This window comes from Paenibacillus sp. FSL R10-2782 (assembly GCF_038592985.1).
Classification (GTDB): domain Bacteria; phylum Bacillota; class Bacilli; order Paenibacillales; family Paenibacillaceae; genus Paenibacillus; species Paenibacillus terrae_C.
On sequence record NZ_CP151951.1, the window covers coordinates 2,190,680 to 2,248,350 of the forward strand.

The 57,671-nt window shown below is 47.1% G+C and carries 52 protein-coding genes (2 of these 52 running past the window's edge); all 52 read left to right on the top strand.

Annotated elements, in window-relative coordinates; all coding sequences use genetic code 11:
- Window positions 1–1,132, top strand: partial view of a 1-deoxy-D-xylulose-5-phosphate reductoisomerase gene (locus tag NST83_RS10260; RefSeq protein ID WP_342417503.1) — the 3' portion only. 8 nt of this gene lie to the left of the window's left edge; only the last 1,132 of its 1,140 coding nucleotides appear in the window; its start codon lies beyond the left edge, outside the window; its stop codon occupies window positions 1,130–1,132.
- Between the two features lie 108 nt (window positions 1,133–1,240).
- Window positions 1,241–2,512: an RIP metalloprotease RseP gene (rseP, locus tag NST83_RS10265; protein ID WP_342417504.1), complete on the top strand. Its 1,272-nt coding sequence runs from the start codon at window positions 1,241–1,243 to the stop codon at window positions 2,510–2,512.
- 50 nt (window positions 2,513–2,562) lie between these two features.
- Window positions 2,563–4,011 (top strand): proline--tRNA ligase, encoded by a 1,449-nt coding sequence (gene proS / locus NST83_RS10270; protein ID WP_342417505.1) that lies wholly within the window; start codon window positions 2,563–2,565, stop codon window positions 4,009–4,011.
- Between the two features lie 217 nt (window positions 4,012–4,228).
- Window positions 4,229–8,545, top strand: a complete 4,317-nt coding sequence (locus NST83_RS10275; RefSeq protein WP_342417506.1) for a PolC-type DNA polymerase III — start codon at window positions 4,229–4,231, stop codon at window positions 8,543–8,545.
- A 312-nt stretch (window positions 8,546–8,857) separates the two neighbouring features.
- Window positions 8,858–9,319 (top strand): ribosome maturation factor RimP, encoded by a 462-nt coding sequence (gene rimP, locus NST83_RS10280; RefSeq protein ID WP_014281118.1) that lies wholly within the window; start codon window positions 8,858–8,860, stop codon window positions 9,317–9,319.
- Window positions 9,320–9,420: 101 nt separating this feature from the next.
- Window positions 9,421–10,518 (top strand): transcription termination factor NusA, encoded by a 1,098-nt coding sequence (gene nusA, locus NST83_RS10285; protein WP_137062752.1) that lies wholly within the window; start codon window positions 9,421–9,423, stop codon window positions 10,516–10,518.
- Between the two features lie 23 nt (window positions 10,519–10,541).
- On the top strand, window positions 10,542–10,850 hold the full coding sequence (locus tag NST83_RS10290; RefSeq protein ID WP_007430067.1) for a YlxR family protein: 309 nt from the start codon (window positions 10,542–10,544) through the stop codon (window positions 10,848–10,850).
- Entirely contained in the window at window positions 10,843–11,166 is a 324-nt protein-coding gene (locus NST83_RS10295; RefSeq protein ID WP_137062753.1) for a ribosomal L7Ae/L30e/S12e/Gadd45 family protein, read from the top strand. The genes NST83_RS10290 and NST83_RS10295 overlap by 8 nt, the downstream gene beginning before the upstream one ends.
- Window positions 11,159–13,735 carry a translation initiation factor IF-2 gene (gene infB / locus NST83_RS10300; RefSeq protein ID WP_342417507.1) on the top strand — a complete coding sequence of 859 codons (2,577 nt, stop codon included), beginning with the start codon at window positions 11,159–11,161 and terminating at the stop codon, window positions 13,733–13,735. Before NST83_RS10295 ends, infB begins: the two co-directional genes overlap by 8 nt.
- A 20-nt stretch (window positions 13,736–13,755) precedes the next feature.
- A complete protein-coding gene (gene rbfA / locus NST83_RS10305) occupies window positions 13,756–14,106 on the top strand; it encodes a 30S ribosome-binding factor RbfA (protein ID WP_014281122.1) in 351 nt (116 codons plus the stop codon).
- A 52-nt stretch (window positions 14,107–14,158) separates the two neighbouring features.
- Window positions 14,159–15,136 (top strand): bifunctional oligoribonuclease/PAP phosphatase NrnA, encoded by a 978-nt coding sequence (locus tag NST83_RS10310; RefSeq protein WP_342417508.1) that lies wholly within the window; start codon window positions 14,159–14,161, stop codon window positions 15,134–15,136.
- Window positions 15,133–16,068, top strand: a complete 936-nt coding sequence (truB, locus tag NST83_RS10315) for a tRNA pseudouridine(55) synthase TruB (RefSeq protein WP_137062756.1) — start codon at window positions 15,133–15,135, stop codon at window positions 16,066–16,068. Before NST83_RS10310 ends, truB begins: the two co-directional genes overlap by 4 nt.
- A gap of 57 nt (window positions 16,069–16,125) precedes the next feature.
- Window positions 16,126–17,064, top strand: a complete 939-nt coding sequence (locus NST83_RS10320; protein ID WP_137062757.1) for a bifunctional riboflavin kinase/FAD synthetase — start codon at window positions 16,126–16,128, stop codon at window positions 17,062–17,064.
- Between the two features lie 132 nt (window positions 17,065–17,196).
- Entirely contained in the window at window positions 17,197–17,466 is a 270-nt protein-coding gene (gene rpsO / locus NST83_RS10325) for a 30S ribosomal protein S15 (RefSeq protein WP_014281126.1), read from the top strand.
- A gap of 245 nt (window positions 17,467–17,711) precedes the next feature.
- On the top strand, window positions 17,712–19,814 hold the full coding sequence (pnp, locus tag NST83_RS10330; RefSeq protein WP_137062758.1) for a polyribonucleotide nucleotidyltransferase: 2,103 nt from the start codon (window positions 17,712–17,714) through the stop codon (window positions 19,812–19,814).
- A 233-nt stretch (window positions 19,815–20,047) separates the two neighbouring features.
- Window positions 20,048–21,052, top strand: a complete 1,005-nt coding sequence (locus tag NST83_RS10335) for a polysaccharide deacetylase family protein (protein ID WP_342417509.1) — start codon at window positions 20,048–20,050, stop codon at window positions 21,050–21,052.
- 66 nt (window positions 21,053–21,118) lie between these two features.
- Entirely contained in the window at window positions 21,119–22,384 is a 1,266-nt protein-coding gene (locus NST83_RS10340; protein ID WP_342417510.1) for a pitrilysin family protein, read from the top strand.
- Complete coding sequence (dut, locus tag NST83_RS10345; RefSeq protein WP_137062760.1) at window positions 22,362–22,808, top strand: dUTP diphosphatase; 447 nt, start codon at window positions 22,362–22,364, stop codon at window positions 22,806–22,808. The genes NST83_RS10340 and dut overlap by 23 nt, the downstream gene beginning before the upstream one ends.
- Window positions 22,809–23,028: 220 nt before the next feature.
- Window positions 23,029–23,925, top strand: a complete 897-nt coding sequence (gene dpsA, locus NST83_RS10350) for a dipicolinate synthase subunit DpsA (RefSeq protein WP_342417511.1) — start codon at window positions 23,029–23,031, stop codon at window positions 23,923–23,925.
- The gene (locus NST83_RS10355; RefSeq protein WP_044644831.1) at window positions 23,925–24,518 is read left to right on the top strand and encodes a dipicolinate synthase subunit B; all 594 of its coding nucleotides are present in this window, start codon (window positions 23,925–23,927) and stop codon (window positions 24,516–24,518) included. Before dpsA ends, NST83_RS10355 begins: the two co-directional genes overlap by 1 nt.
- Window positions 24,519–24,653: 135 nt before the next feature.
- Window positions 24,654–25,691 (top strand): aspartate-semialdehyde dehydrogenase, encoded by a 1,038-nt coding sequence (locus NST83_RS10360; RefSeq protein WP_137062762.1) that lies wholly within the window; start codon window positions 24,654–24,656, stop codon window positions 25,689–25,691.
- Between the two features lie 36 nt (window positions 25,692–25,727).
- Window positions 25,728–26,945 carry an aspartate kinase gene (gene dapG, locus NST83_RS10365; RefSeq protein WP_342417512.1) on the top strand — a complete coding sequence of 406 codons (1,218 nt, stop codon included), beginning with the start codon at window positions 25,728–25,730 and terminating at the stop codon, window positions 26,943–26,945.
- A gap of 41 nt (window positions 26,946–26,986) precedes the next feature.
- Window positions 26,987–27,868 (top strand): 4-hydroxy-tetrahydrodipicolinate synthase, encoded by an 882-nt coding sequence (gene dapA / locus NST83_RS10370; protein WP_342417513.1) that lies wholly within the window; start codon window positions 26,987–26,989, stop codon window positions 27,866–27,868.
- 353 nt (window positions 27,869–28,221) lie between these two features.
- Window positions 28,222–29,901 (top strand): ribonuclease J, encoded by a 1,680-nt coding sequence (locus NST83_RS10375; RefSeq protein WP_044644827.1) that lies wholly within the window; start codon window positions 28,222–28,224, stop codon window positions 29,899–29,901.
- A 237-nt stretch (window positions 29,902–30,138) separates the two neighbouring features.
- Window positions 30,139–30,993 (top strand): ATP-dependent Clp protease proteolytic subunit, encoded by an 855-nt coding sequence (locus NST83_RS10380; RefSeq protein WP_137062765.1) that lies wholly within the window; start codon window positions 30,139–30,141, stop codon window positions 30,991–30,993.
- On the top strand, window positions 30,990–31,202 hold the full coding sequence (locus tag NST83_RS10385; RefSeq protein WP_342417514.1) for a YlzJ-like family protein: 213 nt from the start codon (window positions 30,990–30,992) through the stop codon (window positions 31,200–31,202). Before NST83_RS10380 ends, NST83_RS10385 begins: the two co-directional genes overlap by 4 nt.
- Window positions 31,203–31,305: 103 nt before the next feature.
- Window positions 31,306–33,987, top strand: coding sequence for a DNA translocase FtsK 4TM domain-containing protein (locus NST83_RS10390; protein ID WP_342417515.1), 2,682 nt, complete (start codon window positions 31,306–31,308; stop codon window positions 33,985–33,987).
- A 226-nt stretch (window positions 33,988–34,213) separates the two neighbouring features.
- Window positions 34,214–35,059: a spore cortex-lytic enzyme gene (sleB, locus tag NST83_RS10395; protein ID WP_137062768.1), complete on the top strand. Its 846-nt coding sequence runs from the start codon at window positions 34,214–34,216 to the stop codon at window positions 35,057–35,059.
- A 159-nt stretch (window positions 35,060–35,218) separates the two neighbouring features.
- Window positions 35,219–36,499, top strand: a complete 1,281-nt coding sequence (locus NST83_RS10400) for a pitrilysin family protein (RefSeq protein WP_342417516.1) — start codon at window positions 35,219–35,221, stop codon at window positions 36,497–36,499.
- A gap of 3 nt (window positions 36,500–36,502) precedes the next feature.
- On the top strand, window positions 36,503–37,783 hold the full coding sequence (locus NST83_RS10405; protein WP_342417517.1) for a pitrilysin family protein: 1,281 nt from the start codon (window positions 36,503–36,505) through the stop codon (window positions 37,781–37,783).
- Complete coding sequence (locus tag NST83_RS10410) at window positions 37,783–38,571, top strand: SDR family oxidoreductase (protein ID WP_137062771.1); 789 nt, start codon at window positions 37,783–37,785, stop codon at window positions 38,569–38,571. The genes NST83_RS10405 and NST83_RS10410 overlap by 1 nt, the downstream gene beginning before the upstream one ends.
- A gap of 105 nt (window positions 38,572–38,676) precedes the next feature.
- A complete protein-coding gene (locus NST83_RS10415) occupies window positions 38,677–38,931 on the top strand; it encodes a DUF3243 domain-containing protein (RefSeq protein WP_014281144.1) in 255 nt (84 codons plus the stop codon).
- A 239-nt stretch (window positions 38,932–39,170) separates the two neighbouring features.
- Window positions 39,171–39,944 (top strand): DUF3388 domain-containing protein, encoded by a 774-nt coding sequence (locus tag NST83_RS10420; protein ID WP_235332175.1) that lies wholly within the window; start codon window positions 39,171–39,173, stop codon window positions 39,942–39,944.
- Window positions 39,945–39,974: 30 nt separating this feature from the next.
- Window positions 39,975–41,090, top strand: coding sequence for a RodZ domain-containing protein (locus NST83_RS10425; protein ID WP_342417518.1), 1,116 nt, complete (start codon window positions 39,975–39,977; stop codon window positions 41,088–41,090).
- A gap of 84 nt (window positions 41,091–41,174) precedes the next feature.
- The gene (locus NST83_RS10430; protein ID WP_170970830.1) at window positions 41,175–41,339 is read left to right on the top strand and encodes a hypothetical protein; all 165 of its coding nucleotides are present in this window, start codon (window positions 41,175–41,177) and stop codon (window positions 41,337–41,339) included.
- Between the two features lie 144 nt (window positions 41,340–41,483).
- A complete protein-coding gene (locus NST83_RS10435) occupies window positions 41,484–41,975 on the top strand; it encodes a YajQ family cyclic di-GMP-binding protein (protein ID WP_342417519.1) in 492 nt (163 codons plus the stop codon).
- Window positions 41,976–42,184: 209 nt separating this feature from the next.
- Window positions 42,185–42,772, top strand: coding sequence for a CDP-diacylglycerol--glycerol-3-phosphate 3-phosphatidyltransferase (gene pgsA, locus NST83_RS10440; protein ID WP_137062774.1), 588 nt, complete (start codon window positions 42,185–42,187; stop codon window positions 42,770–42,772).
- A gap of 96 nt (window positions 42,773–42,868) precedes the next feature.
- Window positions 42,869–44,140: a competence/damage-inducible protein A gene (locus tag NST83_RS10445; protein ID WP_342417520.1), complete on the top strand. Its 1,272-nt coding sequence runs from the start codon at window positions 42,869–42,871 to the stop codon at window positions 44,138–44,140.
- A 243-nt stretch (window positions 44,141–44,383) separates the two neighbouring features.
- Window positions 44,384–45,445 (top strand): recombinase RecA, encoded by a 1,062-nt coding sequence (gene recA, locus NST83_RS10450; RefSeq protein WP_137062776.1) that lies wholly within the window; start codon window positions 44,384–44,386, stop codon window positions 45,443–45,445.
- 195 nt (window positions 45,446–45,640) lie between these two features.
- Window positions 45,641–46,390, top strand: a complete 750-nt coding sequence (locus NST83_RS10455) for a RecX family transcriptional regulator (protein ID WP_342417521.1) — start codon at window positions 45,641–45,643, stop codon at window positions 46,388–46,390.
- Window positions 46,391–46,766: 376 nt separating this feature from the next.
- Complete coding sequence (gene rny / locus NST83_RS10460; RefSeq protein WP_014281153.1) at window positions 46,767–48,311, top strand: ribonuclease Y; 1,545 nt, start codon at window positions 46,767–46,769, stop codon at window positions 48,309–48,311.
- Between the two features lie 75 nt (window positions 48,312–48,386).
- Window positions 48,387–49,181: a TIGR00282 family metallophosphoesterase gene (locus NST83_RS10465; RefSeq protein WP_342417917.1), complete on the top strand. Its 795-nt coding sequence runs from the start codon at window positions 48,387–48,389 to the stop codon at window positions 49,179–49,181.
- A gap of 130 nt (window positions 49,182–49,311) precedes the next feature.
- Window positions 49,312–49,572 carry a stage V sporulation protein S gene (locus NST83_RS10470; protein WP_007430104.1) on the top strand — a complete coding sequence of 87 codons (261 nt, stop codon included), beginning with the start codon at window positions 49,312–49,314 and terminating at the stop codon, window positions 49,570–49,572.
- Window positions 49,573–49,700: 128 nt separating this feature from the next.
- A complete protein-coding gene (locus NST83_RS10475) occupies window positions 49,701–50,714 on the top strand; it encodes a membrane dipeptidase (protein WP_342417522.1) in 1,014 nt (337 codons plus the stop codon).
- Window positions 50,715–50,905: 191 nt separating this feature from the next.
- On the top strand, window positions 50,906–52,009 hold the full coding sequence (locus NST83_RS10480) for a low temperature requirement protein A (RefSeq protein ID WP_137062780.1): 1,104 nt from the start codon (window positions 50,906–50,908) through the stop codon (window positions 52,007–52,009).
- Window positions 52,010–52,121: 112 nt separating this feature from the next.
- Window positions 52,122–52,694, top strand: coding sequence for a phosphate propanoyltransferase (locus NST83_RS10485; RefSeq protein WP_342417523.1), 573 nt, complete (start codon window positions 52,122–52,124; stop codon window positions 52,692–52,694).
- A 294-nt stretch (window positions 52,695–52,988) separates the two neighbouring features.
- Window positions 52,989–54,542 carry a tRNA (N6-isopentenyl adenosine(37)-C2)-methylthiotransferase MiaB gene (gene miaB, locus NST83_RS10490; protein WP_342417524.1) on the top strand — a complete coding sequence of 518 codons (1,554 nt, stop codon included), beginning with the start codon at window positions 52,989–52,991 and terminating at the stop codon, window positions 54,540–54,542.
- Window positions 54,543–54,626: 84 nt separating this feature from the next.
- A complete protein-coding gene (locus NST83_RS10495) occupies window positions 54,627–55,079 on the top strand; it encodes a YlbF family regulator (RefSeq protein WP_342417525.1) in 453 nt (150 codons plus the stop codon).
- A gap of 121 nt (window positions 55,080–55,200) precedes the next feature.
- Window positions 55,201–55,623 carry a PaaI family thioesterase gene (locus NST83_RS10500; protein WP_342417526.1) on the top strand — a complete coding sequence of 141 codons (423 nt, stop codon included), beginning with the start codon at window positions 55,201–55,203 and terminating at the stop codon, window positions 55,621–55,623.
- A 65-nt stretch (window positions 55,624–55,688) separates the two neighbouring features.
- Window positions 55,689–56,477, top strand: a complete 789-nt coding sequence (locus tag NST83_RS10505) for an NUDIX hydrolase (RefSeq protein WP_134910030.1) — start codon at window positions 55,689–55,691, stop codon at window positions 56,475–56,477.
- A 68-nt stretch (window positions 56,478–56,545) separates the two neighbouring features.
- Entirely contained in the window at window positions 56,546–57,112 is a 567-nt protein-coding gene (locus NST83_RS10510; RefSeq protein WP_342417527.1) for an isochorismatase family cysteine hydrolase, read from the top strand.
- Window positions 57,113–57,228: 116 nt separating this feature from the next.
- A protein-coding gene (locus NST83_RS10515; RefSeq protein ID WP_342417918.1) for a nicotinate phosphoribosyltransferase crosses the window boundary here: on the top strand, window positions 57,229–57,671 show its start. 1,021 nt of this gene lie beyond the right edge of the window; 443 of the gene's 1,464 nt are visible here — the first part of the coding sequence; the start codon lies at window positions 57,229–57,231; its stop codon lies off the right edge, out of view.

The window sequence follows — 57,671 nt, forward strand, 5'->3', positions numbered from 1 at the left end:
AATTACGGTACTCGGTTCAACCGGGTCTATTGGAACACAGACGCTGGATGTCGTATCTATGCACCCGGATCAGTTTGCCGTAGAGGCTTTAGCAGGCGGCTCCAATATAAAGTTGCTTGTCGAACAGGCACATCTATACCAACCCAAGAAGGTTTCCGTAGGCAGCAAGCAACTGGCGGAGCAAATCCGTCCTTTGTTGCCTTCCGGAATAGAACTGCATTGGGGGAATGAAGGACTCGTCGAGCTGGCTGCGAATACGGATGCAGATATGGTTGTGACAGCTGTAATGGGCAGTGTCGGATTGCACTCCACGCTGGCCGCGATTGAGGCTGGAAAACAGATCGGTTTGGCCAATAAGGAAACACTGGTTACCGCTGGTCATCTGGTCACAGAACGGGCCCGGGCGAAAGGAGTGCCGTTGCTGCCGATTGACAGTGAGCATTCAGCTATTTTTCAATGCTTGAATGGTGAGCGTATGAAAGATGTGGAACATATTACTCTCACGGCATCAGGTGGTTCTTTTCGTGATTTGACAAGGGAACAGCTCCGGGAGGTTACGGTAGAAGATGCATTGAAGCACCCCAATTGGTCGATGGGTGCCAAAATTACGATTGACTCGGCAACGATGGTAAACAAAGGGCTAGAGGTCATTGAGGCGCATTGGTTGTTCGGACTTGATTATGAGCAGATTCACGTACTATTGCACCCTGAAAGCATCATTCATTCGTATGTAGAATTTGTGGATACCAGTATTGTCGCTCAACTGGGCAACCCTGATATGCGAGTGCCTATCCAATACGCCTTAACCTATCCTGAACGGATGAAGTCTCCGTCCAAGCCGCTGTCACTGGCTGAGGTGGGTAGGCTCCATTTTAAGGAAATGGACTTTAATCGTTTTCCTTGTTTAAGGCTTGCCTTTGAATGTGGTAAAATGGGTGGTACAGCACCAACTGCATTTAATGCGGCTAATGAGATTGCTGTTGCCCGTTTTCTGCGTGGAGAAATTTCTTTTCTGCATATCGAAGCCGTTATTGATCAAGTACTGGAACGGCATGTCAATGTCACTAACCCTGATCTGGCTGCGATTGAAGCCTGTGACCGTGAGGTTCGCAGCATAGCTGCCGGGATATAAGCTGACTTTGGGTTCGGGAAGCGAATTGTGATTCTCTTGTGCGGGATCGGAGAATAATGATAATCTAGGAAGACAAACTCGATCTCATTGAAAGGGGAACGGAAACGATTGGAAACGATTCGAATAGTTTTGATGACGGTGCTCATGTTTTTCGTCATAGTGACGGTGCATGAATGGGGGCATTATTATTTTGCCAAACGCGCCGGGATTCTGGTACGGGAGTTTGCGATCGGTTTCGGTCCGAAACTGTTTTCTTATAAAAGAAACGAGACGCGATTTACACTACGTTTGCTGCCGTTCGGTGGTTTTGCCCGCATGGCGGGAGAAGATCCGGAAATCAATGAAATTGAAGCCGGACAAACAATTGCTGTACGCGTAACGGACGGTATCGTCAAAACCATTTATTTGGACCAATTGGATAACCGTAAAAATGTGGTGCGCGGCGAAGTGCAGCACATTGATCTGGAGCAGGCACTAACTGTAAAATTGGATGTGGATGGCGAAGATCAGCAATATACGGTGCACCCCCAAGCGATGATGGTAACCAAAGGGCAATCCATCCAGATTGCGCCTAAGGATCGACAGTATGGCAGCAAAACAGTAGGACAGCGTTCTATGGCTATTTTTGCCGGACCGCTGATGAATTTTATTCTTGCCTTTGTTCTGTTTGGTCTGCATATCCAGATGGTCGGCGTACAAGTGGACAACCCAACTTATGTTCAGATTAGTGACATTACAGCGGGTATGCCTGCTGCTGAAGCTGATTTGCATAAGGGCGATATCATTGAATCGGTGAACGGGGTTGCGATTGGGGCAAACGTTGAAAATATGATCAAACTGATTGCCGATTCCCAAGACAAGCCGATGAAATGGGTTGTTCGTCGTGATAACAGAACTTTTGATCTGACGATTACACCTCGTGCAATGGAAGGACAAAAGGGTGGTAAAGTGGGCATCGTGCCTGAACTTCCGACACGGCAAGCCGGAGTCGGGGAAACGTTTAAATTTGCTGGACAATCCATGGTACGAACGACCGATATTATTTTCCAGGGGTTTAGTCAGCTTATCCAACGCTTCTCCATTAATGATCTGGGAGGTCCGGTACGTACTTTTGAAGTGACAGGACAAATTGCCAAGCAGGGCATTGAGCAGCTTACGTATTGGACTGCTATAATGAGTCTTTATTTGGGGATATTTAATCTGTTGCCAATTCCTGCGCTGGATGGAAGCAGACTTGTTTTCCTCGGTGTAGAGGCGGTGAGAGGACGTCCAGTTGATCCGAGTAGGGAAGGTATGGTCCATTTCGTTGGTTTTGCCATGCTATTCCTGCTCATGATTGCGGTCACTTATAATGATATTTTACGATTAATTAACGGATAATTAGAGACGGACTTATTTAACAGGGTCTGTATGGGAGGACATGCGTTTCTATGTCGAACGATAAACAGTTTGTTGAGGAAATTACGCCACAGAGCGAAGATTTTTCTCGATGGTATATTGATGTTATTAAAAAAGCAGAGCTGATGGATTACTCCCCGGTTCGCGGGTGTATTGTGTTCCGCCCTGACGGTTTTGAAATTTGGGAGCATATCAAGGAAGCCATGGATGTGCGTTTCAAAGAAACAGGTCATCGCAATGCCTATTTTCCGATGTTCATTCCCGAGAGCTTTTTCCAGAAGGAAAAAGAGCATGTCGAAGGATTTAACCCGGAGCTTCCTTGGGTAACTGAGGCTGGCGGGGAAAAGCTGGAGGAGCGCCTTGCGATCCGTCCAACTTCAGAGACAATGATCGGTCATATGTACTCCAAATGGATTCAATCCTATCGTGATCTGCCAGTGCTTATCAACCAATGGGCCAACGTGGTTCGTTGGGAAAAACGCACGCTTCCTTTCTTGCGTACGAGTGAGTTTTTGTGGCAGGAAGGTCACACTGCTCATGAAAATGAGGAAGAAGCACGCGAAGAAACGATGAAAATGCTGGAAGTATACCGTGAGGTTATCGAGGAAGTACTGGCTATCCCAGTTATTACCGGACAAAAAACACCTTCTGAAAAATTTGCTGGTGCGAAGGATACATTCTCACTGGAAGCGATGATGAAGGATGGACGTGCGGTGCAAGCAGGGACTTCTCACTATATGGGAACCAATTTTGCCGTTGCTTTTGATATTAAATATTTGAGTCGTGAAAATAATCTGGAATTCGCACATACCACTTCATGGGGAACAAGTACACGCTTGATTGGTGCACTGATTATGGTCCATGGGGATGATCGGGGGTTGGCTTTGCCTCCTAAAGTTGCACCTACGCAGGTCATTATGGTTCCTATCGGGCCACCTAAGAAGCGTGACGCAGTTATTGCCCGTGCAGATGAACTGTTCGCTGAACTGAAACAAGCGGGTGTACGTGTGAAAATGGACGACCGCAGTGATGTGAGTCCAGGTTGGAAGTTTAACGAATATGAAATGCGCGGTGTACCGGTGCGTCTGGAAATCGGACCTCGTGATATGGAAAATGGCGTTTGTGTGCTCGTATCCCGTATCAGTGGCGAGAAAAAGATTGTACAGCAGGATAACCTTGCTGAGGAAGTCCATGCTATGCTGGCACAGGTACAGCAGGAAATGTTTGATCGTGCCAAGAGCTTTATGGATGAAAACTTCTATTCCGTAGATACGCTGGATGAAATGAAGGCGCTTATGGAAGAGAAACGCGGCTTTACTTTGGCAGGCTGGTGCGGATCTGAAGAATGTGAAGACAAGGTTAAAGAAGTGACAGGCGCTACAAGCCGCAATATACCTTTTAAAACTACCGAGCAAAAGACCACATGTCTGTGCTGCGGCAAACCAGCCAAGCATACTGTAGTGTTCGCACGGGCGTACTAATAAAGAAGTAAAGCTACACCACTATACTCACTTCATTCTCTCCGCTAACGAGCATAATTGTAAGAGGTTGCTATGGTGGAGGATTGAGGGGGCTACGAAAAGCTTTTGCGGTCGGAGATGTTTTAGACGCAGAAGCTTTTCATGTTTTCAGAATTGTAGATTTGGAATCCTGGGTACGATTAAAGTTGTTAAGTCAATGGAAAACGAGGGGAGAGCCATGAACGGAGCTGAAGAAAAGAGAAAACGGCTGGAACTGCTGATGAAGCAGGTAGTGATGCCGGCGGGAGTGGTGGAACCTTATTTCCTGGACGGTTGGATTGAGCAGGTGGAAATAAGCCGTACCAATAAGGATTGGAATATTATCATCGCCAAGGAAACACTGGTTCCCGCTCAGGTATATCGGGCCTTCTGTATTCAGGTGCAGGAGAAAATGAACCACATCGCTAAAATTACCTTTCGGTTTCGGTATAGTGAGCAGGTTCAGTCTGCGGATATCATCAGTGAATACTGGAAGCTTTTTCTGGAATGGGTGCACCGTGAAATCCCATCCGTGAACGGCTGGATGAACCGGGCTGTACATGAGTGGGAAGAAGGCCTGTTATTGCTGACGATGAGCGATAGCATGTCACTGGAGCTGGCACGCAAAAAGCAGATTGACCAAGCAATCATCAAATTCTACGATAAATATTTTGGTATCTCGATGCGCATTAAAATCCAGGTGGGTGAAAGTAACCAAGAGGCTTTGCAGCAATTCCAAGAGAAAAAGATGCAGGAAGAACGTGAAGTTATTCAGCAGATGATGGAAAGCATGGAATCAGAAATGCCGCCTCTGGATGAAGAGGAAGGAGATGTACGGCTTCAATTTGGCTATGACATCAAGGAGCCGCCTGTTCCGATGCAAGAAATTCAGGATGAAGAGAAGAAAGTCACGTTACAGGGAACGATTTTCGGTCTCGATAGTAAAGAGTTGCGCAATGGCAGTACATTGTTCACTTATTATTTGACTGATTTTAGTGATTCGCTGCAAATGAAAATGTTTGCCAAAACAAAAGAAGATCTAAAAATTCTCAGCTTGCTGGCTAACGGAAAATGGGTTAAGGTCCGCGGCCGCGTCGAATATGATCGTTTTATGCAAATTCCTGAGCTGGTTATGATTCCTTCTGATCTGGTAGAGGTGCAGGCTCCTCCTTCCCGTAAAGATAATGCAGAGGAAAAACGGGTTGAGTTTCACCTTCACACGAAGATGAGCGCGATGGATGCTGTAAGCTCCATTGATCAGTATGTTAAAACGGCCGCCAAGTGGGGGCACAAGGCGATTGCGGTCACTGATCATGGTGGAGTGCAATGTTATCCCGATGCCGCTAAGGCCGCCAAGAAAAACGGAATTAAAATGATTTATGGTATCGAGGCCAATGTGGTCAACGATGCGGTTGAGGTTGTGATGCAGGCACAGCCGCTTAATTTGAAAACAGCGACTTATGTCGTTTTTGATATTGAAACCACTGGTCTGTCAGTCACACAAAATAGAATTATTGAGATTGCTGCTGTCAAGATGCATGAGGGTAAAGAGATAGACCGTTATGCTACCTTTGTAAATCCGCATGAGCGTATTCCGTACAATATCCAGCAACTGACCAACATTAACGATGAAATGGTCAAGGATGCACCGGATGTGGAGCCCGTTATGAAGGAGTTTGTGGCTTTTGCTGGCGATGCTGTACTGGTTGCCCATAATGCGCGATTTGATGTCGGTTTTATTCAGGCTACGCTTAGGAATATGGGATTGCCTGAGATGACGAACCCGGTACTGGATACACTGGAATTAGCCCGTTTGCTGTTTCCAACGATGAAAAATCATCGTCTGAACACATTGACTACCAAATACAAGGTTGCGCTCGAAAGCCATCACCGGGCCATTGATGATACAGTTGCGCTAACGGAAGTGTTGAATGGACTTTTGAATGATGCGGAACAAATTAAAGGTATGAAAATGCTCGACCGCTTGAACGACTATGTTGGTAAGGATTTATCGACCGTTCGTCCTTTCCATTGCTGCATTTATGCGCTTAATCCGATTGGCAAAAAAAATCTGTACAAGCTGGTTTCAATGTCACATACCGAATATTTTAAGCGTGTCCCTTGTATTCCTAAATCGAAATTGTCAGAGATGAGAGACGGGCTGCTTATTATTTCAGGTTGCGAAAAGGGAGAGTTTTTCGAGGCAGTTCTGAACAAGTCGGAGGAGGAAGCCGAGGAAATTGCACAGTTTTATGATGTGCTGGAGATCCAACCTTTAACCATGTACATGCATTTGGTGGAAAAACAACTGGTAAGTGGCCCTGATGCTCTGAAAACGGCAGTTCGTAAAGTATGCGAAATTGGGCGGCGGCTCGATAAGCCCGTTATTGCTACAGGCAATGTTCACTATTTGGAAACGCGTGATAAGCTGTACCGTGATATCACGATACATGGAATTACTGGCTTTAGCCCGTTAAAAGATATCCGGAAACCGGATGCGCATTTGCGCACGACAGACGAAATGCTGGCAGAATTCGAGTTTTTGGGCGAGGAGAAAGCCTATGAAGTCGTTGTGAAGAATACCAGCGAGCTGGCGGAGCGGTTTGAGGAACTGGAGCTGTTCCCTGACAAGCTGTTCACGCCTTTGCTGGATGGGGCAGACGAGGAAATCCGCAATACTTGCTACGAGACGGCTAAATCCATTTATGGTGAGGAATTGCCCGAGGTGGTCGTAGCCCGTCTTGAAAAAGAACTGGAGCCGATTATTAAATACGGTTTCTCTGCCAACTATCTCATTTCCGAGCGACTGGTTAAAAAGTCCAATCAGGATGGATACCTGGTAGGTTCGCGGGGTTCTGTTGGATCTTCTGTGGTGGCTACCTTTCTCGGTATTTCCGAGGTTAATCCACTGCCTGCACATTATATTTGCGGTAATCCTGAATGCAGACATAGCGAATGGATTTTGGATGGCAGTGTGCCGAGCGGATTTGACTTGCCTGACAAAAACTGCCCGCAATGCGGTGGCAAGCTGAAGGGTGAGGGACAGGATATTCCGTTTGAAACGTTTCTTGGGTTTAAGGGAGATAAAGTTCCCGATATTGACTTGAACTTCTCCGGGGAATATCAGCCAGTCGCACATAATTATACGAAAGTACTGTTTGGTGAGAAAAGTGTATTCCGTGCTGGAACCATCGGTACGGTTGCGGAGAAAACAGCCTTTGGCTTTGCGAAGAAATATGAAGAGGCGCATCATAAAAAATGGCGTGGGGCCGAGCTGAACAGGCTGGCTTCCGGCTGTACGGGCGTCAAACGCAGCACCGGACAGCATCCGGGTGGGATCGTCGTCGTTCCCGATTATATTGAGGTCGAGGACATTACGCCGGTACAATTCCCGGCTGATGATACGAGCTCGGAGTGGAAAACGACGCATTTTGATTATCATGCTTTTGATGCGAACTTACTCAAGCTTGATATTCTGGGCCATGATGATCCGACCATGATGAGAATGCTTCAGGATTTGACCGGAGTCGACCCAACGACAATTCCGATGAATGATCCGAAGGTTATGAGCATGTTCAATTCCACAGAGGCGCTTGGCGTAACGCCGCAGCAGATCCGCACTCCTGTCGCAACCTATGGTGTACCCGAGATGGGGACCAAGTTTGTGCGTCAGATGCTAGTGGAATCACAGCCGAGTTCTTTTGCCGATTTGCTGCAAATATCGGGTCTGTCTCATGGTACGGGCGTATGGCTGGGTAACGCGCAGGATTTGATCAAGAACAATACCTGCAATATTAAAACCGTAATTGGTTGCCGGGATGATATCATGTTGTTCCTGATTTACAAGGCGGGGATGGATGCAGGTCTGGCCTTTAAAATTACGGAGAGCGTGCGTAAAGGTAAAGGGCTTAGTGCGGAATGGATCGAGGAAATGAAAAAATGTAAGGTTCCGCAATGGTACATTGATTCCTGTCTCAAGATCCAGTACATGTTTCCAAAGGCGCATGCCGCAGCCTATGTTATTTCAGCAGTCCGGACCGCCTATTTCAAGCTGTATTATCCGATTGAATATTATGCGACCTATTTCTCGGTACGCGCAGCCGATTTTGATATTGAGCTGTGTTGTCAGGGGTATGATGCCATCGCACGGAAAATTGTCGAAATCGAGCAGCTCGGTTTTCAGGCTCCGCCTAAGGAAAAAGGGATGCTTCCGATCCTGGAAATGGCGCTGGAAATGACGGCTCGCGGTTTCAGTTTCAAGACGATTGATTTGTATCGTTCCGAAGCTACGCGCTTCAAGGTAGACGGAGATTCACTCATTCCTCCGTTCGGGGCGCTTCAGGGGATTGGTGACAACGCGGCGCGTAACATCGCAGCCTCCCGTGAGCAGGGTGAATTTTTGTCTGTCGAGGATTTTCAGCAAAAATCAAAGGCTAGTAAAACGATTGTCGAAATGCTGTCCCAGATGGGCTGTTTCCGCGGACTGCCGGAGAGTAATCAGTTGTCTCTGTTTTAATTGGAATCCCAGTAGTCAAGCTCTGGCACTTGTCACATAACTACGGTTATGTTATAATTTTTTTGGTAATCATGGAGATAAAACCGTTGCTTAAAGAGTGGGGAAACCCACTCTTTACTGTTTGATATACAGTTACAACGTGAAAAGACGATTTTTGGGCAGGAACCGGTACGCCGGTTTATTTGCAGTGAGCCCAAAATGAACATTACATCAAATGAAAATGGAAAATGCCGGTGATGGAGAAGCATTGTCCATGGCAATGGGGCGTCTCTTTTTCACCACAGGAAAGTTTACTTTTGGAGGTTATAATCTTTGAGCACACCAAAGATCAAGTCAGTAGTAGAAGAAATGGCCCAACCTTATCTCGATGAGCATGGTTTTGAACTGGTCGATGTCGAGTATGTCAAAGAGGGCAGCAATTGGTTTCTTCGCGTTTTTGTGGACAAAGATGGGGGAATTGATCTGGACGACTGTAGTATGATCAGTGAATACTTGGGTCAAAAGCTGGACGAAAACGACCCTGTTTCTACAGCATATTTTCTGGAGGTGTCTTCACCAGGCGCTGAAAGACCGCTAAAAAAAGCGGAAGACGTAACCAAAGCGGTAGGCAAAAATGTATTTGTTACTACATACGAGCCGATCAACGGCCTGAAGGAATTTGAAGGTCGTTTGCTTTCTTTTGAAGATGGGGAACTTACCGTTCAGAGCGGACAAAAGAAGCATGCCATACCTTATGACAAGGTGGCTGGAGCCAGGCTCGCGATCATATTTTAATTCGGATTTGACCGTTGCTGTTTGACATGGACTTCATGTTTTTTTGCCTCGTGTGCCGACCAGGACGCAGGTGCATCATTTGAAAGGGGGAGCAGTAATCCATGAGTATGGATTTTATTGAAGCAATGAACGAGTTGGAACGGGAAAAGGGGATCAGCAAGGATGTGCTGTTTGAGGCCATTGAAGCAGCCTTGATTTCCAGCTACAAACGGAATTTCAACACCGCACAAAACGTGCGTGTCGATATGAACCGCAACTCGGGTGTCATTAAGGTATATGCCCGCAAGCTGATTGTTGAGGAGGTATTGGACCCTCGCACCGAGATTTCGTTGCCAGCGGCTCGTGAGATTAACCCGAATTTTCAGCTGGAGGATATTGCTGAAATTGAAGTTACTCCTCGTGATTTTGGACGGATTGCTGCACAAACAGCAAAGCAGGTCGTAACCCAACGTATCCGTGAAGCGGAGCGGGGATTGATCTACAACAAGTTTGTGGACAAGGAAGAGGATATTGTAACAGGGACGGTACAACGTCAAGACCCGCGTAATATTTATATTGATCTGGGTAAGGTGGAGGCGGTTCTCCCGTTGGGCGAGTTGATGCCTAATGAGAAATTCAGTCATCTGGACCGGATTAAGGCTTATATTACCAAGGTAGAGAATACGACCAAAGGGCCACAAATCATGTTGTCCCGTTCACATCCAGGTCTGCTTAAGCGTTTGTTCGAACTCGAGGTGCCGGAAATTTTTGACGGTGTCGTCGAGATTCGTTCTGTAGCGCGTGAAGCAGGCTTCCGTTCTAAAATCGCAGTTCATTCCCGTAATGCCGAGGTAGATCCGGTCGGTTCTTGTGTAGGACCGAGGGGAACGCGGGTGCAAACGATTGTGAATGAGTTGCGTGGTGAAAAAATAGACATTGTGCGTTATTCCGATAATGTTGACGAGTATGTGGCTAATGCGTTGAGCCCGTCCAAGGTGCTTGAGGTGCAGGTGTTTGAAGAAGAAAAAATGGCTCGTGTCATCGTGCCGGATTATCAGCTTTCTCTGGCCATTGGTATCAAAGGGCAAAATGCCCGCCTTGCTGCCAAGCTTACTGGCTGGAAAATTGATATCAAGAGCGAAACGCAGGCGGAGGAAGAACTCGGTAGACCGAGAACATCCACCGATGAAATGCATCAGGATTCCGTTTCTGTAGATTAAACGGAGTGTAGGGGGATTAATGCATGAAACAGAGAAAGATACCTTTACGAAAGTGTGTGGCCTGTCATGAAATGATGCCTAAGAAGCAGTTGATCCGTGTCGTCAAAACCCCTGAAGACGAAGTGCTGATTGACTTGACTGGCAAAAAGTCGGGACGCGGCGCTTACTTGTGCGGCAAAGCCGCCTGCTTCAAGCTTGCTCAAAAAAGCAAGGCACTGGATCGGGCATTGAAGCACTCGGTTCATCCTGATATTTATGAGCAGCTCAGTCGTGATTTTGCTGCCGTCGAGGAAGAATTCCTGGCGGCACAAGGCAGCGTGCAGGATGAATAAGGCGCTGTCTGGATTGGGCCTTGCCATGAGAGCTGGCAAGTTGCTAACAGGTGATGAGATCGTTTTTAAAGCGATCAGGTCTTCAGAAGCCAAGCTGGTCATTCTTGCGAAAGATGCTTCAATGAATACTCAAAAGAAATTCCGCGACAAATGCGGGACGTACAAAATCCCCTTATTGATAGGATTTGACCGGGAAAGCTTGGGAAGCAGCATCGGCAAGCCTGAACGGGTTGTGCTGGCTGTGACGGATCAAGGATTCGCGCAATTGATCAAGAAACATGCGGGGATAATGTCGGAGGTGGAGTATATTGAGTAAACAAGAAAGCAAAGACAAAGTGCGGGTATACGAATACGCCAAATCGTTGAACATGAGCAGCAAAGAAATTATCACCATTCTTAAACGGCTGGATATTCCCGTGAACAACCATATGAGCGTCATGGAACACGACGCTGTGGGTAAAGTGGAAAAGTTTTTTAAGGATATTAAATCCAATGCTGCGGCCAAGCAAGGTGGAGCAGACATGGCGCAAGTAAGCTCGAATCAGGCCGGTTCAAGTCAGACCAGTTCAGGTCAAAACAGTAATCATTCAACTGAGCAAACCAAAAATCAACAGGAAAAGCAGGTAAGTATGAATAGGACAAACAACAACCAAAACAGTAACCGAAGCAGCGCTCCAAAAGCGCAAGGCAGTCAGCAGGGCGGTCAAAACCGCAGTCAACAGAGTACAAGCAGACCAAGTGGACAGCAAGGCAGCAGCCAGAGCCGTAGCGGCGGCCAGCAACAGGGAGGTCAACAGCGCCCAAGCACTAACACGGGTTCACGTCCTCAAGGTAGCCAAAGCACCAACTCACGTCCACAAGGGAACAGTCAAGGTGGTACGGCAGTAAGAACGGCTTCATCCACGGGAAGTAGTAATGCAAACCGTAGCGGTGGTGGCAACCGTACAGGCAGCAACTCCAATAACGGTGGTAACCGTTCTGGTCAAGGTCGTTTTGACGATAATCGTCAAGGCGGAGGACGTGGCGGTAACGGTGGTCGTGGTGGCAATAACCGCGGCGGTAGCAATCGTGGTGGAAAATTCAACAATCGTGGCAGAGGTCAACAACAGGAGCGCCGTGAGAAAATCGACAACACGCCTAAGAAAATCATTGTGCGTGGTGAGATGACAGTAGGCGAAACAGCGAAGCTTCTCCACAAGGATGCATCGGAAGTTATCAAAAAGCTGATCACGCTCGGAACGATGGCGACTATTAACCAGGAGCTGGATATGGATACTATCCTGCTACTTGCCGGAGATTTCGGTGTAGAAGTAGAAGTGAAAATTCCGGTCGAAGAGGATCGTTTTGAAACAGTCGAAGAAAACGATGATCCAGATCTCTTGAAAGCACGTCCACCTGTTGTTACCATTATGGGTCACGTCGATCATGGTAAAACAACTTTGCTGGATGCTATTCGCTCCACTAATGTAACGGGTGGCGAAGCTGGTGGTATTACACAGCATATCGGTGCGTACCAAGTTGAAATCAACAATAAGAAAATTACTTTCCTGGATACACCAGGTCACGAAGCGTTTACGGCTATGCGTGCTCGTGGTGCTCAAGTTACAGATATGACGATCATTGTTGTTGCAGCTGACGACGGGGTTATGCCACAGACAGTTGAAGCTATTAACCATGCGAAGGCAGCTGGTCTGCCGATCATCGTGGCTGTGAATAAAATCGACAAACCAGATGCTAATCCGGATAAAGTAAAGCAAGAACTGACTGAGTATGAATTGGTTCCTGAAGAGTGGGGCGGCGATACGATTTTCGTTAACGTTTCTGCGAAACAGAGAATGGGTCTTGAAGATCTGCTCGAAATGATTCTGCTCGTAGCTGAAGTGAATGAGTACAAAGCGAACCCTGACAAACGGGCACGTGGTACGATCATCGAGGCTGAGCTGGATAAAGGCCGCGGTTCCGTAGCCCGTATCCTCGTTCAGAATGGTACACTGAAAGTCGGCGATGCTTTCGTAGCAGGTAACTGTTTCGGACGTGTACGTGCCATGGTCAATGACAAAGGTCGTCGCCTCAAGGAAGCGGGTCCTTCCACACCGGTTGAAATCACTGGTTTGACAGAAGTGCCACTTGCTGGCGATCCGTTCATGGTGTTCGAGGATGAGCGCAAAGCTCGTGCTATCGCTGACAGACGTGCGATTACGCAACGTCAGTCCGATCTGGGCAGCAACACCCGTGTAACGCTGGATGACCTGTTCCAGCACATCAAGGATGGCGAGATGAAAGATCTGAACGTCATTATCAAAGGTGATGTGCAAGGTTCCGTCGAAGCGCTGAAAGGCTCCTTGAACAAGATTGAAGTTGAAGGTGTACGCGTTAAAATTCTTCACAGCGGTGCAGGTGCAATTACCGAATCCGATATTATTTTGGCTGCAGCTTCCAATGCCATTGTGATTGGTTTTAACGTTCGTCCAGATAATCAGGCGAAATCTACAGCTGAAGCAGAAAAAGTGGACATTCGTCTGCACCGCGTCATTTACAATGTCATTGAAGAAATCGAGCAAGCCATGAAAGGCATGCTGGATCCTGAATATAAAGAAAATGTGATTGGGCATGCTGAAGTTCGTAACGTGTTTAAAGTAACTAAGGTCGGTACGATTGCCGGTTGTATGGTGACGTCCGGTAAAATTGCCCGTTCAGCAGAAGCACGCCTGATACGTGATGGCATTGTTATTTTTGAAGGTAAAATCGACTCACTGAAACGCTTTAAGGACGACGCAAAAGAAGTTGCCCAAGGTTACGAATGTGGTATTACCCTTGATGGCTATAATGATGTTAAGGAACTCGACATTATTGAAGCGTTCGTCATGGAAACAGTGGAGCGCTAACGGCAGAGAGGTGAGCATCCATGGCTAAAATACGTACTGGTCGGGTTGGCGAGCAGATTAAAAAAGAGCTGAGCCAACTCATACAGACCGAATTAAAAGATCCCCGTATCGGTTTTATTACGGTAACGGGTGTTGATCTGACAAACGATTTGTCCCAAGCGAAAATATACTTGAGCGTGCTTGGGGATGAAGAGCAAAAAACTTCTTCCCTGAAAGCATTGGACAAAGCGAACGGTTATCTTCGTTCCGAACTTGGCAAACGGATACGGCTTCGCCATATTCCTGAGCTGATTTTCAAAATTGACGAATCTATCGCTTATGGCAGCCGGATTGAAAAGCTGCTAAGTGATATCGACAAGGATGAAAAATAGCAAGAGCTTGTTTATCCGAAGGAACCATGAACTGAATGTAAAGGAGACGGCAATGCATACCTATGAACAGGCGCTTCAACAAGCGAAGGAATTTATTCTGGAGCATGATGATTACCTGATCGTATCGCATGTACAGCCGGACGGAGACGCAGTCAGCTCCACCGTAACGGTGGGCTGGCTTCTCTCATGTCTGGGGAAGAAATTTACCATGCTGAATGAGGGGCCTATTCCCAAACGCATGGATTTTTTATGGCATGCCGATGAGATTATGGATATGAGCCAGCAACCGCCGGAACGGAAATACAACCGGATTATTTGTGTAGATTGTGCAGATTTCCGTCGTGTTGGTCTGACAGATCAGTTTTTTGCGGAAGATGCCATCATTTTGAATATTGATCATCATCCGACGAATGATGCGTATGGCACGGTTAATGTAATTAAGTCGGATGCTGCGGCAACGGCAGAAATTCTTTTTGATTTACTGGAAAAGTTTGCGATCAAATGGGATGTTGAAGTGGCGACGGCTGTATATACCGGACTGCTGACGGACACAGGAGGGTTCAGGTATTCGAATACTTCTCCTAAGGTCATGTCTACGGTGTCACAGCTGCTTGCCTATGGGGTAGACGGTCCCTATCTATCGGAGAGTCTGCTGGAAGAAATGACCTTCCCGCAAATGAAGGTGCTGACTAAAGCATTGCAAACGCTCAAGATTTCGGAGGATGGTAAAATCGCCTGGGTGGTTGTAACTCCTGACGATATGAAGGAATGCGGAGCTGTTAATGAGGATTTGGAAGGTATCGTCAATTATCCGAGAAATATTTGTGGCGTTGAAGTAGGCATTTTCTTTAAAGTGATTAGTGATCAAGCGGTCAAAGCCAGTCTGAGATCGGCAGGTAACGTTAACGTAGCTGCGCTTGCCCAATCATTTGGGGGCGGGGGACACGTACGTGCTGCAGGTTGTCGTCTGGAGGGTAAGCTGGAGGATATTATCGAGGTCGTTGTAGGGCGGGTGATGGCCGAGCTATGAAACCGATAAAGCAGGAACAAGCAAATTGGGAAGGCGTGCTACCCGTCTACAAACCCGCTGGATTCACCTCTCATGATGTGGTGGCCAAGGCTCGCCGTTTGCTGGGAATGAAGCGAATCGGACATACCGGAACACTTGATCCTCAGGTGACGGGCGTGCTGCCGTTGTGTCTGGGACGTGCTACCCGGGTAGTTGAATACATGCAGGAGCTACCTAAGGAATACCATGCAACGTTACGCTTGGGACTTGCCACGGATACGGAGGACCTTACGGGGACGATTACCGAAGAGTGTGACCGTCCGGTAGAGGTCACAGAAGAGGAAGCCAAAGCGGTTCTGGAGCGTTTTGTCGGTACGATTTCCCAAGTGCCGCCAATGTACTCGGCCCTCAAAGTGGAAGGCAAACGTCTATATGAGCTGGCCCGAGAAGGCAAAACCGTGGAGCGTAAAAGCCGTGAAGTGACCATTTACGAGCTGGAAATGACGGGATTCGCGGAGACGGGATCCCATGTGGATATTTCTTTTCGTGCATTATGCTCTAAAGGAACTTATATCCGTACGCTCTGCGTCGATATCGGCCGCAAATTGGGATATCCTTCGACGATGGCCAAGCTGGAACGAACCATGTCTGCGGGGATTCCTGCCAATCGTTGTTTAACATTCGAAGAAATTGAACGCTACGTAGCGGATGGCAGCCTGGGTGAGCGGCTTATTGCCACTGATGAGGCCATTGACTATATGCCTGATCATACAGTGGCCGAAGTGAAGGCAGCTGCCGCTCTCCAAGGTCAGCGCTTGTCGCTGAGCATGATTTCTCCCCCTGTGACGGACAGCCAGCCCTTCCGGTTGTATAAAGAGGATCGAACGTTTTTGGGCGTATATGGACGGGATGAATCAGGGGCTATCGCGCCAATTAAAGTTTTTTTACCTTGAATTGTGCTATAATTTTGACGAAGTTAGTCAAATGATGTGAAATGCAGGTGAAATAATATGATTACCGTATCGTTATCTTATCCATTGAGCGATGAGCTTCTGCACCAATGGGGACGTTCACAGGTCACGGCGATCGGTCAGTTCGACGGTCTTCATCTCGGACACGCAAGTGTCATACGCAAGGCTGTCGAGCTGGCTCGGGAGCAGAAATTGCCGGTATCTGTTATGACATTTCATCCTCACCCGAAGGAAGTCATGAAAAAAGGAGACTATGAAGGCTATTTGACCCCGCTTGTGGACAAGCAGGATATTTTAGCTGATATGGGTGTGGACGTGCTTTATATTTTGAGATTTGACGAGGACTTTTCCAAAGTCAGCCCTGAGGCGTTCATCACGGACATCTTGCTTCCACTGCAGATTCAAACGGCGGTGGTGGGCTTTGATTTCCGGTTTGGCTACCGGGGAGCCGGACATGAGCATACACTTCGGGAACTGGGAGGAGAACGTATGTCCGTCCACACCGTACCGTCATTTGAGCTGGATGGGGAAAAAGTGAGCAGCTCCAGCATCCGCCGTGCCTTGCAGACAGGGGATTTAACGCATGCCTCTCGCTGGCTGGGACGATCTTACCACATTCGGGGCACCGTAATGGATGGAGAGAAGCGTGGGCGCACCATCGGCTTCCCAACAGCCAATCTCAAGCTGGATGATACTTACGTAATTCCAGTCAAGGGCGTATATGCCGTACGGGCACTGGTGGGTGAGCGTTGGAGAAGCGGGGTAATGAATGTAGGGGTTAAGCCTACTTTTCATGAAGGTGTGCTGAATCCGTCGTTTGAGGTTCATCTGTTTGATTTTGACCAGCAGATTTATGGCGAACCTGTGCTGGTTGAGCTTCATCATTACATCCGTCCTGAACGCAAATTCTCTTCGGTGGACGAGCTGATTACCCAAATTGGCAATGACGTACAAACGGCTAAAAAGCTGTTAGGCTAATTTATTTACATAAGACAGGCGCTGTGTTATACTGACTTATGTTGTGTAAACAACGATGAACCTTGGCTTGGTTGTCCGCTTTCACCAGCGGCTACGAGGTTAATGGCGATTATAATGAAGGAGGTGAACAGGATGGCATTGACTCAAGAGCGTAAACAGCAATTGATCGAGGAGTACAAAACTCATGAATCCGATACAGGATCTGCAGAGGTACAAATCGCTATCCTTACTGAAAACATCGTTAACTTGCAAAGCCACTTTCGTTCGCATAAGAAAGACCATCACTCCCGCCGCGGGTTGTTGAAAATGGTCGGTCAGCGTCGTAAACTTTTGGCTTACCTGAAGAAGACTGATGTTAGACGTTACAGTGCGTTGATCGAGCGTCTCGGACTGCGTCGTTAATTTTCAGACATGTAATGAGAAAAGAAGCCTGGTTGTTCACCGCTTGTCCCTGCTAAGGCGACGGCGGACAGCAGCCGGGTTCTTTTTTGAAGTAAGGAATTTTTTTGACGTGCAGATCCTTTAGAAGTGCGAGTCTAGTAAGGTTCTGGTGCTTATAATGCATAGGTCTTCTTATGAATTAGGCCCGCGCAGGAAATACTGGATATGTATAGAACTTTTACAATGGAATGAAATGGAGGGATACCATGGAGCAACGTGTAGAAATGCAGCTCGGCGGAAGAAAGCTGGTGCTGGAAACAGGACGCCTTGCGAAACAGGCCAATGCGGCAGTTAAAGTAAGCTATGGCGAAACGGTTGTTCTCTGTACCGTGACCGCTTCCCATGCGCCGAAAGATTTGGACTTTTTTCCGCTGACGGTGAACTATGAAGAAAGATTGTATGCTGTGGGAAAAATTCCAGGCGGATTTATTAAACGGGAAGGACGCCCGAGTCAAAAAGCGATTTTGTCCAGCCGTCTGACAGACCGTCCGATTCGCCCATTGTTTCCGGAAGGCTTCCGGAATGATGTACAGGTATTAAACCTGGTGATGAGTGTCGATCAGGATTGTGAGCCGGAAATTGCAGCGATGATCGGAACCTCGGCAGCGCTTAGTATTTCGGACGTACCTTTTAACGGACCGATTGGCGGAGTTGCTGTAGGCCGTGTGGACGGACAATTCGTGATTAACCCGGATATTGCGCAGCAGAATGCAAGCGATTTGTACCTGGTTGTAGCCGGAACCAAAGACGCCATCATGATGGTGGAAGCAGAAGGCAATGAAATTCCGGAAGAAGTCATGCTGGAAGCAATCATGTTTGGCCATGACGAGATCAAGAACATTGTGGCAGTCATTGAACAACTGGTTAAAGTGGCAGGTAAAGAGAAAATGCAGGTTAAACTGCATGCTGTCGATGAAAAAGTGAACAGCGAAGTTCGTGCTTATGCGGCTGAACGTTTGGTGGAAGCCGTCAAAATTGTAGAAAAACATGCCCGTCAAGAGGCGATTGATGCAGTCAACGAAGAGACGGTTGCACATTTTGAAGCACAATACATAGAGACGCCTGAGCTTTTGAAAGACGTGAGCGAAGTTCTCTATGATATCGTTAAAGAAGAAGTCCGTCGTCTGATTACGCATGATAAAGTGCGTCCCGATGGTCGTAAGCTTGACGAGATTCGTCCGATCGAAAGCGATACGAGCATTTTGCCGCGTACGCATGGCTCGGGCTTATTCACACGCGGTCAAACGCAAGCGCTTAGCGTTTGTACACTTGGCGCATTGGGTGATGTGCAAATTTTGGACGGCATTGATCTGGAAGAAACGAAGCGTTTCATGCATCATTACAATTTCCCTCCATTCAGTGTAGGCGAGGCTCGTCCTTTGCGTGCGCCGGGTCGTCGTGAAATTGGACATGGTGCTCTTGGTGAGCGTGCGCTTTCCAAAGTCATTCCTTCTGAAACTGAATTTCCATATACGATTCGTCTCGTTTCCGAGGTGCTGGAATCGAATGGCTCGACTTCCCAGGCTAGTATCTGCGCAAGCACACTGGCTATGATGGATGCGGGTGTACCGATCAAGGCTCCGGTTGCAGGTGTAGCGATGGGATTGATCAAGGACGGGGAGCATGTTTCCGTGTTGACCGATATCCAGGGTATGGAAGATCACCTGGGCGATATGGACTTTAAAGTGGCTGGTACAGCAGAAGGCGTAACTGCTATTCAAATGGATATCAAGATTAACGGTATCGACCGTAACATTTTGCAGGACGCGCTCAATCAAGCCAGAGAAGGACGTCTGTTCATTCTTAGCAAAATGATGGAAGCCATCCAGACGCCGCGTGAGCAATTGTCTCCGTATGCGCCGAAAATTATGACGATGCACATTAATCCGGATAAAATCCGTGATGTTATTGGTGCGGGTGGTAAAATCATTAACAAAATCATCGAAGAAACCGGCGTGAAAATTGATATCGAACAAGATGGTCGTGTATTCATCGCTTCCACAAACCAAGAGATGAATGAAAAGGCGCGTTCCATTATTGAAGGTATCGTGAAAGAAGTCGTGATCGGAGAGATTTACATCGGCACAGTGAAGCGGATTGAAAAATTCGGTGCATTCGTCGAAATTTTACCGGGCAAGGACGGTCTGGTTCATATTTCCCAACTGTCTACCGAACGTGTAGCCAAAGTTGAGGATGTAGTTGCCATTGGAGATACGATTACGGTGAAAGTAACCGAAATTGATCAACAAGGCCGTGTCAATTTGTCACGCAAAGCGGTTCTGACGGCTGAAGCTCCTGCAAAATCCTAGTACCTTCGTACAACAGAGATTACTACAACAGGGATAATATTTGGTTTTACAGAACATTCGGGATTTGAATAGCATCGTCTAAGCTTTTGGAAAGAGGCAGAGCTGCGTTTCTGGCTCTTTTTTCATACATATGCACAAGCTGTGTCGAAGTGGGCTTTCAGGGGCCCGCTACGTCATAGTTCTTGTCCTCCCCGCATACAATGTGGACAAACGGGCGGGAGGATGAAGGGATCATGAGAAAGGCAAAGAGAGCAACGTGGGTTGTAGCTAGTCTGGTCATTACGCTGGTGATTGGACAGTTTAGCGGGGTACGTGAGTATGTGAGTCAACTACGAGCCGGACACGGCACGGAAACGAGTGAGCCCGAGGCTGCAACGACGATGGCGATTGCAGCTTTACCTGATAATGCACTCATGCAGCGACTGCGATCAGATGCTGCCCGGCAAAGAAGAGAACCGGTTGATGCCAAAATCGACCGTGTATGGAAGGCTATTCCTGGCTATAACGGCTTGGAGGTTGACCTGGACGCTACTTATCGTAAGGCAATTGCGGCTCCAGACCGCCCCATACAATATGTGTATCGACAGCTTGCGCCCAAGGTACATTTGAACCAACTCGGCAATGTCCCGATTTACCGGGGAAATCCGGAGAAGCCGATGGTTTCTTTCATGATCAATGTGGCTTGGGGAAATGAGTATATCGTGCCTATGCTGGATACGCTGGATCAGGAAAAGGTCAAGGCTACATTTTTTTTCGATGGCAGCTGGCTGAAAAAAAACCCTGAACTCGCCAAAGAGATTCAGAAAAGAGGACATGAGCTTTCAAACCATGCCTATTCTCATCCGAATATGAGTCGTCTGAGCAGGGAAAGAGCTACACAGGAGATAGAGAAGACACAAGTGCTTCTTCAGGAAATTTTAGGTGTGAAAAATAGCTGGTTTGCCCCGCCGTCGGGCGATTTTAATCAAGAAACCGTTGATCTAGCAGCAGGTCTGGGGCTTAAAACAGTGCTGTGGACACTGGATACAGTGGACTGGAGACATCCTTCGCCGGAATCGGTAATTGCTAAAATCAGCAGCAAGGTCGAATCGGGATCACTGATTTTGATGCATCCGACAGATTCTTCATCGGCCGCTCTCAAAGGCATGATTCATGCCATTCGCAGCAAGGGACTGGTGCCCGGAACCGTCAGTCAGACGCTTTCCCCTGATCGGCAGCTACCTGCTCCGGTTGAGTGAACGTCTTTTTTCTGTTAGGATTGAACATTATGGCAAAGTTTGCAATTCAGTTTAGGAGGGCCAATCGTGGAAAGAATTCAACTCAAAAACGGCCTAAGAGTGGTCATTGAAAAAATTCCAACCGTGCGTTCCGTTTCTTTCGGCATCTGGGTTAAAACCGGCTCTCGAAATGAAACCCCGGACAATAGCGGTATTTCCCATTTTATTGAACACATGCTTTTCAAAGGAACAGAGCGTTTCGACGCGAAGGAAATTGCCGAGCAATTTGACGCCATTGGAGGGAATGTTAATGCATTCACTTCGAAGGAATATACGTGCTATTATGCAAAAGTACTGGATGAGCATCTGCCGATTGCGGTTGATGTACTGTCCGATATGTTTTTTAATTCTAAATTAGATCATGAAGAGCTGGCAAAAGAAAAAAACGTGATCCTGGAGGAAATCTCCATGTACGAGGACACACCGGACGATATGGTGCATGATCTCTTATCACGGGCCGCCTATGGCGACCATCCGCTGGCTTACCCCATTCTCGGTACCGAAAAGCATTTATTAGCTATGGACAGCTCCCATCTCAGCAATTATATGAAAGAACACTATACAATCGACAATACGGTCATCAGTGTGGCTGGTAATATTGATGATAGTCTGGTAGAGCTACTGGAGCGTCACTTTGGGCACTTTGATAACCATGGAACTGCTTCGCCCCTGACGGTTCCTGCGTTTAACGGTGAACTGCTGTATCATGAAAAGGCAACGGAACAGAATCATATTTGCTTGTCCCTGCCTGGATTTGCAACGGGTGACGATCTCCAGTATGCTATGGTATTGCTGAACAACGCGATCGGCGGCGGTATGAGCTCACGTCTGTTTCAGGAAATTCGGGAGAAGCGTGGGCTGGCTTATTCGGTCTATTCCTACCATAGCTCTCATGCGGACAGTGGTATGTTCACCATTTATGCCGGTACGGCTCCCAAGCAAACGAAGGACGTGCTGGATCTGACACTTGAGCTGTTGCAGGATGTGGCTGTCAAGGGACTGGATGATAACGAGCTTCGTAAAGGCAAGGAGCAGTTAAAAGGAAGCCTGATATTAAGCCTTGAGGGCACAGGAAGTCGGATGAATCGTCTTGGGAAAAATGAGTTGATGCTAGGTCAGCATTACACGCTGGATCAAATGATCGAACACATTGAGCAAGTGACAGCTGATGATGTGAACAAGGTACTGGACCGGATGTTCTCAGAGCCGTTTGCCCTGTCGATGGTCGGAGCGAGTGATTCAGCGGTTAAGGACATGAGGAGGGACTGTTTTGTTAACTTACGTGGAGATTAACAGGTTAGAGGGCAATGAGGATATTGAGCTGCCCCGTAAAATGTCAGAGCTTGCATCCGGGTTTGACCTGTATGCTGCGGTACAGGAAGGCTTAGTGTTGGAACCCGGCAAGCGTTGTCTTGTTCCAACCGGATTGGCTATAGCGATGCCGGCAGGGCTGGAGGCACAAATCCGTCCGCGCAGCGGGCTGGCTCTCAAGCATGGTATTACCTGTCTTAACACACCAGGCACCATTGATGCGGATTATCGTGGGGAGATTAAGGTATTGCTTATCAATTTGGGCGAGGAACCTTTCACCATTACACGTAATGAGCGAATTGCACAAATGGTATTTCAGACTGTACCTGAGGTAGAGTTGAAGAAGGTAGACCGTTTGTCTGAAACAGTGCGTGGTGCTGGAGGCTTCGGTCATACAGGACGCTGAGTCTACAGTTTTCTTCAAACGACTGAATGTCACGGCTTGAATCGGCATTTTGGAGAATGTAACTGAATTGTCGATTTTAAGCTAGAGCATGAATAGCATATGAATATGGATACACATGAAAGCCGTCCCAAAAAGGGGCGGTTTTTTTGTGTTTCTTCACCTATCTATGGGTGGCTGCATAGACTAAAAGCATATCGTGTCTCGGAAAGGAGTGATCCGGATGCTAACAGGAATACGCATCGTTGTATTGGGTGGTGATGCGAGGCAGCTTGAGGTAATTCGAAAATGTGTAGACATGGATGCTACCGTCAGCGTGGTCGGCTATGACCAGCTTGAAGAGCCGCTTAGAGGAGCATCGCGGGAGTCGTTGTCTGTCAAGCTGCTGGAATCGGCAGATGCACTTGTGCTGCCAGTTGTGGGGTGCGATGAGGGAGGCAATGTGAATGCACTTTTTGGATCGCAAAAGCTTCAGTTTCTGAATGAGCACGCTGCTGCTCTTCCACCGCACTGCGTCGTATATACGGGGATGGCGCGGACGTACTTAAAAGAAATTTGTTCCAGACATGATTTAAGGCTGGTGGAATTGCTGGAAAGAGACGATGTGGCCATATATAACTCGATACCTACGGCGGAAGGCGCACTGATGATGGCGATTCAGCATACGGATTTTACGATTCATGGTGCAAATTGTATGGTTCTGGGCATGGGACGGACTGGATTTACCATGGCAAGGGCGCTACAAGGATTGGGAGCCAGAGTGAAGGTCGGGGTACGTAGGGCAGAGGATGCGGCGAGAGCGGTGGAAATGGGCTGGAAGCCTTTTATGACAAGGGATTTGGCGGATGAGACTCAGGGAGTTGACTTGATTTTTAATACGATACCCTCTATGATTATCACAGCGCAAATCTTGTCTAAATTGCAACAGGCTACCGTGATTATTGACCTTGCTTCCGCCCCGGGTGGATGTGATTTCCGTTTTGCGGAAAAGCGTGGAATCACGGCCATGCTCGCCCCCGGCCTTCCCGGTATTGTCGCTCCCAAAACTGCTGGTGCCATTATAGCGAATACGTTGGTGCAGTTGTTAATGGAAGATAATCCTGATCGGGGTGATGCGTAATGAGTTGGCAAGGGAAAACGGTAGGTTATGCAATTACAGGTTCACACTGCACATTTGAAGAGGTTATGCCTGTTATACAGCGTTTTGTTGACGAGGGCGCGAAGGTCGTTCCCATTATATCCAATACGGTATTAACAACGGATACCCGCTTCGGTACTTCGCAAAGTTGGCAAAAACAGTTGAAAGATATAACAGGGAATGATATCATTTCTACAATTGTAGAGGCTGAGCCACTGGGTCCTTCCCAAATACTCGATGTACTGGTGATTGCACCTTTGACGGGGAATTCGATGAGCAAGCTGGCGAACGCCATGACAGATAGTCCGGTTCTGATGGCCGCCAAGGCGCAATTGCGCAACGGTCGTCCACTTCTTTTGGCCATATCAACCAATGATGGACTTGGTTTGAATGCTGCGAATATCGCCAAGTTACTGGTAGCCAAAAATATATTTTTTGTGCCGTTCGGACAGGACAATCCAGTCAAAAAGCCCAATTCACTTGTGGCTGACATGGAGCTGATTCCGGAAGCCGCTTATGCTGCTATGCAGGGCAAACAGCTTCAACCGATGATTGTGGAACGCAAGACTCCATGAAGTACTATAGTTAACTGCTGAGCATCCCTCGCCTAGAAGATGATTCGATGATGCATCGGGTCTAATTTCTTGTTGGCGGTGGATGCTTTCAGAATAAAAAAATGGTTTTTTAGTCGAGAAGGGGAGATACACCAGATGAGCAATAGAAAGTTTAATGTAGCTGTCGTTGGAGCCACAGGCGCCGTAGGAGAACAAATCGTAAATCTGCTGGAAAAACGAGATTTTCCTGTAGATAAAATTAAATTTCTTTCTTCGCCTCGTTCTGCCGGCACTTTAATTAGCTTTAAAGGTCAGCAAATTCCAGTAGAGATTGCAACCCCCGACAGCTTTGAAGGAATCGACATTGCCTTGTTCAGCGCAGGCGGAGACGTAAGTAAGGAACTGGCACCACATGCTGTTCGTCATGGCGCAGTATGCATTGACAACACAAACGCCTTCCGGATGGATCCTACAGCTCCTCTTGTCGTTCCTGAGGTGAACAGCGACAAAATTGCCAAGCATCAAGGGATTATTGCCAACCCGAACTGTTCCACTATCCAGATGGTAGCTGCTTTGAAACCATTATATGATCAGTATGGCATTTCCCGTATCATCGTATCCACATATCAAGCGGTGTCCGGGGCTGGAAGCCGTGCCATTGATGAACTGAATCGTCAAAGTGCAGCTATCCTTAACGGTGAAGAAGTTCAGCCTGATCTGCTGCCAGTCGGCTCATTGCCGGTGAAGCATCAAATCGCTTTCAATGCTATCCCGCAAATCGACAAATTCCAGGACAACGGCTATACACTGGAAGAAATGAAAATGGTACGTGAAACGAAAAAAATATTGGATGATGAATCCGTGGACGTAACAGCAACGTGTGTACGTATTCCTGTCGTATACGGACACTCGGAATCCGTCTATGTAGAGCTTAAAAAAGATTATGATTTGGAAGAAATCCGCAATCTACTTTCTTCGGCACCGGGAGTAACCCTGGTAGACGATCCTGCTGCGCAGCTCTATCCGCTGGCATCCGAAGCTGCAGGGAAACCTGATGTATTCGTTGGACGTGTACGTCGTGATTTGGGCAACAGCCGTGGATTGAATCTGTGGGTCGTATCCGACAACCTGCTCAAGGGAGCGGCATGGAACGCAGTGCAAATCGCGGAGATTATTGCTGCAAATGCGGAATAACGTTCCTGAAGTAGGGAGTAAGATGGGGGAAGAGCGATGAGTATTTTAGTACAGAAATTTGGGGGAACCTCGCTGTCCACACCCGAAGCGCGTCAACTAGTGCTGGGACATGTGAAGCGAGAGCTGAAACAAAATTTTCAACTGGTTGTCGTTGTGTCGGCCATGGGGCGGAAAGGAGAGCCTTATGCCACGGACACGCTGCTCGATTGGGCGGCGTCTAACGGCGACAGTCTTCCTAAGCGCGAACGGGATTTACTGCTGTGCTGTGGTGAAATCATTTCTGCCGCTACATTATGCAGCCTGATGGAAAATGAAGGTATTCCTGCTACGGTGCTGACTGGGGCACAGGCGGGCTTTATTACGGATGATCAATACGGCAATGCTCGTATTTTGGATATAAAGCCAGACCGTATCGTGGAAGAGCTGAACCAGGGCCGTGTCGTCATTGTGACAGGCTTCCAGGGTCAGGCTGTAAACGGTGACATGACTACCTTGGGTCGTGGAGGCAGCGATACTTCCGCTACCGCTCTGGGTGCCGCTCTACAAGCGGACATGGTAGACATTTATACGGATGTGAACGGCATCTTGACCGCCGATCCGCGCATCGTGGAAAATGCAAAACCGCTTGCCCATGTCAGCTATACGGAGATTTGTAATTTGGCTCATCAGGGGGCTAAGGTTATCCACCCCCGTGCTGTTGAAATTGCCATGCAGGCGAATATTCCGGTTCGGGTTCGCTCTACCTTTTCCGAAGGGGAAGGAACGCTGGTCACCCATCCGGAGGGCTTTAAGGACGTACAGGCAGACATCGTTGACCGTTTCGTGACCGGTATTGCGTATGTCGGCAACGTCACACAAATTACCGTAGAATTAAAGCCAGGCTCGGAGCATTTGCAATTACAAGTATTCAAATCCATGGCTGAGCATGGAATCAGCGTCGATTTTATTAATGTTACTCCATCCGGGGCGGTTTATACCGTGTTCGATGCTGATGGAAGCAAAGCGGTTGAAGTATTGAACGGTCTGGGCTTGGAGCCTAAAATTTTGGCAGGGTGCGCTAAAGTATCCGTCATAGGCGGCGGTATCAATGGGGTACCTGGCATTATGGCGACGATTGTAGAGGCATTGGCAGAATCAGACGTACAGATTCTTCAATCGGCAGATTCCAACACGACGATTTGGGTACTCGTTAAAAAAGAAGATATGGTGCAGGCTGTACGCGCATTGCATAATAAATTTGAACTCCATCAATAGGCGCAATGTCCGTGCTCGGACTTGCAAAAAAAGGAGGCAGCATGATGAACTTCGGCAGACTGATTACCGCAATGGTGACACCTTTTGATCAGCAAGGAGAGATTGACTGGACTGCATTGTCCTCGTTGATTGATTATTTAATAGAAGAACAACAGTCGGAGTCTCTTGTCGTATCAGGAACGACGGGCGAGTCTCCTACCCTGAGCGATGATGAAAAAATCAAGTTGTTTGCATTTACTGTAGAAAAAGCAGCCGGACGATGTAAAATCATTGCCGGTACCGGTAGCAACAATACACGTCACTCCATTGATCTGACCCGTGCTGCGGAACAGGCGGGGGTAGACGGTGTTTTGCTAGTAGTGCCCTATTACAATAAACCGAATCAGGAAGGGATGTATCGGCATTTTGAAAGTATTGCAAATTCCACATCTCTTCCAGCCATATTGTATAATGTACCAAGCCGTACCGCAGCCAGCCTGACCGTGGAAACGACGCTGCGTCTTGCTCAAATCCCTAACATTGTAGGAACCAAAGAATGCGCGTCGCTGGCGCAGGTCACACAGATTGCAGCCGCAGCTCCGGAAGGGTTCTTCATTTATTCGGGGGATGACGCTTCTGGGTTGCCTGCTATGGCTGTAGGAGCTTATGGTATTATCAGCGTGGCGAGTCATGTAGTAGGCACAGAAATGAAGCGGATGATTGATGCACTTGTAGGGGGACACGCACAGCAGGCAGCAAAATTGCATCAGCAGTTGTTTCCGGTTTTCAAGGGTTTGTTCGGCTGTCCTCATCCGCTGCCTAATCCGGTGGCTGTAAAATATGCATTGGAGTTACGGAATGTTTCCGTAGGTTCTGTTCGGTTGCCGCTTATTCCTCCTACCGAAGAGGAAGCGGAATTTATTAAGAACTTATTTGCTCGCTAATCGGGAAAAATGAATTTTAATTGTTAAATGATACGGGGAGTACCCTTGTTAAAGGTAGCCGGGAGTAAAGAATCCGGAGGATTTTTATAGCCTTGACAAAGTACTCTGGCATGAGGGCGTTCTTATAGGGCGCCCTTTTTGCTGTACCTTTTAACCATGTATCAAGATAATTGAACAGGGAGTAATGGTTTTAGACGGCAGTGGGAAACCTATGCGCAACGAACAGGATGACTTGTTTTTTCTTATTTTAATCATGTATAATGAGGTCAAGTGACTGGGTGCGGTATTCTTTTGAAAATTAAATAAATAAATCAAGGTACGACGTCCAACTACCATAGGAGGTTTAGATTCATTTGTCTAAAAAAACAAACAACGATAAATTGATGATTTTCGCTTTGGGCGGCGTCGGTGAAATCGGGAAAAATATGTATGTCGTTCAATACGGCAATGACATTGTCGTGGTGGATTCGGGTCTGAAATTCCCGGAAGAGGACATGCTTGGCATTGATATCGTTATTCCTGATATTTCCTACCTTACGGAGAACCGCGACAAGGTAAGAGGCATTGTGCTGACTCATGGTCATGAGGACCATATCGGCGGTTTGCCTTACGTGCTGAAACATTTGAATGTACCCGTATACGGTACCAAATTGACGCTGGGGCTGGTGGAAAACAAGCTGAAGGAAGCGAATCTGCTTGGGGAAACCAAACGTATATTGATCAATGCTGATTCCGAAATCAAGCTGGGTTCTACGCTGAAGGCAACATTCTTCAGAACAAACCACAGTATTCCAGATTCTGTAGGTGTATGCATTGATACTCCTGAAGGTGCTGTTGTTCATACAGGTGACTTCAAGTTTGATCATACTCCAGTTAACGGACAATATGCAGATTTGCAGCGTATGGCTGAAATCGGCACACGTGGCGTACTGGCACTTTTGTCAGACAGTACCAATGCGGAAAAACCAGGCTTTACCCCATCGGAAAAAAGCGTCGGCATCGTGCTGGAAGACATTTTCCGTAAGTCGAAACAGCGTGTAGTTGTAGCTACTTTTGCTTCCAACGTACACCGTATTCAGCAGGTCATTAATGCTGCTGAATCGACAGGACGCAAAGTGACGGTTATCGGTCGCAGTATGGTTAATGTCGTAGGGATTGCATCTGATTTGGGCTATTTGGAAATTCCGGATGGAATGCTGATCGAGCCTGAGGAAGTTGGCAAAATGTCAGCGGATCGCGTAGTTATTCTCTGCACAGGTAGCCAAGGCGAGCCGATGTCTGCTCTAACAAGAATGGCGCGTTCCACACATCGTAAGGTGGATATTCTTCCGGGAGATTCGGTTATCATCGCAGCTACACCGGTACCGGGTAATGAAAAATACGTCGGTCGCACGATTGATGAACTGTTCCGTTTAGGTGCCAATGTTTATTACAGCGCAGCTAATCCGGGAATTCACGTTTCCGGACACGGAAGCCAAGAAGAACTCAAACTGATGTTGAATCTGATGAAACCTAAATTCTTCTTGCCAATTCATGGTGAGTTCAGAATGCAACGTCGTCATGCCCTCCTTGCCGAATCGGTAGGTGTAGAGCCGGACAACATTTTCATCACAGATATCGGTGAAGTTATTGAAATTCAGAACGGTGGAGCACGCAGAGCTGGTAAGGTTACAGCGGGCAACGTGTTAATCGACGGACTGGGTGTAGGAGATGTAGGGAATATCGTATTACGCGACCGCAAATTGCTGTCACAGGACGGTATTTTGGTTGTTGTTGTCACCCTGAGCAAGCAGGACGGCACGATCAAGTCCGGACCGGATATCATTTCCCGTGGTTTCGTATATGTTCGTGAATCGGAAGGTTTGCTGGATGAGGCGAATCGCATTGTCTCAAGCACACTGCATAAGCTCATGAGCGAGAATGTAAATGAATGGGCTTCCCTTAAAACAAACGTCAAGGATGCGCTGGGTCGCTTCTTGTATGAGCAAACTCGTCGCAGACCGATGATTTTGCCAATCATTATGGAAGTGTGATTCAATTGAAATTTGCTCAAAAACCTGAATTAAAAACTTAAGTCACAGGCACACAGTCGCCTCTCTTCCCGCAGGAAATATTGGACGGTTTCCGCGGGAGGGGAGGCTTTTTTGGCTTTTCCGGGTGAGGAAAGAAGGAAAGCCATGGGGGCGGGTATAAAATATTCCATTTCCATCCCATACTATAGGGTGAACACGGGTCACAAAGACGCGTAAAGCGAAAGGAAGGTCGCCCACATGGAACAATACAGCAATCTATTATCCGGCAGACAAGAAACGGAAGCACCGGATCAACCTATGCCTGAAGTTGGGCAAAGACCCATTTCCCCTGCTATGGAGGCCTTGCAGCAACTGGGACAAACCTCCATGCCCGGAAGCGAATCCAATATTTTTTGCATGACAATCATTGGTCAGATTGAAGGGCATCTGGTTTTGCCACCGCAAAACAAAACGACCAAATACGAGCACATTATTCCCCAGCTGGTAGCAGCGGAGCAAAATCCACATATTGAAGGCTTAATGATTCTGCTAAATACAGTAGGTGGGGATGTCGAGGCAGGGCTGGCTATTGCTGAAATGATCGCTTCAATGAGTAAACCGACGGTGACCATTGTCATTGGAGGCGGGCATAGTATCGGTGTACCTATCGCTGTCTCGTCCACCTATTCTTATATTGCCGAGAGCGCGACGATGACCATTCACCCGATTCGTATGAATGGCTTGGTTATCGGAGTTCCACAAACGTTTGAATATATGGAAAAAATGCAGGAGCGTGTTGTACGTTTTGTGGTTTCCCATTCGCGTATTACCGAGGAGCGGTTTAAGGAGCTTATGTTTAAAACCGGTGAACTGAATCGGGATATTGGTACTGCGGTTGGGGGAGCCGATGCAGTGAAATATGGCTTGATGGACGCGGTTGGTGGCATCGGAGAAGCATTGAAACAACTGAACACCATTATTGAATCTCGACGTCAGCAAAATGGGATTACAGGGACTCAGCAGCAGACTCCGTTCGTGCCTTTCCCCCCCAATGCTACAGATACCTCGACTGGAACGCTTCCTAATGAGCATAGTGGGGAGTTGCCTCAATGACATTATATACCGTAATGCCAATGGAAATGGTGTGGGAGGGCATGTGGAAGGAGGCGAAGGCGTTTGCAGAGATTCGGGTTGACGGTTTACTTATGCAGGTGCAGCCGCTCGAAAGTCGCAGAGGGATTATCGTGCGATTGCTAGATTGTCCGCTGGCGACTTACCTTAATCCGCGTTATGCACCTGGACAAGTCATCGAATGGTCGTAGAAGGTGTCGAATAGGACGAAAATAGGTCGTTTAATGTTGGAAAAGAACATATGTGCGGATACCTGGTGACGTGGTATAATATTCTTCTGGGGGGTGACCTTGAATGTCCAGAAGAAGGAAAAGGAAAAAGAAAGCCGCGTTTGGCGGAGTTCTAAAATTCGAAGTTTACGGCATTGTGCTGATTACATTGGCGGTCATTGCGCTGTCGGGTGAAGCGGCAGTCGGTCGGTCGCTATCCAAGATGTTTGGGCTGGTACTGGGGAAATTTTATTTTGTCATACCCCTGATTGGCATTTATTACGGTCTGATGGTGATGATTCACCGCAAATGGCCAAACCAGTGGAACTCACGTAAAACGGGGCTGTTGCTACTGGTATTTGCCTTTACGCTTATGAGCTCTATTTCATCTATGGAGCAGCGTTTGGGGCCGATTAATGCACTTCAACCAGGCGGGGTGATGAGCCAGATACATATAGATATGCGTGAGCAGTTGCTGTCGCCTGACAAGGAAGGCCATACCTCAATGCTGAATAAGGATATTAGCGGGGGGTACATCGGCGCATTGCAGCTTACCGTGCTGTTGTGGCTGTTTGGTCTTATGGGTGCCAAGCTGATTATGATTGTAATGTTTGTGATTTGTTTTATGCTGCTGACCCAACTGTCTTATGTGGATCTGGTGCGAATTGTTCGGACGAAGCTGCTGGCGGCAGGGGGAAGCGTTCGAAAAAAATGGATTGGTAAAGCCACTCCACTTTCGGCATCTGTCAGAGGTACTGGGAATAAAAAAATCAAGTCCGAGACGATTCCTGCGTATGAGGAAGATATGGATGATGATTTTGATGAAATGCAGCCTCCTGCACGTAAGCAGCCGATTTTCTTTCAGCTGTTTGGTCTTAAAAAACCGGCTGGAGAGGACAAGTATGATCGTTCCGTTCATGCTGATGAGGTTGATCATGAGCCTGCTTATGAAGCTGAGGAAGCACAGCCCTTGTGGAGAGATGCCAAGCAAGCAGAAGAATTGCCCGATACTGTTGAACACTTAGAGGAGGAAGCTTCTGTTCCGATAAAAAGGTCACCGATCATTCGGGATTTCTTCGAGCAGGTGAAGCATGAGGAAAAAAGACCTGAGGATGAATCAGAGGCATCCTTGGCTGGGTCAGAGCAGACGGATTCAGCTTATGATGAGTCGCTGGATGACAACTTTATAGATGCCGCTGTGAACACAGACACGGACGGTATGGCAACAATAGGTCATAATACACCGGACAGTGCAGACGGACGGGCCCAAGTGAATGCAACGGGGACGTCAGGCGAAGAGACTGAGGGCACAACTGCGGCCATTCCTACTCCACCGCCACCCAAGCCTTACAAGCTCCCTTCGTTCCGTTTGCTTGCCAAGCCACAAAACGTGGGCAAGGGTCTTGGGCAAAAGGATTACATGCAAACGGCACGCAAGCTGGAGGCCACATTGGAAAGCTTTGGCGTACGGGCAAAGGTACTGGAGGTTGTCCGTGGACCTGCGGTGACTCGTTATGAAATTCAGCCGGACATTGGTGTGAAGGTCAGCCGTATTGTGAGCCTGACGGATGACATTGCGCTTGCGCTGGCTGCGAAGGATATTCGTATGGAGGCTCCAATTCCAGGCAAATCGGCTATTGGTATTGAGGTTCCGAACAACGAGGTTTCTATTGTAACAATGCGTGAGGTTATGGAGACGACCGTTTTCCAGGAATCTGTATCCAATTTGTCCATCGCGTTCGGACGTGATATTGCAGGACAGACGATTGTTGGTAATTTGGCTAAAATGCCCCATTTACTTGTGGCCGGAGCAACCGGTTCAGGCAAATCGGTGTGTATTAACGGTATTATCACGAGTATTTTGTACAAGGCGAAGCCGGATGAGGTTAAATTTCTCATGGTCGATCCCAAAATGGTGGAATTGAACGTGTACAACGGTATTCCGCATTTGTTGGCACCGGTCGTTACCGATCCGAAGCGCGCTTCACTCGCTTTGAAAAAAATTGTAGTGGAAATGGAAAAACGTTACGAATTATTTTCCAAATCAGGAACCCGTAACATAGAAGGCTATAATAATTTGATGAAAGACAATCCTGCTGCGTTCCTGCCTTATATCGTCGTTATTGTGGACGAGCTGGCGGATCTGATGATGGTAGCTGCGGGGGATGTGGAGGATGCGATTGCAAGATTGGCCCAAATGGCGCGTGCCGCAGGGATACATCTTATCATTGCAACGCAGAGACCGTCGGTTGACGTAATTACCGGAGTTATCAAAGCCAACATTCCTTCGCGTATTGCCTTTGGCGTGTCCTCGCAGGTAGATTCCCGTACAATACTGGACATGGGTGGGGCTGAGAAGCTGCTTGGGCGTGGGGATATGCTGTTCATGCCGATGGGTGCTTCCAAGCCGGTTCGCGTTCAAGGAGCGTTCATGAGCGATCAGGAAGTGGAGAACATCGTTAACTATGTGCGTGAGCAGGGCGAAGCACAATATGATGAAACGCTGGTACCGGAGATAGAGGAAGTATCGGCTAATGCCGATGAAATGCTGGATGAGTTGTACGATCAGGCTGTCAACATCATTTTGGAGGCCAAGCAAGCATCTGTATCTCTGCTTCAGCGCCGCATGAGAATCGGCTATACACGTGCGGCCCGGTTGATTGACTCTATGGAGGCTCGTGGTGTCATCGGTCCTTATGAGGGAAGTAAGCCCCGTGAGGTGCTTATTTCATTGGAACAATATCAGCAAAACAAAGTCAGTTCCTGACCATAGGCTTTACCGAAAATCGTATCCAAAATCGCTGTTTGTAAGTATGGTGGTTGTTTAAATCCGACAACACTAAGCGTACAGACAGCGATTTTTTTTGCTTTTTTTAAGGAATAGGAGTGGCCGAATGAAAGAAGATTAAAAGGGTGAATAGCTTTAAGCAGAGCTTGTCATAATAAACGTAGCCATCCTGTTAATCCAACAAAAGAAAGGTAGAGCGCAGCATATGAAAAAGACAATGGTCTGGATTTGCACGGGTATTCTCGCAGCCTCGGCTATCACGTACACAGGACTTATTGCGAACGTCTCTGCGCAGCATGCAGAGCCGCTGAGCACACAGCAGGAAGTACAAGCAACACAGCCTTCCCAAGCGACATTTAGCACAGAGGCGGTTAATTACGGTTCCTACGGTCAGGATGTATATGAACTGCAATCCCGTTTGAAGCTGTTGGGCTTTTTCGGGGCGGAAGTGGACAGTCATTTTGGCAGCAGTACATTGAAGGCTGTTAAGGGCTTTCAAAAAGAGTTTGGTATCACCCCTGACGGAGTGGTTGGGGCAAAAACAAAGCTAAAGCTGGTGAATGCAACCCCTAATTGGAAACCGACGGAAACGCCTTTACATCGTAAAAATGAGGCTTCTGCTCAGGGGAAGACAGCGGATAATAATAAACCGGATCAAAAAGATGAAACAATGGGATCAGCTAATACGATGGGACTGTCTGACAACGATCTCAAAATTATGGCTAACGCAGTCTATGGTGAATCCCGTGGCGAGCCGTTTGAAGGACAGGTTGCTGTGGCGGCAGTTATTTTGAACCGGGTCAAATCCCCCAGCTTTCCAAACACACCGTCTGGAGTGATTTTTCAACCGGGGGCCTTTACAGCGGTAGCTGATGGTCAAATCTGGCTCACGCCAAATGAAACTGCAACAAAGGCAGTTCGCCAGGCACTGAACGGCTGGGACCCAAGCGGAGGCTGCCTCTATTATTTTAATCCAAAAACAGCCACCTCCAAATGGATTTGGAGCCGCCCGCAGGTAAAGACGATTGGCCAGCATATTTTCTGCATGTAAACCACCGAAGCAGCCGGGAGCTTGTCTCCGGTTGCTTCTTGGCTTTTGCATCGTTAGAATAAAGATTGGCACACTTTACCTCCTTACAGGAAAAAGATTTACAGCGGCTCATGCTAATCAAAGGCTAGACGAAATTGACGTAACAAAGGAGTTTTGGACTTGAACAAAACAGGTTTCGAGCGTGGGACGCGCAGACAATTAAGGATTCATGTACTGCCAACCAAACGCTTCAAGACGTTTGCCATATCATTGTATGTAGGTACTCCACTACGAGAGGAAACGGTAACCCGAGTCGGACTGACCCCATTCTTATTGCGAAGGGGTACAGAATCATATCCGCAGACTACACAATTCAGAGAACAATTAGAGCAATTGTATGGCGCGGGCTTTGGATTTGATGTATATAAACGCGGAGATTATCAAATCGTACAATTTCGCATGGATACGATTAATGACAGCTTTGTCAACAGCTCGGACAGCTTGCTGGATCGTTCATTTGCTTTTCTCGGAGAGGTGTTGACAAAGCCTGCATTGGAGAATGGCGCATTTCACACCGGATACGTCCAGCAGGAACGGGAAAACGTACGTAAGAAGCTGGAATCTATAGTCAATGATAAAATCCGTTATGCTGGAGAGCGCTGCATGGAGGAAATGTGCAAAAATGAGCCTTATCGTCTGCATCCCCTCGGTCAGCGGTCTGATCTGAATAGTATAGATGCGCAAGGCTTGTATAAAGCTTATGGAGAATGGCTAAATAACGCCAACATGGATTTGTATGTGGTTGGAGATACAACGCTGGAGGAAGTGGAGAAGTTCGTAGACCGCTATTTCCAATTGAACCGTTCTGAAGAAAAGGGATATGCTCATGAACAACCAAAAGCGGTGGAGCGTGATGTACAAACGGTGGTGGAGCGTCTTGATGTAAATCAGGGCAAGCTAAACATGGGACTGCGCACCCCGATTACGTATGGTGACGATCGATACGCCTCCGCACTGATGTACAACGGTATTTTAGGCGGTTATCCTCACTCCAAGCTGTTCGTCAATGTGCGGGAGAAGGAAAGTTTGGCGTATTACGCCTCATCACGGTATGACGGGCACAAGGGCATAGGGACGATTCAATCCGGTATCGAAATACCCAACTATGAAAAAGCGGTTACCATTATTCGCAAGCAACTGGAAGATACGCAAAATGGTGCGATTACCGAGCTGGAAATGACCCAGACACAGGCGATGATCCGCAATTTATTGAAGGAAATGCAGGATTCCGCTTTTGAAATGATCGCTTACGATTTTAACAGACAGCTTTCCGGCAAAGATCGGACGGTAGATGAGTTGCTGAGCCAGGTGGAAGCTGTCAAGGTGGAGGATGTTCAGGATGCCGCCCGGACGTTCCGACTGGACACCATTTATTTCTTGAGAGACCAGAAGGGGGAATAGCGGGTGGAGCACATACCTTATGAGCATTTGCAGGAAACGCTGTACTATGAAGTGATGGATAACGGATTACACGTTTATGTGTTGCCCAAACCGGGATTCCAGAAGACATACGCTACATTTGCGACCAAATACGGCTCAGTCGATAATCATTTTCGTGTGGAAGGTCAGCAGCCGGTTAAGGTGCCGGATGGCATCGCCCATTTTTTGGAGCATAAAATGTTTGAAGAGCCTCAAGGTGATATTTTTGCTACTTTTTCCTCCAATGGGGCATCGGCCAATGCATTTACGAGCTTTGATCAAACGGTATATTTATTTTCCGCAACCGAGCATATTCAGGAGAATTTGACCACATTGGTCAATTTTGTACAACACCCTTACTTTACAGATGAAAATGTGGAGAAGGAAAAAGGCATTATCGGTCAGGAAATCAATATGTATGAGGATAATCCGGACTGGCGGAGTTACTTTGGCCTGATCGAAGCGCTATACAAGGTCCATCCGGTGCATATTGATATTGCGGGTACCGTTCAATCCATCAGCACGATTACGAAAGAAACACTGTATAGCTGTTATGAGGCTTTTTACCACCCGAGCAATATGATTCTTTTTGTGGTAGGCGGAGTGGACCCGGCGGAAGTAATAGAACTGGTGCGTAACAATCAGGCGAAAAAGGATTACAAGCCGCAAGGAGAGATTGAGCGTATTTTTGACGAAGAGCCTGCTACTGTGGCAGAGAAGCGTCGTGAGGTAAAACTGGCGGTTTCTCTCCCTAAGCTGTTGTTCGGATTCAAAGAAGCCAAGGTAGGTCTCACGGGTGGGGAACTGCTTCGTCATGATCTGGAAACCAAGTTGATGCTTGATCTTTTGTTTGGCTCCAGCACGCAGCTGTATCAAAAGCTCTACGATGAAGACCTCATTTCAGATAGCTTCGGCCATGAGTACAACAGTACACCGCAGTATGCGTTCTCTGCTATCGGTGGAGATACAAAGGACCCGGATGGGCTGTTGGCGCGGATACGTAAAGAGGTGAGCTCCATTCAAAAACAGGGCTTCACGGCAGAACATTTTGAACGGGCACGTAAAAAGAAAATCGGCGGTTACCTGCGTATGCTTAATTCGCCCGAAAATATAGCGCATGAGTTTACGAGACACCGCTTCCGGGATAGCGATTTTTTCCAATTGCTTCCGGTCTATGAAAGTATTACACTTGAGGATGTTAACCGTCGTCTGAAGGATCATATTCAGTGGGATCAGATGGCCATATCGCTGGTGGTGAGTCCGTAATGCCCAGGGAGAGGGAACCGATAACCACCAAGGATGGGGAATTAAAAGCCCTTGGCGATACGACTGTGCTGATCACAGGAGCAAGCGGCGGGATTGGAGCGGCTATTGCGGAGCGTTTTGCGGCTGTTGGGATGAATGTGGTCATTCACTACATGAAGTCCCATGAAAAAGCGAATGAAGTTGCCCGCCGTTGTATGGCTTATTCAGGCAAGGTGATGACCGTGTCAGCGGATCTGCGGAGCAAGGAGCAGATTGAACGCATGCGGGAGAAGCTGGAGAATCACGGAATGAAGCCAGATATTCTTGTGAATAACGCTGGATTATCTCATTATGGATTGCTGACAGATGTGTCGGAAGAGGAATGGGATGAAGTGATGGCCGTCAATGTGAAGGGAACCTTTTTGTGTACGCAGGTTTTTATGCCGCACATGATTTCCCAACGCTATGGCCGTATCGTGAATGTGTCTTCTGTATGGGGAATATGCGGCGCTTCGTGCGAGGTGCTGTATTCCACCACCAAAGGCGGGATCAACGCATTCACTAAAGCACTGGCTCAAGAAGTTGCACCTTCCGGCGTAACGGTAAATGCGGTAGCTCCGGGTGCAGTGGATACGTCTATGCTGGATCATCTGGACGAAGGGGAAATTTCCAGTCTCGAAGAAGAAATCCCTGCCGGTCGATTGGCTCGGCCTGATGAAATTTCATCACTGGTTTATTTTCTGGCGCTTCCTGAATCTGGTTATATTAACGGGCAGGTCATTAGTCCTAACGGAGGATGGGTGACTTGACGACAAGTACAGTGTTTGGAGGAAATCACCAGTATAGAGTGCACCTGAGAAGAACATATTATAACTGTTGATTTTAAATCTGAATCATCTAAGGAGGATTTAAGTATGTCAACAGTTGTTCAGAATTTCGATACCTGGAAGAAGTTCCTTGGTCAGCGTGTGGAACAGGCGGAGAAGCTGGGAATCAGCCAGGATACCATTTCAGAGCTTGCTTATGAAATCGGTGATTTTCTGGATGAGAAGGTCGATCCGGCCAACCACTCCAACCGCGCACTGAAAGAACTGTGGGGAGTTGCCGATGAGGACGAGCGTCACACTATCGCCCGGCTGATGGTCAAATTAGCCAAAAGCAACGCATAAGCAGGAACCAACATGAAAAGCTCCCTTTTGGGGGCTTTTCTGTAATGGTTACAGAGCTGTTCTTGTAATTCCTTTGTAATTTATATATCATAAACGTGATTGAGGCTTATGCGATTGTGTTGAATACAGGAAGCCTTTAGGGTCTCAATAATTGGTTTTGTCGAATGGTGTTATTCTATGATACAATAAGGCTTTGATTTGGAAATGTTAACGGTTTTGAATGTGAATGAGGTGCTAACGTGACGGAGGAATTGAAACAGTGGTACATGGAGTACAAGATACATAAAAATCGTCCCGGATTGCTGGGAGACATTGCTTCCATGCTTGGTATTCTGGGGGTTAATATACTGACGATCAACGGTGTTGAAGGCGAAAGACGGGGGATGCTGCTGGAAACGGACGATGACGAGAAGATACGCATTCTGGGAGATACTTTAAAAAAGGCCAGCAATATTACAGTTACGGCGTTGCGCGCTCCGAGGCTGGTCGATATATTGGCAGTAAGACACGGACGTTACATTGATCGGGATTCGGACGACCGCAAAACATTCCGCTTTACACGCGACGAGCTTGGGTTACTGGTCGATTTTTTGGGTGAAGTATTAAAGAGGGATGGAAATCAGGTGATTGGACTTCGCGGAATGCCTCGTGTGGGTAAAACCGAATCCATCATTGCCAGCAGCGTATGCGCCATGAAGCGCTGGACTTTTGTGTCTTCAACGCTCTTACGGCAGACGGTGCGGAGTCAGCTATCCGAAGAGGAAATGAACCCTAACAATGTATTTATTATTGACGGCATTGTGAGTACAATTCGGTCAAATGAAAGACATTATCACCTGCTTCAGGAAATTATGAGCATGCCGAGTACGAAGGTTATTGAGCATCCTGACGTTTTTGTGCGTGAATCGGGATACAGCTTCGACGATTTCAATTTCATTATTGAACTTCGCAATAATCCGGCTGAGGAAATTATTTATGATACCTTTACAGCCAGTTATACTGAAGATCTTTAAATAAGCGTAATTATACAAGGAGATGATGACATGTCAGAACTGGGTCAGCAATTAAAGGAGGCCCGGCTGCAAAAAGGATTGAGCCTTGACGATGTTCAGGAAATGACGAAGATACGCAAACGTTATCTGGAAGCCATTGAGACGGGCGATTACAAAGTGCTGCCGGGAAGCTTTTATGTCAGAGCTTTCATTAAAACGTACGCTGAAACAGTGGGTTTAAACCCCGACGAGATTCTGGAAGGACATAAAAGCAATGTACCTGAACCGGAGCCGGAAGCTGTCATGGAGCCTGTGACACAGAAACGCTCCAGCCGTCCCGCTACGATTGGAAACCTCAAGTGGTTGCCGACAGCTTTAATGTGGCTTTTTCTGGTTCTCATTGTTGGGGTTATTTATGCATATTGGGTGAGTAACAATCATACAGCTCCAAAAACAGCCGAGAATACAACGCCGATTACGACACCGATTACGTCCACTCCAAACAGCACCAAGGAGGGAACCACGACACCGCCGCAAAATACGACGACAACCCCTCCTCAGGGAAGTGCTCAGACGACAACGCCGAATAACGGTCAGACGGCAGCTCCAAATGGTGGCGGCGGACAAACCACTCCTGATGTTGGGCAAACGGGGCAAACCCAACCATCGGGAGGTACAGGAACGGATACGACCACTCCTGACAGTAGCCAACAGCCCAATACCACTACTCCGCAACAAGGTGTAACCGTGGCTCAGGATGGCAAGCAAGGCAAAACGACGATTTTTAAAGTGTCCAGTGCAACCGGAGCTACAGTCAAAGTTGATATTAAGGCAACGGGAGAAAGCTGGCTTGAGGTATACAAGGGGCAAAACTCCCGTGGTGAAAAGCTGAGTTATGGCATGACCAAAAGTGGAGATGTCATGTCCTTTGATATAGGCCCGGAAGGCTTGTATATCAAATCAGGACGCTCTTCTGCCACGGATATTTCCGTAGCAGGTCAACCGATAACAGATAATAAATCGACGACTCGGGTTTTAATACAGCAAGGAGAAGCTTCATCGACCGGAACGAGTGCCGGGGTGAGTGGTACTACTACGGATTCGAATACAGGCAGTACGGGTTCAACACAGAGCGGTATAGATTCTTCGACTACTGGCGGTGAATAAACCCTCTATTGCGCGGAGATACTAATGACTGTAATTCATGGAAAGCCAGTCATTTCATTTTCCGCAAAGTGAGGTGTATACATTATGACCGTCAGCTGGATTGTGACAGGGCTTGGTATCATTGTCAGCCTGCTTGGTTATTATCTGACCCCAAGCGCATGGGGCTATGGCATACTGGGCTTTGGTCTTGCACACATTGTGCTGGGACTTCTGGATATGTTCCGGAATCCATCCCGTAGCCATAGTTAGAAAAGTTTACAGCTCGAATGAAATAAAGGCGTTTTTGTCCTTAACTGGCAAGAGCGCCTTTTTAGTGAGCGGATTATTGGATTTTTGTAATTGACTAGCCTATAATTAGTTATTGAACTTTGTTGTGGAAAGGAAAGTGAAACGATGGCTTCAGAAAATTCATTTGATATCGTCTCCAAAATGGATATGCAGGAATTGACCAATGCGGTTCATCAGACGGAGCGTGAAATTGAAACACGATTTGATTTTAAGGGGAGCAAAAGCAGCCTTAAGCTTGAAAAGGAAGCTCTTACAATTGCATCGGAGGACGAATACAAGCTCAACGCGGTAATTGATATTTTGCAATCTAAAATGGCCAAGCGCGGTTTATCTCTTAAAAACGTGGAGTACGGGAAGCTGGAGCCGGCGTCTATGGGTTCAGTGCGCCAGCGTCTTGCACTCAAGCAGGGGATTGATCAGGATAATGCCAAAAAAATTAACATTCTTATCCGGGACTCCAAGCTGAAAGTGAAAAGTCAGATTCAAGGTGATCAGATCCGCGTGACCGGAAAAAACAAGGATGATTTACAAGCGGTCATTCAGTTATTGTGCAAAGCGGATCTACCATTGGAACTTCAATTTACGAATATGAAATAAAGCCGTTTTCCCTTATGTAGATTGTAAGAAAAAATGATGCTTGATACGCCGGCAGGTTATTTTGACATGCGTTTTGCACCATATTATACTTGTAACGAAAATGCAGATGATCAGGTGTATAGCGGTATTCAAAACGATTTACATAGGATTGAATTCAATCCGAAAACTGCCATTTTTAATCAAGTACGATAATCAGGGGAGAGTGTGTTGTGAATTTACCCAACAGAATTACAATAACGCGGATTTGCCTCATCCCGGTAATGATGCTGGCCTTGCTGGTGGATTTTGATTTCTATCCGCCGCCGATTGAGATCGGAGCTTTTGAGCTGCCGTATAATCAGTTGATTGCGGCTATCATTTTCCTCATAGCCGCCAGCACGGATGGCCTTGACGGATACTTGGCCCGTAAAAATAACATGGTCACCAACTTGGGGAAATTACTGGACCCTCTTGCGGATAAGCTTCTGGTAACTGCTATTTTGGTTTCTTTGGTGGAAATGGGCAAAATTGATTCGTGGATTGTTGTTGTCATTGTTAGCCGTGAGTTTGCGGTTACTGGTCTGCGTCAGATTGCTTTATTGGATGGCTCTGTGGTCGCTGCAAGCAACTGGGGCAAATTAAAGACCATTATCCAGATCGTTGCCATTGTAGCGTTACTCATTAATAACTTCCCGTTTGTTTTTCTGGGTATTCCGTTTGATTTAATAACGATATGGGCCGCTGTGTTGATCACCATTTATTCGGGTATTGATTACTTTGTAAAGAATATCCATTTGCTGAGTTCCTCCAAAGTTTAACAGGATAAATTTTATGGAAACAGCAATAGGGACTAAACTTATTGCTGTTTCTTTTACATAATTCTCACAACATTCGCTCTACAGGAGGCAGAAACGATGAAAGCTGAAATCATCGCAGTAGGAACTGAATTATTGCTCGGACAAATTGTGAATACGAATGCCCAATATTTGTCACAAGAGTTGGCTACGATTGGGATTGATGTATATTTTCAGACGGTTGTTGGCGATAACATGGATCGGCTTCAGGAAGCGGTGCGTCTGGCTCAGAAGCGTGCGGATATTATTTTGTTCTCGGGCGGTTTGGGACCGACTCAGGATGATTTGACGAAAGATGCAATCGCCGCTGTGCTGGGGCGTAAATTGCATATAGACCGTCTCGCTATGGATAAGCTGGAACAGTTTTTCCGTAATCGCGGGGTAGAAATGACCGAAAATAATCGGCGTCAAGCGCTTTCCATTGAAGGGGCTACCCCGCTTGGAAATGAGACAGGTCTGGCTGTGGGCGATGCGATTGCACAGAATGGTAAATATTATGTGGTTTTGCCTGGACCGCCGAAGGAACTCAAGCCGATGTTTGAGAATCAGGCAAAACCTTGGTTGCTCCAGCAAGCACTGAGCGGTGAGGAGCTGCCGATTTATTCAAAAATGCTAAAGTTTGCAGGAATCGGTGAGTCAGCTCTCGAAACCCGCTTATTGGATCTGATCCAATCACAGACAGACCCGACGATTGCTCCTTATGCCAAGGAGGGAGAGGTCACAATCCGTATATCCACCAAGGCGGCCAGCGAGAGCGAGGCACTGGTCAAGCTTGGGGCTACGGAAGCAGAAATTCAACAGCGTCTTTCGGAATACATGTATGCGAGCGAGGATGTCCCGCTGGAGAAGGTTATTGTGGATTTGATGTCCGATCGCGGACTGACTGTTAGCGCGGCGGAAAGCTGCACAGGTGGAATGCTAATGGAGCATATCACTTCTGTCCCGGGTAGTGCAGCTATGTTTCAGGGAGGTATCGTGTGTTATTCCAATGAAATGAAGAAGAAGCTGCTCAACGTGCCACATGATTATCTGGAGGGGGACAATGCGCCCGGCGCAGTAAGCGAGGAGGTAGCTCTTGTACTTGCGGAGCAGGCAAGAATGGTCACGGACAGTGATTTTGGGCTCTCGGTTACTGGTGTAGCTGGGCCAGGATATTCTGAGCGGAAGCCGGTTGGTCTGGTTTATATCGGTATTGCTGAGCGCGACAAAGAAACTGAGGTATACGAGCTGAAACTGAGCGGGAATCGTGAAACGATCCGCCTGCGGTCTGTTAAGGCAATCCTGTACAGATTATGGCGCAGACTGGCGGAAAATGAGCAGCACTCTTTATGAGTTGTATCCGACGCGAGTTTTCATAGAGTTGTTTTAGATAAACGATTAATGATATAATCATATTATCGGAAGAACCGTTGCAAAAGCCTTTTTGCCTGCGGTTCTTTTTTGATTTATGAGACAAATGGAAGTATAAAAGAGAACTGACTAACAAAAAAAACGAATGTATGTTCGAAAAAATGCTTGGCAAGCGTGTCAAAACAAGGTATTATTAAAGTACAAACAACGAAGGATGTGAGTTTATTGTCAGATCGTCGTGCTGCGCTGGATATGGCGCTCCGTCAAATAGAAAAGCAATTCGGTAAAGGTTCCATTATGAAGTTAGGTGAGTCCACACATATGCAAGTGGAAACCTCTCCCAGTGGTTCGATTGCTTTGGATATTGCGTTAGGAACGGGCGGCTTCCCGAGAGGCCGAGTTATTGAAATATATGGACCGGAATCGTCTGGTAAAACGACAGTAGCACTTCATGCTATCGCAGAGGTACAAAAAGCAGGCGGACAAGCCGCCTTTATCGACGCCGAGCATGCGCTTGATCCGTCGTATGCCAGCAAGTTGGGTGTTAATATTGATGAGCTGTTACTATCGCAGCCAGATACAGGGGAGCAGGCACTTGAGATTGCCGAAGCGCTTGTACGTAGTGGGGCAGTGGATATTGTTGTTGTTGACTCTGTAGCAGCACTTGTGCCGAAGGCGGAGATTGAAGGAGAGATGGGAGATTCCCACGTTGGTCTTCAAGCCCGTTTGATGTCACAGGCATTGCGTAAGCTGTCCGGTGCTATTAACAAGTCGAAAACGATTGCTATCTTTATTAACCAATTGCGTGAAAAAGTAGGCGTTATGTTCGGTAATCCTGAAACGACACCAGGCGGACGTGCTCTGAAATTTTACTCCACTGTACGTTTGGATGTCCGTCGTATTGAGAGCTTGAAAATGGGGAACGACATTGTAGGTAACCGCACACGTATTAAAGTAGTGAAGAACAAGGTGGCACCTCCTTTCCGCCAGGCCGAGGTGGATATTATGTACGGCGAAGGCATCTCCAGAGAAGGCAGCTTGATCGACATTGGTACAGAGCATGACATTGTTGACAAGAGCGGAGCCTGGTATTCTTATGAAGGTGAGCGACTCGGTCAGGGACGTGAAAATGCAAAGCAATTTTTGAAGGAAAATCCGAACATTGCTAGTACGATCGAGCAAAAAATTCGTGTGGCCAGCAATCTGATTACGACGGTAGCTCCCCCGACAGAAGAAGAGTTGGCACAGCAAGCCAAGGAAGAGCAGGAATTGCTGGAGCTTGAATAAAGCTTAGTTAATGCCTGGTTTGTGAATGAAGCCGGGGTTATGGCACAGTCCGTTTGAATAGCATGATTCTGATGCCCTGCACAGTTGTGCAGGGCATTTTTGCATCGAATATGGCCTAGTGTTAGCTGACATTTTACTGATGCGTGGCGGGCGTTCTCGGCTTGCCTTCGTGAATATCAAAGTGAGGGAAGCACATTGCAATTGGAAGATGAAGGTGGACATATTTCGAAAGAAGATAAGCAGCAAGGTATTTTCCTTTTTCCCGATCATGAGGAATTGATGATTACGAGGGTGGAACAGGGACAGGGCAGGAAACGCGGAAGATACACGATTCATTTTGGTCCGTATTCATTGTCCATACTGGAAGATGTAATGATCAAGTTCAATATGTTCAAGGGAACGACTTTTGTCAAAAAGGAACTGGAAGAAATCGTTCTGGCGGACGAAAAGCAACAGGCGTATGTGCAGGCACTTCGTTATTTGGGACGAAAGCCGCGTACACGTCAGGAGATTGAGCAGCGTTTGACGCAAAAGGAAATGGGTCAAGCTGTAATTGCTGAGGTGTTGGACCGTCTGGAGTGGGAACAACTTGTGGATGACGATCTGTACGCCCGTCAGTGGGCAAGGCAACGCATAACGAGCCAACGGAAGGGGAAGATGTGGGTAAGGCAGGAACTGCGTCAAAAGGGCATTTCTAAAGCCTCTATCGGGGAAGCTTTAGGTGAGGTCAGCGATCAGGAGGAATGGGAGAGTGCTTTGATAGTCGGACGCAAGAAATGGAATCAGGTGCGTGGAGATATAATGGAGAAAAAACGGAAAACGTACCCCTTTCTCATGAGACGCGGGTACTCGGGGGATATGACACGCCGCGTAGTTAATCATCTTACAATGGCCGAGCAAGACGGGGCTTCCGATGACGAGGAATTATCACTGTGGGATGAATAGCTTCAAACAGCCGGGCATCCATTAGCTGGCATAGGCGAACAGGATGAGCTGGTTATCACATGGAAAGCCACATGGTAATCTACTAAAGTTTGCATTCCCTTGACAATGCCATTTGTCAAATAATAAAATATATATGAAACGATGCTTGTGGAACACCCTTTTTCCTTCCAAAAAAGTGGAGTCCATGGGTACGTTCTCATCGCCAAATAACAAGTGATGCCGCTATGCCAGGCGGAATTGTACATGTGAAAGCATGTGCATATGAAATGAAACGGCTGCGTGCCGTTATCTTAGTTTGACGATCAAAGCTAATGTGACAATTGCAAAAAGTCCCAAGGAATGCCTTGGAGGAACCAACGAGGAGGTGAACAGTATGATGATGACTGCGATCTGGTTCGTTCTCGTTGCTGTAGCCGCGTTATTCTTTGGGTTCGGGATTGGTTATTTTATTCGCAAATCTATTGCAGAAGCTAAAATCTCCAGTGCGGAAGAAGCTGCCGCGCAAATCGTGGAGAACGCGAAAAAAGAGGCAGAAGCGCTGAAGAAGGAAACGGTATTGGAAGCGAAAGATGAAATTCACCGCATCCGTGCCGAAGCTGAAAAGGAAACTCGTGAGCGTCGTAATGAAATTCAACGGCAGGAACGAAGACTGCTGCAAAAAGAAGAATCGCTGGATAAAAAATTGGAATCGCTGGAACGTAAAGAAGAACAAGTGGCCAACAAAGAGAAACGAATTGATGAAACCCAGCAGCAGATTGATTTGATTTACAAGAGTCAGGTAACTGAGCTGGAGCGTATTTCCAATCTGACGACAGAAGATGCGAGAAGTATTATTCTGTCCAACGTAGAACAGGAAGTACGTCATGAAACCGCTCAGATGATTAAGGAAATTGAGCAGCAGGCTAAAGAGGAAGCGGACAAAAAGTCTCGTGAAATCATCACACTGGCCATCCAACGCTGTGCGGCGGACCATGTAGCGGAAACGACGGTTTCCGTGGTTACGTTGCCGAACGAAGAAATGAAAGGCCGGATTATCGGACGTGAAGGCCGTAATATCCGTGCGCTTGAAACCCTTACGGGAATTGACCTCATTATTGATGATACGCCGGAAGCAGTTATTTTGTCCGGATTTGATCCGATTCGCAGAGAGATTGCGCGTACTGCGCTTGAGAAGCTCGTAGCAGACGGACGGATACATCCGGCTCGTATTGAAGAAATGGTGGAAAAATCCCGTAAAGAAGTGGATGAACGAATCCGCGAGTATGGCGAACAGGCCACCTTCGAGGTGGGCGTGCATAGCTTGCATCCGGATTTAATCAAGATCCTGGGACGTCTCAAGTTCCGTACAAGCTACGGACAGAACGTATTGAAGCACTCGATGGAAGTTGCATACTTGACAGGTCTGATGGCCGGGGAATTGGGCGAGGACGTTACACTGGCAAGACGGGCAGGGTTGCTGCATGACATCGGGAAGGCGCTGGATCACGAAGTGGAAGGATCACACGTTGAAATTGGCGTGGAACTGGCGAAGAAGTACAAGGAACACCCGGTTGTCATCAACAGTATTGCTTCACATCACGGCGACTGCGAAGCGACTTCAGTGATTGCCATGCTGGTTGGAGCGGCAGATGCCTTGTCGGCAGCAAGACCGGGAGCACGGCGTGAAACACTGGAGACGTACATCCGTCGTCTTGAGAAGCTGGAACGCATTTCCGAGTCTTTTGAAGGTGTGGAAAAATCGTACGCTATTCAAGCTGGACGCGAAGTTCGCGTCATGGTGCAGCCAGAGAAAATTGATGATGCGGAAGCATTCCGACTGGCTCGTGATATAACGAAAACGATCGAGAATGAACTGGATTACCCGGGACATATCAAGGTTACCGTCATTCGTGAGACCCGGGCGGTAGAATACGCAAAGTAAAGTAATTTAACGAAAAGTGGCCGCTGTGTGTAGGGCCACTTTTCATTATGTAAGGCAGACTAGGGAGGGTTTTCTATCAACGTATTATTTATTGGAGATATTTTCGGTAGTGTAGGCAGAAAGGCATTAAGGGAAAATCTTCCTTCGCTAAAATCAAAATACAACCCGCATATTATTATCGTGAATGGGGAAAATTCAGCTTCAGGAAGAGGCATTACTCCAGCCATCGCCAGAGAATTTTTTGATTGGGGCGTACATGGTATTACAATGGGTAATCATACTTGGGACAATAAGGATATATTTGATTTTATAGACGATGAGCCACGTATTATACGTCCGGCAAACTTTCCTCCAGGAACGCCGGGGCGAGGCTATACCGTGGTGAAAGGTGGAGGCAAGGAGTTGGCGATCGTTAACTTGCAGGGCAGAACCTTTCTGCCGCCCATCGATTGCCCGTTCCGTGCAGCAGATGAGATCGTAGATGATTTGCGCAAGAAGCATAAGCACATTCTGGTTGATTTTCATGCCGAAGCGACATCGGAAAAAATTGCTATGGGCTGGCATCTAGATGGCCGTGCTTCAATTGTGGTTGGTACACACACCCATGTGCAGAGCAACGATGAAACGATTTTACCACAAGGAACAGCGTATCAGACAGATGTGGGTATGGTAGGTCCCTATGAAGGAGTACTTGGCATGCAGAGAGACGCCGTGTTGCAGAAATTTCAGACTCAGCTTCCAGTACGTTTTCAACCGGACAACGGAAAATGGCATTTTCACGCTGTTAGCGTAGAACTGAATGACAACGACGGTATGGCGCGTAAAATTCAGAAAATTAGACTCAAAGAAGATGAATGGCGGATGGATTAACCTTTTTTGGATATTGCTTTAGGAAAGAATAAGGAAAACTGTCATCAAAAAGCAGGAATTTTTTGCTGACCCTCGAATAACATCTAATAGTGGAATCAAACCATCATCATTCCCAGGGGAGGTACTTACTATGGATGTATTAAAAGTATCAGCAAAATCCAATCCCAATTCAGTTGCAGGCGCACTCGCAGGGGTACTGCGTGAACGCGGAAATGCCGAATTGCAGGCGATTGGAGCGGGTGCACTGAACCAAGCCATTAAAGCTGTAGCCATTGCCCGGGGATTTGTCGCACCAAGCGGAGTGGATTTGATTTGTATTCCTGCTTTTACGGATATTGTTATTGACGGAGAAGACCGGACTGCAATCAAGCTGATTGTAGAGCCAAGATAATAAATGCTAGTTGCCTGAGCCTGTTTACGATGGTGTAAACGGGCTTTTTTGCATGGAGGTCGCCTGTTATTACATAGATTGTAAGATCAACTTTATCTCGTTGTAATCTATGAATGGAGGTAAGATGCATGAACAGTAAACTACACACGAAATGGTCGGTTGCCGATTTGCATTGTGATGTGTTGTGTAAGATGCAGCTTAACCCGCAGGTGGATTTCAGTCATCCTTCGCTTGATGTTACAAGAGAGCGTTTGTTAGAAGGCCATGTGAACTTGCAGACATTCGCTATATATATTTCTCAGGTGCTGGGTACGCCAAGGTTTGAGCATGTCATTCGTCAGGTTGAACTGTTCAGACAGCATGTGATATCCCCATCTGTCGGGTTGAAGCCGCTATTGTGGAGGGAAGACTTGGAAGAACGTAAGGATACATCAGCGGGACATCTAGAAGGAAATGGAATAAAACAACTTCAAGAATCACCGTGGGCTCTGCTATCGCTGGAGGGAGTGGGAGCGCTGGAAGGAAATCCGTTTTATGCTGAACTGTGCTATGCCTTGGGAATCCGTCTGATCGGGTTGACGTGGAATTATGCAAACTGGGCTGCTGACGGCATTATGGAGCAGAGGGGCGGCGGACTGACTCGCAAGGGGCATGAGTTGATCAAGCGCTGTAATGAACTAGGTTTGCTACTGGATGTATCGCATTTGTCCGTACAAGGCTTCTGGGAGGTGCTGGAGGAGGCGGCTCAACCGCCGATTGCTTCGCACTCCAACGCCTTCGTGGTATGTCCTCACCCACGTAATCTTCGGGATGAACAGATTCGTGCGTTGATCGCGCGTAACGGACGGATTGGCTTGACTTTCGTCACGATGTTTCTCAAAGAGCAGGGTACGGTGACGGCTGAGGATTTGTTGCCACACATTGAACATATTTGTTCACTAGGCGGCGAACGTCATTTGATGTTCGGATCTGATTTTGACGGTATCGAGCATCATGTGCAAGGGCTGGAGCATCCGGGGAAATATCCGGGTTTTGGAGAACTGCTGATGAAGCATTATTCCGAGGAACTGGTCAAGGGGTGGCTGGGAGAACATGCGCTGGAATATCTGCAAACGAATCTGCCTTCTAAAATGTCTTTTTAAATAGCTATTTAATAGCAGTTATTTTTGGTTGCTTAATATCCTTGACAATGCGAGTTATATTACGAAATAATTGGAGCATCCTAGTATTGCATGGTGCTAAAACAACGCTTGCTGAAATATGACATACCTTGGGGCGAGCCTGACGAGTCACCATGCTGTACCGCCATGTCAGAGGGGAGCTCCATTACATAATGTTGATAAAAAAGGTTACCTGGCTTGAACTCTTTTATGACTTATTGTTCGTAGCTGCTGTCTCCAAGGCCACTCATGTTTTACTACATGTTGAACATGGTAGTATTTCTTTGGAGCATCTGGCGAAGTTTATTTTGATTTTTATTCCGATATGGTGGGCTTGGGTAGGACAAACGGTCTACAACAATCGTTTTGGTCAAGACAGTATGACGCATCGAATCTTTATGATTCTGCAATTGTTTTTCGTGTTAATTATGACCGCCAGCCTGAATGTAGATTTTGATGCATATTATGTATCTTTTTTTGTTGGCTATATTGGTTTAAGAGGCTTGACCGTCATTCAATATTTACTTTCAGCACCTCAAGAAACGGCTAATAAACAGGAAACAGCTCGTTTTTTTGGGACCTATTTTTGGATTGGAATCGCCATCTCTAGCTTCTCCCTCTTTTTTGACTCTTGGATTCGATATTTGATTTTATATGTTGGCATTGCTGTTGATATCCTCGTTCCTTTGATCGGTCGTAAAAAATTGGTGATTACACCTATCCATACGGAGCATCTTTTAGAGCGTTTTGCACAGTTCACCTTAGTCCTGCTTGGCGAATCGGTGATCAGTATGCTTTCTGTTTTACAATCCGATCATTTTACGGTATCCTCCGTTGTATTTGCTGCCTTGGCTTTTGTATTAGTCATCGCAATCTGGTGGCAGTATTTTGAGAACATGGAGAAGCATGTAGATAAATCAAAACAAACAGCAGGGCAAACTATTATGTATGGTCATTTGTTTATTTATCTTTCACTTAGCATGCTGGCAGCTTCGATACAGCTCTTATTTTTGGGACAAGTAGCCTATATCTTTGTTCTTTGCTTTACCTTTGCTTCAGTACTTATTTACTTTTTGTCGGTTTTGCTGGTATTCCATCGGTACAGATTAAGTCATCTTAAACCAAGCCTTAGAGTCATTTTTTTCTTAACTGGAGTCCTCTGTGTCTTGTTTATCCTTAACATATTTATTGTTGTTCCCTCTCATCTTATGTTAGCTGAAATCATGCTGTTCTTTATCCTGTTCGCTAAAATGACAGTTCACGATATTAAAGGCTGAATAGGGCGAAATACGGAACTTTGTACCGCTTTCCTTTTCTTTCTTGGCAAAGTAGGAGTATAATAATGTGGATGTGTAAAGTATTGTATAGAGAAAAAGGAGTGACCATACGATGAGTAAAATCGTACCTGTCGGCGTTTCCGCACGCCATATTCACCTGACTCAAGAGCATATTGAAATTTTGTTCGGAGCAGGCTATCAACTGACTGAATTTAAACCATTGTCCCAACCAGGACAATTTGCCGCAAATGAAACGGTAGCTGTAATTGGTTCTAAGGGCCAATTTGATAAGGTTCGTATTTTGGGACCCGCTCGTCCGGCTTCCCAGCTTGAAATCTCTCGCACAGATTCCTTTGCTATTGGTGTAAAAGCGCCTGTACGCGAATCTGGCAGCATTGACGATACACCAGGAATCACAGTAAAAGGACCAGCCGGAGAAGTGGAACTGCAAGAGGGTGTAATCGTAGCTGCCCGTCATATTCATTTCCATACATCTGATGCAGCGAAATGGGACATTAAGGACAAGCAGTTGCTGAAAGTACGCGTCGGCGGCGAACGTGGTCTTGTATTCGAAAATGTTCTTGCACGTGTGTCCGATTCTTTTGCTTTGGATATGCACATTGATACAGATGAAGCGAACGGAGCCGGTGTGAAAAACGGTGACAACGCTGAAATCGTAGACTAATATACGTATTTAATGCCGAAAGGCTAAGGGTCCGATTCTTGCTAAAGAGTCGGGCTTTTTTACGTACTAAGGATTCTCAAATTGGTTACCTATAAAATTATGGACATTAGATTCACCGCGTAACCAATTGGCGTTCACGGGGATATATGGCGATGGCTTATAAATCATGCTATAATTTAGTGTAATGCCTTTTTCAAAGGAGTTTTTACGGGCTAAAAAGAGATGTACCCATAGCAAAGATACAGTAAAAGCGTAATTGGCGTGAAATAGATGGTGTAAGGAGTGACCAAAGGAATGGCCAAGGAAACGAAAGATTACTCCAAATATTTTGATTTCTCGGATGCAAAGATCATTTCTCAGGATGAGCATAGCAAGAAGATCCGCATTCGCGGACGTGAGATCAATATTATGGCGGAGCCGAATCATAGAAAAGAAAAGCAACGCGGTAAAGAGGATGTACAGGTATTGTACGATAATGCAGTTCCGGATGAGCTGAAGCATATCGGCGAGGGAAAGCATTACATCGTGTACACATTCGGTTGCCAGATGAACGAGCATGATTCCGAAACGATTAAAGGATTGCTGGAGCAAATGGGTTATCAGGCGACAGAGGATCGTAAGGAAGCGGACATCATCTTGCTGAATACATGTGCGATCCGTGAAAATGCGGAGGACAAAGTATTTGGTGAGCTGGGTCACCTCAAGCATCTCAAAACCGAGAAGCCGGGTATGCTGCTTGGCGTGTGTGGATGCATGTCGCAGGAAGAAAGTGTCGTCAACCGGATTTTGCAAAAGCACGGTTTTGTCGACATGATTTTTGGTACCCATAATATTCACCGCTTGCCGCAGCTCGTCAAGGAAGCACTCTTCAGCAAAGAAATGGTGGTCGAGGTGTGGTCCAAGGAAGGCGACATTATCGAGAACCTGCCGAAGAAGCGCGAGGGTATGCGGGCTTGGGTGAACATTATGTACGGCTGCGATAAATTTTGCACCTATTGCATTGTTCCCTTCACACGCGGTAAGGAAAGAAGTCGTCGTCCCGAGGATGTCATTGCTGAGGTAAGGGATTTGGCACGTCAGGGCTTTAAGGAAATTACTTTGCTCGGTCAGAACGTCAATGCCTATGGCAAGGATTTGAAGGATATGAATTACAGATTCGGGGATCTGATGGACGATATGCGTAAGATTGATATCCCGCGTATACGTTTTACAACATCACATCCGCGTGATTTTGATGACCACTTGGTTGAAGTGCTTGGTAAGGGCGGTAATTTGGTGGAGCATATCCATCTGCCTGTTCAATCCGGCAATACGGATATATTGAAGAAAATGAACCGAAAATATACACGTGAGCGCGTTCTGGAGCTGGCGGCGAAGATCAAAGCTGCAGTTCCGCATGCTTCGCTGACAACGGATATTATCGTAGGTTTTCCAGGCGAAACGGACGAACAGTTTGAAGATACCGTTTCTCTCGTGCGCGAGGTCGGTTACGACTTTGCCTACACCTTTATTTATTCGCCACGGGAAGGTACGCCAGCTGCGTCCATGGAAGATAATGTTCCTATGTCGGTCAAAAAAGAGCGTCTCCAGCGTCTAAACAATGTGGTGAACCAAAACAGCCTCCGCTTTAACGGTAGACTGCGTGGCGAGGTGGTTGAGGTGCTAGTGGAAGGCGAGAGCAAAAATAACAGCGAGGTGCTTGCAGGCCGGACCCGATCCAATAAGCTGGTGCATTTTGAAGGCTCCAAGGATTTGATCGGTACCTTTGTGCAGGTGAAAATTACGGAGCCTATGACCTTTTACATCAAAGGTGATTTGGTTCAAACTGCCGTGGCGGTCAACGGTTAACAAAATAGCGCAGCAAGGTTTGCATGTGGATCAAATATGAACTGTATGTACGACCTTATTAAGTGAGCAAAGGAGCGATGGACAGTGACAGAGGAGCGGTTGCAACAGTCAAAGCTTCAACCGGCGGCGCGCCAGCATGATCATTTGGTCAATCGCGATATGATATTGGCGAAAGCCCAAGAGTTGGCGGGTATTTTGGGCAACAGTGAGGAAGTGCAGGTATTTCGGAAAGCAGAAGATAAAATTCGCGATCATGAGCGCATCCAGCATCTGATTACAGCGATGAAGAAAAAGCAAAAGGAAATTGTAGCCTTCGAATCCTTGAAGAATCAAACCATGATTGCCAAAATAGAGGCCGAGCTTCAGGAGCTTCAAGAAGAGCTTGACGGTATTCCGATTGTAACGGAGTTTCAACAAAGCCAGGTAGAAATTAATGAGCTGCTGCAAATGGTTATCATGGCAATTCGTGATACAGTTGCCGAAAAGGTGAATGTAGAAGAGGGAAAAAGTACTTCTTCCTCCAATTGCAGTGACTAGAATGATGTATGGTGTGGAGGCTCAGCCTCCACGCCTTTTTTTCAGGAGTAACTTGTAATCATATGTACTGTGCCAGATTCCAAGAGGAAATGGGGCCTCATAGAAAGGATGGAAACAAGGAATGGACATCTTGCGTAGTTTGGTAGAGGGTGAAGTAAATACATTTTGGGAGTATTTGGGCTGTGAATTGATCGAAGCTGATGCAAAAGAGGTACATATCGCTTTACAGGCTGGGCCACAACATACCAACGTGGTGGGTATTGTTCACGGTGGCGTACTCACAACATTGATGGATCAGGCGATGGGGATGGTTAGTATGGTTTCACGCAATATGGAATTATTTGTGACGACGAATCTGAACGTTCATTTTTTGTCAGCGATGAAACAAGGACGATTGGAGGTTAAGGCACGAATTCTCCATCAAGGGGGACGTACCATAACGACGGAGGCGGAAGTGAAGGATAGTGAAGGAACGCTCGGCTGCATGGCTACGGCGACATTCCGGGTATTGCGTAAACAACCAGATCATTTGGATAAGGCCTGACGCTTGACAAAACTTTTTATTATGTCATAATGAATTTATCAAAACGATATAATGTGGTGATGCCAATGGATAACGAACGTATAAACGAAGAGACGCAGAAGGCGTCGTACAACATTAAGAAATATCGCACCCCGGATGGTGCTCCGGCAGATATCGTCATGTTCACCTTAACCAAGCGGGAGCGCAAGACGGTGACAAAGACGTTGCCGATCCGTGAGCTGAAGGTAATGCTTATCAAGCGTCGTAGTTGGCCGTTTGCCGGACGTTGGGCGTTGCCGGGGGGCTTTTGTCAGGAAGATGAATCCATTTACGGAGCTGCCAAGCGCGAGCTGTTAGAGGAAACCGGTGTGGACGGCGGTCATCTGGAGTACCTAGGTGTGTATAGTGGACCTGGGCGTGATCCGCGCGGGTGGATTATATCGCATGCGTTTTTTGCACTGGTAGAGGAATGGATGCTGGAGCAGCGGCAAGCGGCGGATGATGCTTCCGAGGTTGGGCTGTTCACGATCCGTGAAGCGCTGGAGGAATTAGAGCTGGCGTTTGACCACCGGGACATTATTGTGGATGCCTACCGAAAGATTCAGTTGCAAATGCTCCAGACGACGATAGCCAAGCAGTTTTTGCCTCTGCATTTTACATTGGGTGAGCTGTATCAGGTCATTCAAAGTGTCGTACCGGATTTCGAAGAGCCGAACTTTATTCGCAAAATAACGTCGACTCGCAGCAGACAGGGAATATTGGAAGAGGTACGGGACGAGAACGGCAAACCGCTCAGCTCCAATCAGTATTCACAGAGACCGGCACAGCTTTATCGTTTTAGTGACAGGGTGCCGCGGTTGTCTATCTACACTTAATGTAATGTAATAGGTCACATAAAGAAGCGCACAATCCCCAATTTGAGGATGAAGGAGCTGGCCGTACGATGAAGGCATTGATTGTTATTGATTACACGAATGATTTTGTGGACGGCAGTCTGCCTGTAGGCCAACCGGCAATTGAGCTGGATGATCGGATGGCAGCTATTACGCAGTTGTATGTGGATCAGGGGGACTTTGTCGTAATGGCAGTGGATCTGCATGAGGAAAATGATCTTTATCACCCGGAAAGCAAGCTGTTTCCTCCACATAATATTCGTGGAACCGGGGGACGAGATTTGTATGGCAAGCTCCATAACCTCTATGCTACACAGAGTGATTCCATCTATTGGATGGATAAAACACGATACAGCGCCTTTGCTGGCACGGATCTGGAACTCAGGTTGCGTGAACGTGGTATTACGGAAGTTCATTTGATCGGTGTCTGTACGGATATATGTGTACTGCATACGGCTGTAGACGCTTATAACAAAGGTTTTGCGATTACGGTATACAAGGACGCTGTGGCGAGCTTTAATCAGGCTGGACATGATTGGGCTTTGGGTCATTTTCAGGGCAGTCTCGGAGCCGACGTATGGTCGGCTGAGGATACGATTTTACGCCAGAAGAAGTAAATAACTTAACGATTGTGCACCAATATCCGATAACAGTATGGAGTCGGGTATTGGTGACGGATGGACAAGGCGGTACGCCGCTGCAAAACCGGGGACAGTCAGAGAGGATGATTAAGATGCAGTCAACGAGCCTCGCATTACATACAGATAAATATCAAATTAATATGATGTACGCCCACTGGGTGAACGGAAGTCACCAGCGCAAAGCTGTGTTTGAGGCATATTTTCGCAAGCTACCTTTTGGAAACGGATATGCGGTGTTCGCAGGTCTGGAACGCATTGTGAATTATATTGCAAATCTGCGCTTTACAGAAGAGGATATCCGTTACCTCTCAGAGCAAGAGGAGAAGTATGATCCCATGTTTCTGGAGGCATTGCGCCAGTTTAGGTTTGGCGGAACCGTCCATTCGATGAAAGAAGGGGCGCTTGTTTTTCCGAATGAGCCTCTGGTACGCGTCGAAGGAACAATTATGGAAACACAACTGGTTGAGACAGCGTTGTTGAATTTTATGAACTACCAGACGCTGATTGCGACGAAGGCGTCGCGCATCAAGCAGGT

Excerpts from the sequence above, each read along its gene's own strand:
- proS (WP_342417505.1), top strand. The coding sequence starts at position 2,563 with ATGTCGAACGATAAACAGTTTGTTGAGGAAATTACGCCACAGAGCGAA.
- NST83_RS10275 (WP_342417506.1), top strand. The coding sequence starts at position 4,229 with ATGAACGGAGCTGAAGAAAAGAGAAAACGGCTGGAACTGCTGATGAAG.
- nusA (WP_137062752.1), top strand. The coding sequence starts at position 9,421 with ATGAGTATGGATTTTATTGAAGCAATGAACGAGTTGGAACGGGAAAAG.
- NST83_RS10290 (WP_007430067.1), top strand. The coding sequence starts at position 10,542 with ATGAAACAGAGAAAGATACCTTTACGAAAGTGTGTGGCCTGTCATGAA.
- NST83_RS10295 (WP_137062753.1), top strand. The coding sequence starts at position 10,843 with ATGAATAAGGCGCTGTCTGGATTGGGCCTTGCCATGAGAGCTGGCAAG.
- rbfA (WP_014281122.1), top strand. The coding sequence starts at position 13,756 with ATGGCTAAAATACGTACTGGTCGGGTTGGCGAGCAGATTAAAAAAGAG.
- NST83_RS10310 (WP_342417508.1), top strand. The coding sequence starts at position 14,159 with ATGCATACCTATGAACAGGCGCTTCAACAAGCGAAGGAATTTATTCTG.
- truB (WP_137062756.1), top strand. The coding sequence starts at position 15,133 with ATGAAACCGATAAAGCAGGAACAAGCAAATTGGGAAGGCGTGCTACCC.
- NST83_RS10320 (WP_137062757.1), top strand. The coding sequence starts at position 16,126 with ATGATTACCGTATCGTTATCTTATCCATTGAGCGATGAGCTTCTGCAC.
- rpsO (WP_014281126.1), top strand. The coding sequence starts at position 17,197 with ATGGCATTGACTCAAGAGCGTAAACAGCAATTGATCGAGGAGTACAAA.
- pnp (WP_137062758.1), top strand. The coding sequence starts at position 17,712 with ATGGAGCAACGTGTAGAAATGCAGCTCGGCGGAAGAAAGCTGGTGCTG.
- NST83_RS10335 (WP_342417509.1), top strand. The coding sequence starts at position 20,048 with ATGAGAAAGGCAAAGAGAGCAACGTGGGTTGTAGCTAGTCTGGTCATT.
- dpsA (WP_342417511.1), top strand. The coding sequence starts at position 23,029 with ATGCTAACAGGAATACGCATCGTTGTATTGGGTGGTGATGCGAGGCAG.
- NST83_RS10355 (WP_044644831.1), top strand. The coding sequence starts at position 23,925 with ATGAGTTGGCAAGGGAAAACGGTAGGTTATGCAATTACAGGTTCACAC.
- NST83_RS10360 (WP_137062762.1), top strand. The coding sequence starts at position 24,654 with ATGAGCAATAGAAAGTTTAATGTAGCTGTCGTTGGAGCCACAGGCGCC.
- dapG (WP_342417512.1), top strand. The coding sequence starts at position 25,728 with ATGAGTATTTTAGTACAGAAATTTGGGGGAACCTCGCTGTCCACACCC.
- dapA (WP_342417513.1), top strand. The coding sequence starts at position 26,987 with ATGATGAACTTCGGCAGACTGATTACCGCAATGGTGACACCTTTTGAT.
- NST83_RS10380 (WP_137062765.1), top strand. The coding sequence starts at position 30,139 with ATGGAACAATACAGCAATCTATTATCCGGCAGACAAGAAACGGAAGCA.
- NST83_RS10385 (WP_342417514.1), top strand. The coding sequence starts at position 30,990 with ATGACATTATATACCGTAATGCCAATGGAAATGGTGTGGGAGGGCATG.
- NST83_RS10390 (WP_342417515.1), top strand. The coding sequence starts at position 31,306 with ATGTCCAGAAGAAGGAAAAGGAAAAAGAAAGCCGCGTTTGGCGGAGTT.
- sleB (WP_137062768.1), top strand. The coding sequence starts at position 34,214 with ATGAAAAAGACAATGGTCTGGATTTGCACGGGTATTCTCGCAGCCTCG.
- NST83_RS10410 (WP_137062771.1), top strand. The coding sequence starts at position 37,783 with ATGCCCAGGGAGAGGGAACCGATAACCACCAAGGATGGGGAATTAAAA.
- NST83_RS10415 (WP_014281144.1), top strand. The coding sequence starts at position 38,677 with ATGTCAACAGTTGTTCAGAATTTCGATACCTGGAAGAAGTTCCTTGGT.
- NST83_RS10425 (WP_342417518.1), top strand. The coding sequence starts at position 39,975 with ATGTCAGAACTGGGTCAGCAATTAAAGGAGGCCCGGCTGCAAAAAGGA.
- NST83_RS10430 (WP_170970830.1), top strand. The coding sequence starts at position 41,175 with ATGACCGTCAGCTGGATTGTGACAGGGCTTGGTATCATTGTCAGCCTG.
- NST83_RS10435 (WP_342417519.1), top strand. The coding sequence starts at position 41,484 with ATGGCTTCAGAAAATTCATTTGATATCGTCTCCAAAATGGATATGCAG.
- NST83_RS10445 (WP_342417520.1), top strand. The coding sequence starts at position 42,869 with ATGAAAGCTGAAATCATCGCAGTAGGAACTGAATTATTGCTCGGACAA.
- rny (WP_014281153.1), top strand. The coding sequence starts at position 46,767 with ATGATGACTGCGATCTGGTTCGTTCTCGTTGCTGTAGCCGCGTTATTC.
- NST83_RS10470 (WP_007430104.1), top strand. The coding sequence starts at position 49,312 with ATGGATGTATTAAAAGTATCAGCAAAATCCAATCCCAATTCAGTTGCA.
- NST83_RS10475 (WP_342417522.1), top strand. The coding sequence starts at position 49,701 with ATGAACAGTAAACTACACACGAAATGGTCGGTTGCCGATTTGCATTGT.
- NST83_RS10480 (WP_137062780.1), top strand. The coding sequence starts at position 50,906 with ATGTTGATAAAAAAGGTTACCTGGCTTGAACTCTTTTATGACTTATTG.
- NST83_RS10485 (WP_342417523.1), top strand. The coding sequence starts at position 52,122 with ATGAGTAAAATCGTACCTGTCGGCGTTTCCGCACGCCATATTCACCTG.
- miaB (WP_342417524.1), top strand. The coding sequence starts at position 52,989 with ATGGCCAAGGAAACGAAAGATTACTCCAAATATTTTGATTTCTCGGAT.
- NST83_RS10500 (WP_342417526.1), top strand. The coding sequence starts at position 55,201 with ATGGACATCTTGCGTAGTTTGGTAGAGGGTGAAGTAAATACATTTTGG.
- NST83_RS10505 (WP_134910030.1), top strand. The coding sequence starts at position 55,689 with ATGGATAACGAACGTATAAACGAAGAGACGCAGAAGGCGTCGTACAAC.
- NST83_RS10510 (WP_342417527.1), top strand. The coding sequence starts at position 56,546 with ATGAAGGCATTGATTGTTATTGATTACACGAATGATTTTGTGGACGGC.